Raw genomic sequence first — 55752 nt, 5'->3', positions numbered from 1 at the left:
GCGGGGTACGGCAATCGAACACGAACAGCGAGCGGCGGCGCGGCTCGACCGGGATATCCAGGCCGGCCATGCGCGCCACCTTGGTACCGCGGGTACCGGCACAGTTGACCAGCAGGCCGCAGCCGATGCGCTCTCCGCTGGCCAGTTGCACGCCGGTAATCCGGTCGCCTTCACGCTGGACACTCACCACTTCGTTCTCGATGTACTCGATGCCCATCGAGCGCGCCTTGCGGCGGAAGCCGTTGAGCATGCCCAGGCTGTCGAACCAGCCTTCGCCGCTACGCCCGTAGCTGGCACCGGCGAGGCTGTCGATGTTCACCCAGGGGAATTTGCGCTGCAGCTGCTCGGGGTCGAGCAAGTGCACGTCGGCGCCGTGGGACACCTGGGTATCGTGCAGGCGGCGCAGCACTTCGTAGCCTTTGTCATCACCCAGAAACAGGTAGCCGTTCTCGTGGAAGGCCAGGTCCGGGCGATCGCCATCCACCTCCATCACTTCGGGGAAGCTGCGCACGAACTCGGCACCGAATCTGGAAATTTCGATGTTGATCGGGTTGGAGAACTGCTGGCGGATCGAGCTGCTCGATAGCGCGGTGGCCGACTTGTTGTAGGTCCAGTCACGCTCGATGACCAGTACCGAACCGTTGAAGTCCGGGTTGTTGGCCAGGAAGTAGGCGGTGGCGCTGCCGTTGACCGCGCCACCGACGATCACCACATCGTAATTCTGTTGTTTAGCGGTGGAAGCCATGGAGTTAGCTCTCTCCTGATGTTGTGATATACAAGATTCACACTCGCCACGCGGGCTTCTTTTGCCCGCACCGGCCTCTTCGCGGGTAAACCCGCTCCCACAATGGGCCGCGCTGTCCCTGTGGCAGACGAGGCGATTATTTCGGGTCTTCGAAGTGCCCGGCGCCGGCGAAGTTGCCCCCGTGGTAGCGCGCGGCCGGTTCGTTCGGATCCAGTGGCGGGTGCTCGGCCAGCACCTTGTCACGGTAGTCGTCGGCGCTGTCCTTGGGCACGTAACCGATGGACGAAGCCAGGCGGTTGTCCCACAGGCTTTCGCGGTTGGCCGACATGCCGTAGATGATCATGTGCCCGACCCGCGGCGCCAGCAGCGAGCGCTCGGTGAGCTGGGCGAAGTCGTCGAACGACAGCCAGGTAGCGAGCATCCGCCGGTCCAGTGGCTCGGGGAACGACGAGCCGATGCGCAGGTTGACCGACTCGATGGCGAACTTGTCCCAGTAATAGCGGCCCAGGTCCTCGGCGAAGCACTTGCTGACGCCATACAGGCTGTCGGGGCGGTGCGCGGCGGTTGCGTCGATGGTTTCGGTGCGGTCGTAGAAACCGATGGCGTGGTTGGAGCTGGTGTACACCACACGCTTGACGCCATTGCGCCGTGCCGCTTCGTAGATGTTGTAGGTGCCAACGATATTGCCGTTGAGGATCTTGTCGAAGGTGTCCTCCACGGGTACGCCACCCGCATGCACGATGGCGTCGACACCTTCAGTCAGCGGCAGCACATCGTTGAAATTGGCCAGGTCGCAACGCACCAGCTGTTCATGGGGCGCAGCGTGGCCCATCTCGGCGATGTCGGTCAGGCGGAGCTCGTCGGCGAAGGCGGCCAGGTGCTTGCGCAGCACGCTGCCAAGGCGTCCGGCGGCGCCAGTGATCAGCAGTCGTTTGAAAGGCTTGCTCATGTCTTACCTCGAATGCTTGGTGGGGTCAGGACAGCGCCGCGAACGCATCGCGCAGCTGCCCCAGGGCTTGTTCCAGTTCCTGCCGCGAAGTGGCGAACGACAGACGAATGTAGGGCTCAAGGCCAAACGCCGAACCCGGCACGGTCGCGACCTTGCCAACCCGCAGCAGGTAGGCCGAAAGGTCGGCATCGTTACCAATGACCTGGCCATCGGGGGTGCGCTTGCCAATGAAGGCACTGACCTCAGGGAAGGCATAAAACGCGCCCTGTGGCATCTGCAATTGCAGGCCCGGGATCTGCGCCAACCCCTGTACCACCAGCGCGCCACGCGCCTGGTACTCGCGGTTGGCTTCGCGCACGAAGTCCTGCGGCCCATTCAGCGCCGCCACGGCCGCCAGCTGCGAAATGCTCGACGGGCAGGTGGTGGTCTGCGATTGGGTCTTGTTCATCGCCACCACCAGGTCTTTTGGACCGGCGGCGTAGCCAAGCCGGTAGCCGGTCATGGCATAGGCCTTGGACACACCGTTGATCAGCAAGGTGCGCTCACGCAACTGCGGGCAAGCCGTGACGAAGGACACGAACGGCTGATCGCCCAGCACGATGTGCTCGTAGATCTCGTCAGAGATGATCAGCACGTTCGGGTGCCGCTCCAGCACCGTCCCCAACGCAGCAAACTCTTCCCGGGTGAAAATCGCACCGCTCGGGTTGTTCGGCGAGTTGAGCATCACCCAACGGGTGCGTGGGGTGATGGCAGCTTCCAGCTGTTCGGGCTTGAGCTTGAAGCCCTGCTGCGCGCTGCACGGGATGACCTTTGGCACGCCACCATTGAGCAGGGCCATGTCGGTATAAGACACCCAGTACGGCGCCGGGGTGATTACCTCGTCACCCGGCTCGAGCGTAGCGAGGAAGGCATTGAACAACAGTTGCTTGGCACCATTGCCCACGCAGATTTCGTCCAGGCCATAGACCAGATCGTTTTCCCGGGCAAACTTGTCGACGATGGCCTGGCGCAACACTTCAAGGCCATTGGGCCCGGTGTAGTGGTTGTTGCCCGCGCGCATTGCCTGGTACGCGGCCTCGATCACGTGAGCCGGCACGTTGTAGTCTGGCTCGCCAAGGGCCAGGTTGATGACCGGTTCGCCCTGGGCCAGCATCTGCTTGGCCAGTACCGACACCGCCATGCTTGGCGAGCTTTTTACCGCACGCACGCGGCTGCTTTGCACGTCCATTTTCTAGCGCTCCTGGGCGGCGTCGAAGCCGTAGTCGTTGCGTGCCTGTTCGGCGCTGATGTAGCCCGCACGCACATCGCGTTCAACCTGTCTGGGGTCGCGCTGGCGCGGGTCACCGTAGCCACCCCCACCGGGCAGGCGCAGCACCAGGCGACGCTCGGCAGGCACGAACTGCTGGCCCTTGCCGCGCAGCAGGCTGCCATCGTCCAGGCCGACAAAACCTTCGGCGCCCGCTTTACCACCCTCCAGGCCGCGTGCCGGGTACTGGATACGGTCGAACATGGCACTGAAGCGGAAGCTGTAACCCTCGGCCGCCGACACTTCGATCTCCTGGCCCAGGCCGCCGCGCAACTGGCCGGCGCCACCAGAGCCTTCACGCAGCTCCTTGCGCCACACCACCACCGGGCCAGCATGCTCGGTGGCTTCCACCGGCATGGTGTGCACGCCGCTGGGGAACGCCGTGGCACTGAGGCCATCCATCGCCGAACGGGCACCCATGCCGCCACTGTTGAACATCAGCATCTCGGCATTCCGGCCAGTCGGGTTGCTTTCCAGCGGGCGCACGCTCAGGTGCAGGTTCCACAAGGCACTGGCGCCCTCGGCCGGCACTTTGCCGGGCAGGCACTTGTGCAGTGCGCCGAGCACCAGGTCGGGCACGAAATGGCCCAGCACATGCCGCACCGACACCGGCGCCGGGTGCTTGGCGTTGAGGATGCAGCCTTCCGGCGCAGTGACCTCGAACGGCGCCAACGATGCAGTGTTGTTCGGGATTTCCGGCGCGACGATGCATTTGAGGCCATAGCAGGCATAGGCCTTGGCGTAGCCCAGCGGCACGTTGATGCCGAACTGGCTCATGCCCGAAGTGCCGGTGAAATCGCTCTTGATGCCGTCGGAGCCAACAGTGAGGGTCACCACCAGGGTCACCGGCACGTCGTAGCCATCCAGGGTCATGCTGTTGGTGTAGGTACCGTGGGGCAACGACTTGAAGCATTCAAGGGTAGCGCGGCGGCTGTGCTCCAGGATGAAGCCACCGATGTGTTCCAGGTCATCCAGCTTGAACTCTTCGAGCATGTCCAGCAGGCGTTTGTGACCGGTCTCGTTGCACGCCGACAGCGCATAGAAGTCGCCGACTACGCGGTCGTTCTCGCGCACGTTGTTGCGCAGGATGTTGATCAGGTCGCGGTTGACCTTGCCGCGCTCGAACAGCTTCATGATCGGAATGAACAGCCCTTCCTCGTACACCTCGCGGGCATCGGGGCCAAAACCGCGGCCACCGATGTCCACCACGTGGGCGGTACTGGCGAAGTAGCCGATCAGCCTGCCTTTGTAGAACGACGGCGAAACGATGGTGATGTCGTGCAGGTGGCCGGTACCCTTCCACGGGTCGTTGGTCACGTACACATCGCCTTCGAAGATGTTATCTTCGCCGATGTCGTTGATGAAGTGCACCACCGCCTCGGCCATGGTATTGACGTGGCCCGGGGTACCGGTGACTGCCTGGGCCAGCATATTGCCGGCGCGGTCGAACACCCCCGCAGACAGGTCGCCGGCTTCACGTACGCTGGTGGAAAACGCGGTGCGGATCAGGGTCAGCGCCTGCTCTTCGACCACCGAGACCAGGCGGTTCCACATCACCTGCATTTGAATGTCGATCAAAGTATCGCTCATGGTTCTGGATTCCGAATCAGGCGTTAGCGGCGCACGACCAGCAGGCAGCCGTCTGGCTGGACCGTGGCGGTGAAGTTGGAGGTGACGAAGGTCGAAGTTTCGCGCTCGACGATGATCGCCGGGCCGTCCATACGGGCACCGACCTGCAGGTCTTCGCGTGGGTAGATGCTGGCTTCGACGAAACCGCCAGCGGCCACGTCGAACACCTGGCGCCGCGTGACTTCGTGGGCGCGGTAGGCAGCGCCCACTTCTTCGATGCGTGCCACCGGCGGCAGCGGCGAACTGGCCCGGACCGACCAGCTGACGATCTCGATGTCCGGCCCTTCGATGGGGCGGCCGAAGAAGCGGGTGTAGGCTTCTTCGAAGCGCGCCTTGAACTCCACCGTGTCGGCAGCGCTGAAGGCTTTGAAAGGCAGCGCAACGGGGATTTCCCAGCCCTGGCCGACATAGCGCATGAATGCGGTGCAATCCATTTCCGGCTCGCCTTCCGGCATGCCCTGGCGCAGGAAGCCCAGCGACTCGGCTTTCATCTCGTCGATCAGGCCGTTGACTTGCGCGGCCTCGAACTCGGACAGGCGCACGAAGGCGCTGCGTACGGCCTCATAGCCGAACGGCGCACGCAGGAAGCCAATGGCCGAGCCCACCCCGGCACCGGCCGGGACGATGAAACGCGCCACGCCCATTTTTTCGCACAGCCGCGCAGCGTGTAGCGGGCCTCCACCACCAAAGGTGATCATGGTGTAGTCGGCGATGTCTTTGCCGCTTTCCACCGCGTGCACACGGCCCGCGTTGGCCATATTCTCGTCGACCACTTCGCACACGCCGAACGCTGCTGTGTCGGCCTGCATGCCCAGCGGCTGGCCGATCACCCGGGCCATGGCGTTGGCGGCGTTGTCTCGGGACAGGCGTAGCGCGCCACCGGCGAAGTTGTCGGCATCCAGGCGACCAAGCAGCAGGTTGGCGTCGGTGATGGTCGGTTCCAGGCCGCCACGGTCATAGCAGGCCGGTCCAGGCTCGGAAGCCGCGCTGTGCGGGCCCACGCGAATCTGGCGCATGCTGTCGATGCTGGCGATGGAACCGCCACCCGCGCCGATTTCGACCATTTCCACCACCGGGATGGAAATCGGCATGCCGCTGCCCTTCTTGAAGCGGTAGGTACGTGCAACTTCGAAGGTTTTCGCGGTTTTCGGCTCCTGGTCTTCGATCAGGCAGATTTTTGCGGTGGTGCCGCCCATGTCGAACGACAGCACGTTCTCCAGCTGGTAACGGCGGGCGATGTCGGCAGCAAAGATAGCACCACCGGCCGGGCCGGACTCCACCAGGCGCACCGGGAACTCGGCTGCGCTCTGCACCGAGATGATGCCGCCGCCGGAGTGAATCATGAACACCGGGCAATCGGCGCCCTCTTGCTTGAGGGTAACCACCAGGCGGTCCAGGTAGGATTTGATCAGCGGCTTGACGTAGGCATTGGCGCACACGGTATTGAAGCGCTCGAACTCGCGCATCTGCGGCGAGACTTCACTGGAGATGGAAATCGACAGCTGCGGCAGGCGCGCCTGCAGGGCATCGCGCAGCTGGCGCTCGTGGGCGCCGTTGACGTAGCTGTGAATGAAGCCGATGGCGACGCTCTGGTAGTTGCCTTCGGCGATGCGCTCGACCAGGGCATCGATTTCGGCCTGCGCTGGGGCAATCAGCACTTGGCCTTTGACATTCAGGCGTTCACGCAGGGTGTAGCGGTGTTCGCGGTCGATCAGCGGCGGCGGCAGGACGATGTTGATGTCGTACTGCTCGAAGCGGTTCTCGGTGCGCATTTCCAAGGTGTCGCGCAAGCCTTCGGTGGTGATGAAGGCTGTGCGTGCGCCACGGCGCTCGATCAGGGCGTTGGTGGCCAGGGTGGTACCGTGGATCAACTGATCAATGTCCGACAGCGCCAGGCCTGCCTGCTCCACCACCTGGCGCACGCCGGTGAGGATGGCCCGCTCGGGCAGCTCATAGTCGGTCAGGATCTTGGTCGAATGCAGCACGCCGTTCACGTCCAGCGCGATATCTGTGAAGGTCCCGCCTATGTCCACGCCGACCCGGCATGATGTCGCAGTCATCGTCATATCCCCTGCAGTGCTTTGTAGTTTTCTCGACCGGCTGAAACGGTCTTCATGTAAGTTATATGTTGTCTTACAGGTGGTCAAGCATCTCTTTACTCGAATCTTGCCTTCCTATGCCGGCTTCTGCGGGAGCGGTTCATTGAGGGGTCGAACCGCCGCGAAGAGACCGGCACAGGCAACACAACTGCTAGATCAACCCGCAGTCTTGACCATCCGCCCGCCACCCACCGCCTGCGCCGTGGGGAACACTTCCAGCCGCGACACATCCACCTGCCGGGGCATCTTCAGCGCCGCCAGCAGCAGCTGTGCGATGTCTTCCGGCTGGATCGACTCGTAGCCGTCATACAGCTCGCTACCCGCTGCCTGCATGCCCATCGCTGCCTTGTACAGCTGGGTCTGCACCCTGCCCGGGGCAATTTCGGTCACCCGCACCCCGCTGCCCAGAAGGTCACAGCGCAAGGCATCGCAGAACAGGCTGACGCCGGCCTTGGACGCCCCGTACACCGCCGCACCAGGGTGCGGCGCACGGCCAGCACTGGAACCGATGAAAAACAGATGCCCCCTGCCCCGCCCGACCATGCCCGGCAACACCTGGCGCGCCAGGTGCAGCGGCGCCTTGAGGTTGATGTCGAGCATATTGTCGATTTCGGCTTCGTCGATGTCCTGGAACGCCGCACGGGTAGACAGAATGCCCGCATTGTTGACCAGCACATCCACCGCCTGCCCGTCCAGCGCGGCAGCCAGCGACCGGTAGTCGCGCACATCCGCCTGCAAGGTTGTCACACCTGGCTCGCCAGCAAGCTCCGCCAGCGCCTGCGGGCTGCGCCCCACGGCAATCACCTGCAGGCCGGCGTCACGCAGCGCCAGCACGATGGCCTTGCCGATACCGCTGGTAGCCCCGGTGACCAGCGCGCGCTGGTAGCCCTCGGGGAATGCGACTTCAGGCATAGATGTAACCCCCGCTGACAATCACGTTTTCACCCGTGGCATAGCTGTTGCGGCTACTGCCCATCATCACGATCCACTCGGCGATTTCTGCCGGCTCCGCCGCGCGGCCCAGCGGGTTGGCGGCGGCCAGTTCGCCAAGGAAGCCCAACTGCTTGGCGCGCTCGGTGGCAAAACCGGCCGGCGCCACCGAGTTGACCAGGATCTGGTCCTTGGCACAGGCCTGGGCGAACGATTTGGTCAGGCTTACCACCGCAGCCTTGGTCGCCGCATAGTGGGCGTTTTGCGGGTGGGCCTTGAAGGCATCAACCGAGGTGACGTTGACGATGCGCCCGGTCACCGCCGGGGCTGCCACGTACTGCTGCATGTGGCGCACCGCCGCGACCATCATGTGGTAGGTGCCCTTGATGTTGACGGCGTTTTCCAGGTCCCACTCTTCGTCGGTGATCTCGAAGATGTCCTGGCGCGGGTAGATGGCCGCGCTGTTGACCAGGCAATGCACCCGCCCCAGACCTTCGACGATCTGGACAAAGGCTGCGTGGGCGGTGTCCTTGCGGGCAATGTCACCGACTGCGATTGCCACCTCCACGCCCTGCCCGCGCAGCTCTTCTGCAGCTTGTACCAACAATTGCTCGTTGCGGTCGATCAGGCCGATTTTGCCAGCCCCACGCTTGACCATCAGTCGGGCTGTTTCCAGGCCCAGACCCGAGGCACCACCTACGATCACCACCGTTTGATTATCCACAAAACACCTCCGCGATTGAGTCTTTACGTAAGATGCCTGTTGTCTTACATTTGGTCAAACATCAATTCGCCGACAGGTGCTGCCATGCCCGCTTCCAGCCTTTCGCCCGTACCCACCCCACACGCCCGGGACCGCTTGCTGGACGCGGCTACCGCGCTGTTTGCCAGCCATGGCTACCAAGCCATCGGCCTGCGTGACCTGGCCAGCCACCTGGGCCTGCGCGCCGGCTCGCTGTATCACCATATCGAGAGCAAACAGGGCCTGCTGTTCGAGCTGATCGAGTCGAGCCTGACCGACCTCCTGTACGAAACCCGACAATGCCTCAAAGGCGCCGGAGCGACCAGTGAACGTTTGCCCTGTTTTGTGCAGGCCTTTGTGACTTACAGCCAGGCCAACCCGGACAAGCTGGTGTTGCTGATGCGGGAGGCCATGAACCTGAACGAGGACCAACTGTTGCAAGTTGAACAGTTGAAAGCTGAATACATCGGGCTACTCAGCGACATCGTCGCCGCCGAGTGCGGCCTGACGACACCGCGCGCGCGGTCGATTGCCCATGCAGTGATGGGCTTGCTGTGCGGGCAGGCGCAATGGGGGAAGGTAATGACGGCCAGGGAGCAACTGGTGACCTTCGTGCAGGGCATCGTCGGTACCGGCAAAACAGCAGTACCACAATAAAATGGAATAACAATATAAATTCTTATTCTTTTTTTACTAGAGAATAATCCTCTATAACTTTCCCCACTGCACAGCCGCCAACACTTGGCCAACTGTTGGCAGCGCAACAACCGATCAACACGAAACACCCGTCCGGCAACAGCAGCACGCTCTTTTAGGCTGTTAACTTCTTGATTTATATGTATTTTTCTAATTCGGCACGACGATTGCTCAAGCAAAGTCCCGCTCAACCAGAACCGGAGACCTGCCCATGAGCACCCCACTGAACGTCGTAGCCCTGTCCGGCGGTACTTCCCGCCCTTCGCGCACCTTGGCCCTGACCGAGGCGATCGTCGCCGAACTGGGCGAGCACCTGCACATCAAGCCGCACCTGATCGAACTGGGCGACATCGCCCGCCCGCTCGGCAGTGCCCTGTGGCGTAGCGAACTGCCCGAAACCGTCGAACAGCAGCTGCGCCTGGTGGAAAAGGCCGACCTGCTGGTGGTGACCACCCCCGTGTACCGCGGCAGCTTCACCGGCCACTTCAAGCACCTGTTCGACCTGATCGGCCAGGACGCCCTGGTCGACACCCCGGTACTGCTTGCCGCCACCGGTGGCAGTGAACGCCATGCACTGGTGCTCGACCACCAGCTGCGTCCGCTGTTCAGCTTCCTGCAGGCCCTGACCCTGCCCATCGGCGTGTTCGCCAGTCAGGCGGAACTGGCCGACTACCAGGTGTCCAGCGATGCCCTCGCCGCCCGTATCCGCCTGGCCGCCGAACGAGCCGTGCCGCTGTTCGGCGCCCACCACGCATTGCGTAAAAGCGCCTGAGGAGCGGCCATGAATGCACCGGTAAATGCCCCCCTGCGCCCGGCCCTGGCCATCGCCCGAGAACTGGCCGGGCAGTTTGCCCAGACCGCCGTCGAGCGCGACGAGCGCGGCGGCACGCCAAAAGCCGAGCGCGATGCCCTGCGTGGCAGCGGCCTGCTGTCGCTGGTAATCCCGCAGGCCTTCGGCGGCCAGGGCGCCAACTGGCACGACACCTTCGCGGTGGTGCGCGAGTTCGCCCGGGTCGACAGCTCCATCGCCCATGTATTCGGCTTTCACCACCTGATGCTGGCGACCGTGCGCCTGTTCTCACGCCCGGACCAGTGGCAGCCGTGGTTTGAACAGACCGCCCGCAAACAGTGGTTTTGGGGTAATGCCCTGAACCCGCTGGACACGCGGACGGTGGTCAAGCACTTCGACGGCTGGTGCGAGTTTTCTGGCAAGAAAAGCTTCTGCTCCGGCGCCAGCGACTCGGAAATGCTCATCGCCTCGGCGGTGGACGAACGTGCCGGCGGCAAACTGCTGATCGCCGCCATTCCCAGCGGCCGCACCGGCATCAGCCTGCACCGCGACTGGAACAACATCGGCCAGCGCCAGACCGACAGTGGCAGCGCCACGTTCGAGCGGGTGCGGGTCGAGCACAATGAACTGCTGCTCGACCCGGGCCCCCTGAGCACGCCGTTTGCTGCCCTGCGGCCGCTGATTGCCCAGCTGCACTTCGCCAACCTGTTCCTCGGCATTGCCGAGGGCGCCTTCGACGAAGCCCGCCAGTACACGCTGAAGGAAAGCCGGCCGTGGTTCCGCTCCAGCGCCGCCAGCAGTGCCGAAGACCCTTACGTGCTGCGCCATTACGGCGAGTTCTGGGTCGGCCTGGAAAGCGTGCGCCTGCTGATCGAAAGGGCCGCGCGCCAACTGGACGCCGCCTGGGCCAAGGAACACGCGCTCACCGCCGAGGAGCGCGGCGACCTGGCCCTGGCCATCGGCACCGCCAAGGTCGCCGCCAGCCGCCACGGCCTGGACATCTGCAACCGCCTGTTCGAAGTCACCGGTGCCCGTGCCACCCATGCCTCGCTGCGCTTCGACCGGCACTGGCGCAACCTGCGCACGCAAACCCTGCACGACCCGGTGGACTACCGCATTCACGAACTCGGCGAGTGGGCCCTCAACGACAAACGCCCTGCCCCATCCTTCTACTCCTGAGGACTGCCCATGCAACTGCTGACCCTCCCCCCGTCACCGACACTGGCTACCTCGATCAGGGCGACCGCACAGGTCTTCGAAGACCCCAGGTCGCAGGCGCTGCTCGCCCACTTGCAACAGGTCGCCCCCAGCGAGGCCAGCGTCCTGATCATCGGCGAAACCGGCACGGGCAAGGAGCTGGTCGCACGGCACATCCACAACCTCAGCGGCCGGCGCAACGGGCCGTTCGTTGCGGTCAACTGTGGCGCGTTCTCTGAATCGCTGGTGGAAGCCGAACTGTTCGGCCATGAAAAAGGTGCCTTCACCGGCGCCCTGTCGGCCAAGGCCGGCTGGTTCGAGGAGGCCAACGGCGGCACGCTGTTCCTCGACGAGATCGGCGACCTGCCGCTGCCGATCCAGGTCAAGCTGCTGCGCGTGCTGCAGGAGCGCGAGGTGGTGCGGCTCGGGTCGCGCAAGAGCATCCCGATCAACGTTCGGGTATTGGCCGCGACCAACGTGCAGCTGGAAAAGGCCATCAACGCCGGGCATTTCCGTGAGGACCTGTACTACCGGCTGAACGTGGTGACCTTGCAGTTGCACCCGTTGCGCGACCGCCCGGGTGACATCCTGCCGCTGGCCCGGCACTTCATCCGCAGTTACAGCGACCGGCTGGGCTACGGGCCGGTGGAACTGAGCCCCAAAGCCCAGGCCAAGCTGGTGGAATACAGTTGGCCGGGCAATATCCGCGAGCTGGAAAACGTGATCCACCACAGCTTGCTGACCTGTGGCGAAGGTACGATACAGACACAGGACCTGCGTTTGTCCAACCTGCGCATCGAGCGGCAAGAAGAGGAGCCGACATGCAATGGGGTGGAGGATTTGCTGCAGCGGGCGTTCAGCCGGTTGTACGAGGAGCAGTCGGGCGACCTGTACGAGAAAGTGGAAAACGCCCTGCTGCGCTCGGCCTATCGGTTCTGCCATTACAACCAGGTGCATACCGCGCAGTTGCTGGGGTTGTCACGCAACATCACGCGCACGCGGCTGATTGCGATTGGCGAGCTGGTGGTGAACAAACGGCGCGGGCAGCAGCAGGTGCTGGATAACCGGGTGGTGCGGTTGTCGATCTGAGGCTTGTAGTGCCGGAGCCGGCCCTTTCGCGGCTAAAGCCGCTCCCACAGGGACAGCGCAAGCTTGAAGCTATGCAGTACCTGTGGGAGGGGGCGTGCCCGCGAATGGGTCAGGATGCCGTGCGCGGCATCAGCTCATAAGGGTGCTTCCACCCTGGCAGCCCCTGGATCCGCGTCTTCCACGCCTCTACATGGGTGAAGTCTGCCAACGCAATGCCAGTGTCCTCCGGCATGAACACGTACCCTGCCAACGACAGGTCGGCGATGGTCAGCCGGCCGCCGACCATGAACGGCGTCTTCGCCAGGTGCGCGTCGACAATGCGGTAAGCCGCCGTGGCACGCTCGCGCAGGAACCGGGTCACGTCCGTTTCGCCGGTGTTCTTCAGGCAGAACAGGAAGCGCAACGCGGCGTAATAGCTGGTGAACTTGTGGTTGTCGAACAGCATCCAGCGCCAGATCTCGCGCTTTTCGTCATCGTCACGCGGGCCGAACTGGCCGGTCTGTTCGGCAAGGTATTCCAGGATCAACGCAGACTGGGTGAAGGTCTTGCCCGCGTGCTCCAGCACCGGCACCTCGCCCTGCTCGTTCACCTCGTCACGCCAGGTTTGTTCTCTGGTCTGGCCATGAAAGAAGTCGACGAACACCGGCTGCCAGTCCTGGCCCGTGAGTTCAAGCATCAGCGCAGCCTTGTAGGCGTTGCCGGATTCGGCGAAGCAATGCAGCTTGTAGTCGGGCATGGTGGGACCTTCAATTTCCTTTGAATGATCATGTATCCCGAGCAGATCACGCCCGGCCCGGAACGGTCAATGCCCTCAGCCAAAACATCCCATTCCCCGTCCCTCCCGTCATAGTCCCCGCCCAACCGCCAATGCCATAGTGGAGAAAACAACACGGATAAAAACCATGTACAGAAACACCTCTACCCCCGCGGACGACAACGGTTGCGGCTGGTTCCACCTCAGCCCGCCGCGCCAGCCACGCGCCGCGCACCAGGGGCGGAGCGAGGCGCGCTGGGTGGTGCTTGGCGCGGGCTTCACCGGCCTGGCCGCCGCGCGGCAACTGGCCTTGCATCACCCTGACGACGAAGTGATCCTGGTCGACGCCCAGGAAGTCGGCTTCGGCGCCTCGGGGCGCAACTCCGGGTTTGCCATCGACCTGCCCCACGACATTGGCGCCGCCGACTACATCGGCGACCTGCCCACGGCGCGAATGAACCTCAAGCTCAACCTGCGCGCGCAGGCGATCTTGCGCGAATTGATCAACCAGCACGGCATCGACTGCCAGATCCGCCCGGACGGCAAGTACCAGGCGGCCGTCGAAGACAAAGGCCTGGCGGTGCTCGAAGCCTACCGCAGCGGCCTGGAAAAACTCGGCCAGCCTTACCAGATGATCGATGCCCGCGACCTGCCCGAGCACTTCGGCACCACCTTCTACCGCAAGGCGCTGTACACCCCGGGCACCCAGTTGCTGCAACCCGCCGCCCTGGCCAAAGGCCTGGCCGACAGCCTGCCGGGCAACGTGACCCTGCATGAACGCACCACCATCACCCACATCGAGCAGGGCCGGCGCATCAACCTCAAGCACGCCAACGGTGAGATCGTCGCTGACCAGCTGTTGCTGACCAACAATGCCTTCGCCTCGTACTTCGGCTTCCTGCCTGGCCGCCTGCTGCCGATCTTCACTTACGCCAGCATGACCCGCCCGCTGACCGAGGACGAACAAGCCCGCCTGGGCGGCAAGAACACCTGGGGCATCATCCCGGCAGACCCGTTCGGTAGCACCCTGCGGCGCACCCCGGACCAGCGCCTGCTGGTGCGCAACAGCTTCAGCTTCAATGCCGACGGCCGCGCCAACCCACGCCACATCGCCCGTGCCGGGCGCCAGCACCGCGATTCGTTCGAGCGGCGCTTCCCGATGCTGTCGGGCATGGCGTTCGAATACACCTGGGGTGGCTCGATGTGCCTGTCGCGCAACCACCTGTCGCACTTCGGCACCCTCGCACCCAACGTGCACGCGGCGCTGTGCTGCAACGGCCTTGGCATCACCCGTGGCACCGCTACCGGCACCCTGCTGGCTGACTGGCTGAGCGGCGAACACGACGAGCTGATCGACTTCCTGCTGGGCTCCGCAGGCCCCAACCGCAACCCGCCGGAGCCGCTGCTGACCGCGGGCGTCAACCTCAACCTGCACTGGGGCCAGCGCCGTGCCGGCCTGGAAAGCTGACAAGGAGGCACCATGCATAGCCTTGGCATTCTCGGGGTGGGCGAACTCACCGAAAAAGTGGTCATCGGCCTGCGTCGCAGCGGTTTCGAGGGCCCCATCCTGCTGTCACCCCGCAATGCGCAACGGGCAGCCCTCCTGGCCCAGGAGCATGGCTGCCAGGTGTTGCCGAGCAACCAGGCAGTGGTCGACCAGGCAGATCTGGTGATCCTTGGCGTGCGCCCGCATTCGCTCGCCGAACTGGCAGATGAGCTACACCTGCGCCCCGGCCAGCGCCTGGTTTCGCTCGCCGCCGGGGTCAACCTTGCACAGCTGTCCACTGCGTTCCCTGGCGCCCTCTGTGTGCGTGCGATGCTGTCGTATGCGGCGCAGTACAACCAGTCCACGGTAGTGGTTTGCCCACCCGATGCGCTCACCACCCAGTACCTGGGGCCACTGGGCAAACTGGTGGTGCTGCACGGCGAGCCAGAATTCGAACTGGCCACCGTGGCGGCGTGCATGAATGGCTGGTTCTACTTCCTGCTGCACGACCTGCAGCAGTGGCTGATGGACAAAGGCCTGCCCGCAGCCGAAGCGCGTGCGCTGGTGCTGGGCAACCTGCAAGACTGCGTGGCCAGTGCCGGGCAGCAGCCGGCGTACACGCTGAAGGCCTTGGGCCAAGCCATTGCCACCCCGGGCACCTTTACAGCCGATGGCCTGGCGGTGCTGATGCATCAGCCGGTAAGCGCCACCTGGGGGGCGGCATGCGAGGTGGTGCTGGACGGGTTGTTGACGCGGTCAGGGCTGGCGGGGCACTGAGCGTCACAGGGCCGACGACAGCATCGCCGGCCCCGCCTGCCGCTACACCCGCGCCGCGTCCTTCTCAGCGCCTCAGCCGTATCTGCGCAGCAGCTCCACCGTCCGCACCACCCACAGTCATCCCATCCCATGACTCGTCCGAGCCGTTATAGGGCGCCCGCGCCAGCCGGTGCCATAGTGCCGCCACGTTAGTGCACCACATAACAACAAGAGGTAAGCCGTATGTCCGTTTCCAAACGCTCCGTAGAAGATGCGCCGCTCAACGGGTTCCACCGCAAACTGACGGTCTATTCCGCTGGCGGGCCTTTTCTCGATGGCTACGTACTGAGCATCATCGGCGTCGCCATGCTGCAAATTACCAATGCCTTGCAGCTGTCGGCCCTGTGGGAAGGGCTGATCGCCGCGTCAGCATTGATTGGTGTGTTCCTGGGTGGTTTTCTCGGTGGCTGGTTCACCGACAAGTACGGGCGCAAGGTCCTGTACCTGATCGACCTGGTCGCCATCGTCGGTTTTTCAGTGGCGCAGTTCTGGGTCGAGTCGGCCTGGGCCCTGTTCGCCTGGCGGTTGCTGATCGGTATCGCGGTCGGTGCCGACTACCCGATCGCCACGTCGTTGCTGGCCGAGTTCCTGCCACGCAAGCAACGTGGGCCGTTGCTGGCGGCCATGGTGCTGATGTGGTTTGCCGGTGCCGCCGTGGCCTACATGGTCGGCGAACTGCTGCTGCGTGTGGGCGGTGAAGACGGTTGGCGCTATGTATTGGCCAGCGCCCTGATACCGGGTGCGCTGTTCCTGATTGCCCGCAGTGGCACACCGGAATCGCCACGCTGGCTGCTAAGCAAAGGCCGAACCGCCGAAGCCGACGCCGTGATCAAGAAAGTCTATGGGCCAGACTACTCCATTGCCGACCTGCCGGAGCAGACCACCGATAAGCCGGTGTCGGTGTGGTCGCTGTTCCACTCCGGTTACGGCAAGCGCATGGCCTTTGTCACCCTGTTCTGGACCTGCGCGATCGTGCCACTGTTCGCCATCTACTCGTTCGCCCCCAAAGTGCTGCAGGCACTGCAACTGACAGGCGACTGGGCGGCCTTTGGCTCCATCGCCATCACCTTGCTGTTCACCCTGGGCTGCCTGCTGGCCACCAAGCTGATCAACCGCCTGGGACGGCGCAACATGCTGATCCACAGTTTCCTCTGGTCGGGCATGTCGCTGGTGCTGCTTGGGGTGTTCCCGGATGCCTCGCCAACGACCGTACTGGTGCTGTTCGGCGCCTATGCCGTACTGATCGGCGGCGCCCAGGTGCTTGAATATGTCTACCCCAACGAGTTGTTCCCGACCGAAATCCGTGCGTCGGCGGTGGGCCTGGCCACTTCGTTGTCACGCATCGGCGCGGCCGTGGGCACGTACCTGGTGCCGATATCCCTGGCCTCCTACGGCATTGCCAACACCATGTTCGCTGCCGCCCTGATCTCGCTGTTCGGCGCCCTGATTTCCTGGTGGCTCGCCCCCGAGACCAGCAAGCTCGACCTACAGCAAGCCGCGGCGCTTGGTAACCCCACCCGCACCTCTACCGCTACCAAACCCGCTGTTCGTAAAGCCTGAAGGAGCCTTTTCGTGAACCAAGTACTGACTGTCGTGCGCAATGCCCCCCTCGCGTCGCTGGGTGCCCCTGCCCCGGCCCGCCTGCCGATCGGTGAACCCGTCGCCCAGGCAGCCACCGCCCAGGACCAGACCGACGAAGCCGTCGGCGCCAGCATCGGCGTATGGGAAAGCAGCCCGGGCGTGTTCCGCCGGCACCTGAAAAACCGTGAGTTCAGCCACATTGTCAGCGGCTGGTGCACCTTCACCCCCGACGGTGGCGAGCCGGTAGAACTGCGCGCCGGCGACGCAGTGCTGTTCCCGGAGAACTGCGAGGGTGTCTGGGACATTCGCGAAACCCTGCGCAAGACTTACGTGCTGTTCTAAGGAACAAATAGATGATCGAACGTATCAGCCCCGGCAAACGGACCAGCCGGATGGGGATGCAGGTCATCGGCCAGCTGTGACACCCACGCGGTCCCTGTAGGAGCGGCCTTGTGTCGCGATGGGCCGCAAAGCGGCCGCGGCAATCTGTGCTGAATGTGCGATCCTGGGGCTGCTCTGCAGCCCTTTCGCGACGCAAGGCCGCTCCTACACCCGACCGCGATAGCTTGTTAGGGCTCCGGGTCCAACCCCGCCTTGTCGCCATGCCAGTCAAACCGCTCCACTTCATGCCTGCGCTTGCGGAAGCTGTACGGCGTCTCACCGTACTGCTTGCGAAACCACAAGATAAAGTGCGACGCATCGGAAAACCCGCACGCCAACGCAATGGTGGTGATGTTCTGGCTGGTGTTCACCAGCAACCGCCGGGCATGGTCCAGGCGCAACTTGCGCCAGTAGTTGGCCGGCGGCTCCTGGGTATTAGCCACAAATTCACGGTGCAACTGCCGGGGGTGGGTGCCCACCGCTTCAGCCACGGCCTTGAGCGTCATCGAGGCATCCAGGTTGGCGCGCATGAAGCTGATCGCCCGCTGCACGCGGTCGTTCTGGTACACGCATTCGCTGGCCGTCTTGTCCTGCTCTTCGGCGCGCTCATCCACCAGCAGGTATTCCAGCCCCTTCTGCGCCCGCACTGCGCCGCAATGCCGGCGGATCAGGTTGGCCGCCAGGTCAATGGCCGTGCCGCCCGGGCAAGTGATGATGCCGCGGTCGTCCACGTAGCTCTTGTCGATCACCGCCGTGGCCAGGGGAAAACGCTCCTTGAACTCGTCACGCAAGGTGAAATGCAGCGCACAGCGCCGACCATCGAGCAGCCCGGCTTTGCCAAGCACGAACGACCCCGAGCACAAGGCAATTATCGGGATATTCGCCGCATGCACCTCACGCAGCGCATCCAGCAGCCAGGCCGGCGGGTTGCGGGTTTCGTCCAGCAGGCCACCGGCCAGCACCACATAGTCGTACTGGGCAAACAGGTTAAGCGGCTTGGTCGGCGAAATGGGCATGCCGCAACTGGCGGTGATCGGCTGGTCGTCCAGCGTCATCCAGTCCCACTGGCAGAACACCTGCTGGCTGCGGAATGACTTGTCCGCAGCAAAGCGCAGCGAGTCCACCAAGCCCGCTACCGGCACCAGGGTGAAGTGGTTCATCAGCACGAAGCCTACCCGCAGTTCTGGCTTGACCTGCGCAGTGATGACGGGGGCTTTTACCGGTTCTTCTTGTTGTTCGGCAAACATGGACGCTGGCCTCGTGACATCCGTAATGGCGCCATTCTAAAGCGCGCCCTGCGTCCGTCATATCATATGCATCCCCACAAATAGGAAATGCGTGACAAAAGGCGGCGCCGTTCTATCAATTGTCATGGCTGTAATATCAGCGCACTCGCCCGGCTGAGCATCATGTAGGCACAAGACAAACATGCTCAGAGGCACCCCTCATGTACCGTGGATTCTGGTATGCCCAGGCGCTTGACCTGGACAACGACCTGGCCCCTGCCCTGCAGGACTCGATTCAAGCCGACGTGTGCATCGTCGGCGGTGGCTTCCTTGGCCTGTGGTCAGCTATCCGCCTGAAACAGGCGCACCCGGAAAAAACCATCGTCATCGTCGAGCGCGACCGCTGCGGCTCGGGTGCCAGCGGGCGCAACGGTGGCGTGGCCACCAACTGGTGGGGCAAGTACCTGTCGGTGCGCACCATCTGCGGTGATGTCGAAGCGCGGCGCATCTGCGAAGCCGCCGAGTCGGCCATCGACGAGATCGGCAGCGTCTGCCAAGAGCACGGCATCGACGCCCAGTACCGCAAGGACGGCTGGCTGTGGACGGCCACCAACCAGCGGCAGATGAACTCCTGGCGCGTGCTCACCGACGGCCTGCAGAAACTCGACGTAAACCCGTTCCAGGAACTGGACCGCCAGACCATTCGCGGGCGCGTCGGCTCGCCACTAGTGCTGGGTGGCATCTTCGACCCCAACGCGGCCACTGTGCAGCCCGCCATGCTGGCCCGCGGCCTGCGCCGCGTGGCACTGAAACTGGGCGTGCAGATTTTCGAGAAATCGCCGTTCACTCACCTGCAGCGCGGCAAGCACCCTGTGGTGCACACCGCCAAAGGCCATGTAAAAGCCAACCACGTGGTGCTGGCGCTCAACGCCTGGGGCGCGCAATTCCCCGAGCTGCGCCGGATGATCGCGATCATGTCCAGCGACATGGTCGCCACCGCGCCGGTCAAGGCCAAGCTCGACGCCATCGGTTTCAGCGGCGGCGAATGCATGACCGACTCGCGCACCGTGCTCAACTACTGGCGCAACACCCCTGACGGGCGCGTGGTGTTCGGCAAGCCGCTGGGCCAGTTCGCCTATGCCGGGCGCATTGGCGACCTGTATGAAAAACCCTCGCCGGCCGCCGACAAGGTCGCTGCCGAACTGCGCCGCCTGTACCCGCAGTTGCAGGATGTACCGGTGGTCAGCAGTTGGACCGGGCCGATTGACCGGGCCATGAAGGGCCTGCCCAACTTCGGCTACCTCGACCATCACCAGACCGTCAGCTACGGCATCGGTTTTTCCGGCAACGGCGTGGCCACCACCGTGTTTGCCAGCCGCATCATCAAGTCGTTGGCCACCCATGCCAACGACGAGTGGGCCAACTGTGGCCTGGTCAACCAGAAGATGAAGTTGCTGCCGCCAGAGCCGTTGCGCTTCATTGGTGCGCACCTGGTACGCGATGCGCTAGTGCGCAAGGAGTCGCTGGAAGACCACGACCAGGACGCCGGCTTCATCACCCGCCAGCTTGTGGGCATGGCGCCCGCCGGCTACGTCCCCGCGCAGAAGAAACAAGGACAATAACGTGAGCGAACACATCGTCCTCCTCGACGACGAAGGCCTGGCTCCCTCTACCCGCCTCAAGCGCCCTGACTGCGAGCACACCTGGCAGCAGTTTGCCTACACCCACCCCGACCAGATGCTTGAGCACCTGAAAGACGCGACGGTGGCGCTGACCTGCAGCGTACCCCTGCGAGAAGAGCACCTGCGCCAGCTGCCCAGGCTGAAGATGATCTCGCTGGCCCTGACCGGCCGCGACATCGTCGATGTCGACTACTGCGAAGCCCACGGCATCGAAGTGTCGAGCGTACCGGGCTATGCCGCCAACACCGTGGCCGAGCACAGCCTGGCGATGATCCTTGAGCTGTTCCGCCGCCCGGCCGCGTTCAGCCGCCTGATGCGCCAAGTGCATGCCGGCGACAAGCCGTACCAGAACATCTACTTCAACCACCGCATCCGCGATGTGCGCGACAAGCAGTTGGCAATCATCGGCAGCGGCCCGATTGCCCTGCGCCTGGCACACCTGGCGCGGGCATTCGGCATGCAGGTGCTGTTCGAAGACCGCGGCGGCAAGCGCCAGGGCGCCGATTGCCGGCCGCTGGCCGAGCTGCTGAAAAGCTGCGACGTGCTGTCGATCAATTGCCCGCTCACGCCAGAAACCCACAACCTCATTGATGCGGGGCAACTGGCATTGATGAAGCCCGATGCCATCGTGGTCAACACCGGCCGCGGCGGCGTGGTAAACGAAGCGGCGCTGATTCAGGCGCTGCAACAGGGGCGCCTGGGCGGTGTGGCGCTGGATGTAGTGGAAGTGGAGCCGCTGCACCCCAGCAACCCGTTGTTCGACCTGATCGACCGCGACGACTTCCTGCTCAACCCGCACATCGCCTGGAGCAGCGAAGACGCCATGCAGCAGCTGATGGACAGCGCCGTGGACAACATCAGCGACTTCGTCGCCCGCCAGGTTTCTGAAAAAAGGATTCGCACCGCATGACCCTTGCCACCAAAAGCAGCTACGTCGATGGCGCCTTCGTCCCGCTCGGCAGCAGCGCCGACGTCCTGGAAAACCACAACCCGTCCAACCCGGGTGAAGTGATAGAGCGCTTCGAACGCGCGGATCAGTTGCTGACCGAGCGGGCCATCACCGCTGCCCGCCGCGCGCAACCGGCGTGGGCGCGCAGCAACCCGCAGCAGCGTGCGGACGCGCTGGATTTCATCGGTACGGAAATCCTCGCCCGCCGCGAACAACTGGCAACCCTGCTTGCCCGCGAAGAAGGCAAGGTGCTGCGCGAAGCCCTGGGCGAAGTGGACCGTGCCGGGCGCTCGTTCAAGTTCTACGCCCAGGAAGCGCTGCGTGCCGAAGGCGAGAAGTACCAGTCAGTGCGCCAGGACGTGGGGATCGATGTGTTCACCCAACCACTGGGCGTGGTCGGCATCATCGCCCCGTGGAACTTCCCCATCGCCATCCCGGCGTGGAAGATCGCCCCGGCGCTGTGTTTTGGCAACTGTGTGGTGTTCAAACCGGCCGAACTGGTGCCATCCTCGGCCTGGGCGCTGGCCGACATCATCTCCCGCGCCGGTTTGCCGGCAGGTGTGTTCAACATGCTGATCGGCCCGGGCCGCAGCGTCGGCGATACCATCATCCGTTCGCCGTGGGTCGATGGCATCAGCTTTACCGGCTCTGAGCATACCGGCCGGCAAATTGCCCGGCTGGCCGCCGAAGGCATGAAGAAAGTGCAGCTGGAGATGGGCGGCAAGAACCCGCTGATCGTGCTGGACGATGCCGACCTGGAACAGGCAGTGGAGGTGGCGCTGAACGGCTCGTTCTACAGCACCGGCCAACGTTGCACCGCCAGCTCGCGGGTGATCGTGACCGAAGGCATTCATGATGCCTTCGTCGCACGCCTGGCCGAACGCACCCGCGCACTGGAGGTAGGCGATGCGCTACAGGCCAGCACCGACATCGGCCCGGTGGTCGACAGCCGGCAGCTGGAGCAGAACCTGGCGTACGTGGCCGCCGGCCTTGAACAGGGCGCGAAACTGGTGTGTGGCGGCGAGCGGATCGACAACCTGGCAGGGGCGTACTTTTTCACCCCGGCGCTGTTTACCGAAGTGACGCCGGACATGCGCATCTACCGCGAAGAAATTTTCGGGCCGGTGCTGAGCGTACTCAAGGTGCGTGACCATGACGAAGCGTTCGCTGCCGCCGAGGACACGGCGTTTGGCCTGTCGGCCGGTATCGTCACCACCTCGCTGCGTCATGCCGAGCATTTCAAGCGCAACAGCTCGGCGGGGATGGTGATGGTCAACTTGCCGACTGCCGGGGTGGATTATCACGTGCCGTTCGGGGGGAACGGGGCATCGAGCCTGGGTTCGCGTGAGCAGGGGACGCATGCACGGCAGTTCTTCACCCGGGTGAAGACCACCTACCAGTTGGCCTGAACGGGCCGGGGGGCTGCTGCGCAGCCCAATCGCGACACAAGGCCGCTCCCACACAAGGTCCTGCGTATGCCGATCCATGTGGGAGCGGCCTTGCGTCGCGATTGGGCCGCATGGCGGCCCCGACAATCTCCAGCCCGCAAAGGGAACTACCTGCACTGCTCGGCTCTCTTAAGCACTGAGTGGTTTATTTCCCTGTGCTTCACGCTACTGGAGAACACGTCATGCGCCACCTACTCCTCGCCCCTGCGCTGCTGCTCCTGCTGCCTGCCGGTGCTGCCCTGGCCCGCGTCGATGCGGGCGACGTCGCCACCTCGGCCGGTGTTTCCGCTTCGCTGTATTCGACCTTCAAGGACGACAAACGGATCATCCCGGCCCGTGACGAGCTTTCGGCTTTCGTCGCCAGCGGCGGTGCGATCCGTGGCGCCTATGTAGAGTCGGCGCTGGAACAGGCCCGCAAGGATCATCCGGGGCTGCAGGCCAATGATGAAGAGCTGGCCAGGGCTATTCTTTCCCAGGATGACCGTATAGCCGATCATTGAAGTCAGCCAGTACCGGCCTCTTCCCGGGTAAACCCGCTCCCACAGGGACTGCACAGCCTTCAGATCTAGTGCGTTTCCTGTGGGAGCGGGTTTACCCGCGAAGAGGCCGGCACAGGCGACTTCACCCCCAGCCATCCATGCGCATGGTCGCCCTGACCAAGCGCTGCTCTTCCTGTTCGATCTCCCGCAAACTGTCGCGTATCCCGTTGATATGCTCACGCGCCGCCCGCTGCGCCTGCTCCGGCAGTTGCTCCATCACCGCGTGATACAGCCGCGCATGCTGCCGATCAATCTGGCGTTTCTGCGCTGGGCGGCAATACAGGTTGTTGACCGACGCAAACACGGTGCTCAAGGTCAGGTCACTGAGCGATTGCAGGGTATGTACCAGCACCGGGTTGTGCGACGCCTCGCTGATAGCCCGGTGGAAGGCATGGTCACGGCGGGCGTGCTCACGGGCGTCCAGCGCCTCTGCCGCCTCGTGGGCCGCAAGCATTTCTTCATAACGCCGGCGAATCAGCAAGCGGTCGACCTCGGTGGCGCGTAACGCCGCCAGCCGCGCCGACTCGGCCTCCAGCAACGCCCGCACCTCCAGCAGGTCGAACAGCGTGCGTGGCTGCGAGCTGAACAGGTGCATCAACGGTGTGGTACCCGCCTGCCCCGTGAGGTCGGCGACGAACGAGCCTCGCCCCTGCTCGGTGTCGATGATGCCGCGCCCACGCAAAATGCGTAGCCCTTCACGCAGGGCCGAGCGTGAACAACCCAGCTTATCTACCAACCGCCGCTCCGAAGGCAGAGCCTGGCCCACCTTCAGCACGCCATCGACGATCAGCCGCTCCACCCGCTCGGCCACCTGGTCGGCGACCCTGGCCTTGCCATCAGTAACCACTGCGCACCCTCCTGCTGGTAGGACCAGTTAGACCACTTGCCCCAATCTAGCCGGGTAAACCCATCAATCACCAGTACCCGGAAGAAAAACTGGTAGGACCAGTGCCTGCCATGCTCGACCACTGCTGCTGGCACGCGCAGGCTGCAACGGTGACCGCTTTGCCAACAACAACAAAAACCGTTGCCGAGTGAGCCGATGAATATCCTGTACGACGAACGCGTCGATGGCGCGCTGCCCGCCGTGGACCAGGCAGAGCTGCTGCAGGCACTGCGAAGTGCCCTGCCAGACCTCGATATCCTGCACCGCGAAGAAGACCTCAAACCTTACGAATGCGATGGCCTGTCGGCCTATCGCACGGTACCGCTGCTGGTAGTACTGCCCGAGCGCCTGGAGCAGGTGCAGACGCTGCTCAAGCTGTGCCACCAGCGCGGTGTACCGGTGGTCGCACGTGGCGCCGGTACCGGCCTGTCGGGCGGTGCCCTGCCGCTGGCCAAGGGTATCCTGCTGGTGATGGCACGCTTCAACCGTATCCTGGAGGTCGACCCGCAGGGCCGCTACGCCCGTGTGCAGCCCGGCGTACGTAACCTGGCCATCTCCCAGGCCGCCGCACCCCATGGTATGTACTACGCACCAGACCCCTCCTCGCAAATTGCCTGCTCCATCGGTGGCAACGTCGCCGAGAACGCAGGTGGCGTGCACTGCCTGAAGTACGGCCTGACCGTGCACAACCTGCTCAAGGTGGACATTCTCACGGTCGAAGGGGAACACCTGACCTTGGGCAGCGATGCCCTGGACAGCCCCGGCTTCGACTTGCTGGCGCTGTTCACTGGTTCTGAAGGCATGCTCGGCATCGTCACCGAAGTCACCGTCAAACTGCTGCCCAAGCCTCAGGTGGCAAGGGTGCTGCTGGCCAGCTTCGACAGTGTCGAGGACGCTGGCCGGGCGGTGGCCGAAATCATCGCCGCCGGCATCATCCCAGGCGGCCTGGAAATGATGGACAACCTGGCCATCCGCGCTGCCGAAGACTTCATCCACGCCGGCTACCCAGTGGACGCGGCGGCCATCCTGTTGTGCGAACTGGATGGCGTGGAGGCCGATGTGCACGACGACTGCGAACGGGTGGCCGCCGTGCTGACCCAAGCCGGCGCCCGCGAGGTGCGGCTGGCCTGCGACGAGGCCGAGCGCGTGCGCTTCTGGGCCGGGCGCAAGAACGCCTTCCCGGCGGTGGGGCGCATTTCCCCGGACTACTACTGCATGGACGGCACCATCCCCCGCCGCGAACTGCCGCGGGTGCTCAAGGGCATCAGTGACCTGTCCAGCGAATACGGCCTGCGCGTGGCCAACGTGTTTCACGCCGGCGACGGCAACATGCACCCGCTGATCCTGTTCGATGCCAACCTGCCCGGCGAGCTGGAGCGGGCCGAAGCCATCGGCGGCAAGATCCTCGAACTGTGCGTGGCGGTGGGCGGCAGCATCACCGGCGAGCACGGCGTAGGCCGCGAAAAAATCAACCAGATGTGCGCGCAGTTCAACAGCGATGAAATCACCTTGTTCCACGCGGTCAAGGCCGCCTTCGACCCCCAGGGCCTGCTCAACCCCGGCAAGAACATTCCCACCTTGCACCGCTGCGCCGAGTTCGGCGCCATGCACGTGCACCACGGCCAACTGCCGTTCCCCGACCTGGAGCGCTTCTGATGAGCATGAACCGCGACATCAGCCAGGCCCTGCTGGAGCAGGTCAACCAGGCCTTGAACCTGGGCACGCCACTGCGTATCCAGGGCAGCAACAGTAAGGCCATGCTCGGCAACCCGGTGGCCGGCGAAGTACTCGACACCCGCAGCCACCGTGGCATCGTCAGCTACGACCCGACCGAACTGGTGCTCACCGCCCGGGCAGGCACACCGCTGCGCGACATAGAAGCAGCCCTGCACGAGGCTGGCCAGATGCTGCCCTGCGAACCCCCACATCTGGGCCCCGAGGCCACCTTGGGCGGCATGGTCGCGACGGGCCTGTCCGGCCCCAGGCGGCCGTGGGCCGGGTCGGTACGGGACTACGTGCTCGGCACGCGGGTGATCACCGGTCACGGCAAACTGCTGCGCTTTGGTGGCGAGGTGATGAAGAACGTGGCCGGTTACGATGTATCTCGGCTGATGGCGGGCAGCTTTGGGTGCTTGGGGTTGTTGACGGAGGTGTCCCTGAAAGTGCTGCCTCGGCCGCGCGAATGCCTGAGCCTGCGCCTGCCGATGGGCTGCCACCAGGCATTGGAGGCGCTGGCCGAGTGGGGGCAGCAGCCACTGCCGATCAGCGCCGCCTGCCATGACGGCGACGCGCTGTACCTGCGCCTGGAAGGCGGTGAAGGCTCGGTGCAGTCGGCACGCCAGCGCCTGGGCGGCGATACCCTCGACAGCGGTTTCTGGAGCGACCTGCGCGAACAGCGCCTGGCGTTCTTCAACGACCCTGCGCCGCTCTGGCGCTTGTCACTGCCCAACGCCACCGGCGAGCTGCACCTGCCCGGCCGGCAACTGATCGACTGGGGGGGCGCCCAGCGCTGGCTGAAATCCAGCGCACCGGCGCGGGCAATTCGCGACCACATCGCCAAGGTGGGTGGCCACGCCACCTGCTACGCCCCCGGTGCAGCCAGCAGCGCGCCCCTGCCCGCCGCATTGATGCGTTACCACCGCGCCCTCAAGCAGCAGCTCGACCCCCAGGCGGTATTCAACCCTGGCCGCCTGTACCCGGACCTGTGAGGCCAGACCATGCAAACCAACCTGAGCGAAACATCCCGCCAGCTGGCCCGCGCCGACGAAGCCGAAAGCATCCTGCGGTCCTGCGTGCACTGTGGTTTCTGCACCGCCACGTGCCCCACCTACCAGCTGCTGGGCGATGAACTGGACGGCCCGCGCGGGCGTATCTACCTGATCAAGCAAATGCTCGAAGGCGAGCCGGTAACCGCCAGCACCCAACTGCACCTGGACCGCTGCCTGACCTGCCGCAACTGCGAAACCACCTGCCCATCCGGGGTCAAGTACCACGACCTGCTGGACATCGGCCGCGCCGTGGTCGAACAGCAGGTACCGCGCCCGTTTGGCCAGCGCCTGCTGCGCCAGGGCCTGCGCGCGGTGGTGCCGCGCCCGGCACTGTTCAAGGCCCTGACCCGCGGCGGCCAAGCCCTGCGCCCGCTGTTGCCGGCCACGCTCAAGCGCAAGCTGCCGGCGCGGATGACCCCACCCGGCCAGCGCCCGACACCGCGCCATGTACGCCGGGTGCTGATGCTGGAAGGCTGCGTGCAGCCGGCACTGTCACCCAATACCAATGCCGCCGCCGCACGCCTGCTGGACCGCTTGGGCATCAGCATCGAACCCATCCACCAAGCCGGCTGCTGTGGCGCGGTGGACTACCACCTCAATGCCCAGGAGCAAGGCCTGCAACGTGCACGGCGCAATATCGACGCCTGGTGGCCTGCCATCGAAGCAGGCGCCGAGGCCATCGTGCAAACCGCCAGCGGCTGCGGCGCGTTCGTGCGCGACTATGGCCACCTGCTGGAACACGACCCGCGCTACGCAGCCAAAGCAGCAAGGGTCAGCGCCCTGTCCCGCGATCTGGTAGAAGTATTGCGCGATGAGCCGGTCGAGCAACTGGGCCTGTGCGCCGAACAACGCCTGGCTTTCCATTGCCCCTGTACGCTGCAACACGCCCTGAAGCTGGGGGGCGCGGTAGAGGCGCTGCTGACGCGCCTGGGCTTTACCCTGACCCCGGTGCCGGACGGCCACCTGTGCTGCGGCTCGGCTGGCACCTATTCGCTGACCCAGCCGGCGCTGTCGCTGCAACTGCGTGACAACCGCCTCAACGCACTGGAAAGCGGCAAACCGCAAGTCATCGCCACCGCCAATATCGGCTGCCAGGCCCACCTCGATGGGGCCGGGCGCACGCCAGTACGGCACTGGATCGAAATCGTCGAAGCAGCCTTGAACCCGGAGACCCCTCATGCATAGCAAGTTCGTTATCGGCCAGGCCGAAGTCGCCCGTGTGCTGATCGCCGCCCGCCAGGAAGCCCTGGCCCAACACTGGAACGTGACCATCGCCGTGGTCGACGACGGTGGCCACCCCCTGGCCCTGGAGCGCATGGATGGTTGTGCGCCGGCCAGTGCCTACATTGCCGTGGAAAAGGCCCGGACTTCCGCCCTGGGGCGCAAGGAAACACGTGATTACGAGGAAATGGTCAACGGTGGCCGTACCGCATTCGTCACCGCACCGCTGCTGACCAGCCTGGAAGGTGGCGTGCCATTGCGGGTGGATGGCCAGGTGGTGGGTGCCATTGGCGTGTCCGGGGTCAAGTCCGAACAGGACGCCCAAGTGGCCAAGGCTGGGGCTGCTGCCCTGTAAATTCTGTACCGGCCTCTTCGCGGGCTTGCCCGCTCCCACCGGCATCGCACAGGTCTGAATTCCTGCCCAGTACCTGTGGGAGCGGGCAAGCCCGCGAAGAGGCCCGCACAGGCGACTGAATTTCCGAAGACCGAACATCGAGCGAACACACAATGCCAAACGAACTCCAGATCGCCCCCACCCTCCAGCGTTTCATCGAAGACGAAGTCCTCCCCGGCACCGGCATCGAAGCCAACGCCTTCTGGCAAGGTTTCAGCACCCTGGTCCACGACCTCGCCCCGCAAAACCGCGCCCTGCTCGCCGAACGCCAGCGCCTGCAAACCGAGCTGGACAACTGGCACCGCCAGCACCCCGGCCCGATCCACGACATGGCCGCCTACCAGCACTTCCTGCAAGGCATCGGCTACCTGGTCGACGCCCCCGAACACGTGCAGATCAACACCGCCAAGGTCGACCGCGAAATCGCCGTGCAAGCCGGCCCGCAGCTGGTCGTGCCGCTGAGCAATGCCCGCTACGCCCTCAACGCCGCCAACGCCCGCTGGGGTTCCCTCTACGATGCGCTGTACGGCACCGATGCCATTGCCGAAACCGCTGGCGCCGAACGCGGCCAGGGCTACAACCCGGTACGCGGCGCCAAGGTGATTGCCTATGGCCGGCAGTTCCTCGACGCTAGCGCCCCACTCGACGGTGCGTCACACAGCGACGCCAAGGCCTATGCGATCAACCAGGGTACGCTGCACGTGACGTTGGCCGACGGCCGCCAGGTCGGGTTGCAGAATCCAGAACAACTTCATGGCCACCAGGGTGAGCCGAGCACACCCACGGCGATCCTGTTGCAGCATCACCGGCTGCATTTCGAAATCCGAATCGACCCGACCAGTGCAATCGGCCAACAGGACCTGGCCGGGGTCAAGGACATCGCCCTGGAAGCCGCGCTGACCACCATCATCGACTGCGAAGACTCGGTAGCTGCCGTGGATGCCGACGACAAGGTCAACGTCTACCGCAACTGGCTGGGCCTGATGAAGGGCGACCTCAGCGAGCAGGTCAGCAAAGGCGGCAAGACCTTCAGCCGCACCTTGGCCGCCGACCGCCAGTACCAGGGTGCAAACGGCCACCCCCTGACGCTGCCGGGCCGCTCGCTGCTGTTCATCCGCAACGTCGGCCACCTGATGACCAACCCGGCCATCCATGACCGCGATGGCCGGGAAATCCCCGAAGGCATCCTCGATGCCGTGGTCACCAGCCTGATCGGCCTGCACGATCTCAAGCGCCGCGGCAACTCCCGCGAAGGCAGCCTGTACATCGTCAAGCCGAAGATGCACGGGCCGGCCGAAGTGGCCTTCGCCGACCAGCTGTTCGGCCGTGTCGAGGCCCTGCTGGGCTTGCCTGCGCATACCCTGAAGATGGGCATCATGGACGAGGAGCGGCGCACCAGCGTCAACCTCATGGCCTGCATCGCCAGTGCCGCATCACGGGTGGTGTTCATCAACACCGGCTTCCTGGACCGCACCGGGGACGAGATGCACAGCGCCATGGAAGCCGGCGCCATGCTGCGCAAGGGCGACATGAAAGGCAGCGCCTGGATCCAGGCCTACGAACGCAGCAACGTGCTGGTCGGCCTGGCCTGTGGCCTGCGCGGCAAGGCGCAGATCGGCAAGGGCATGTGGGCCATGCCTGACCTTATGGCGGCCATGCTCGAACAAAAGGTTGCCCAGCCAAAGGCCGGTGCCAACACCGCATGGGTACCGTCGCCCACTGCCGCCACGCTGCATGCACTGCACTACCACCAGGTAGACGTCGCCGCCGTGCAACAGGCGTTTGAACAGGTTGACCTGGGCGCCCAGCGCCAGGCGTTGCTGCATGACCTGCTGAGCATTCCGGTCAGCCCCGAACGGGCGTGGAGTGCCGCAGATATCCAGGCCGAGCTGGACAACAACTGCCAAGGCATCCTCGGTTACGTGGTGCGCTGGGTCGAGCAAGGGGTCGGCTGCTCCAAGGTGCCTGACATTCATGATGTGGGCCTGATGGAGGACCGCGCCACCCTGCGCATTTCGGCGCAGCACATTGCCAACTGGCTGCACCATGGGGTGGTGGATGACGAACAGGTGGAAGCGAGCCTGCAGCGCATGGCCAGGGTGGTCGACCAGCAGAATGCAGGGGACCCGGCGTATCGGCCGATGGCGGCCGGTTTCGAGGCATCGCATGCCTTCCGCGCTGCGCGGGAGCTGGTGTTCAAGGGGCGTGAGCAGCCGAGTGGCTATACCGAACCGTTGTTGCATGGCTGGCGGTTACGCTTCAAGCAGGAGGTTCAACGCTAGATGAGGCTACGCGTCCCCAACACGGGATCGGTGCAGGCCGGCGAAGTTTGCCGCCGGCCTCTACCACCTGCCAGTCAAGGGCGGTAGCTCGGCGCATTCAGAAATTTCCCACAGCCCTCTCGGAAGCGTCCTACTTGCTGCCTCTGCACGCAGAAAACAAGATCGGTGCTGGACAACGCAAGGTCGCGATCCAGAGGAGGTTCCGTATGCACCTGTACGCCCGCTCCATTGCCGAACTGCGCAGCAGCCTGCGCGAAATGCTGACCCATGACATCAGCAACCCCGACGAAGACCCCCACCTGTCGGGGGTGATGTTCTTCTGCGCCACCGACGAGCACTCTCGGCAACTGATCGAACGTATCGAGTTGCTGGCCAGCGAGGTGTTCTTCGACCCGAACGGGCGGGCCATTACCGAACACCTGAAAGCTGCCGCAGTGGATGGCGTGCGTATCAAGCGCAACCGCCAGGCGCCAGCGGACGAGACAGTGATCCGCATCGCGGTGGCGGACAAGGGCTATATCACCGTGAGCACCGCCCGGTTCTGAGCATTATGGGGCTGCTTTGCAGCCCCATGCCCTTCCCTGTCCAATCCGCTATCCTGAGCACTCCCCCGCTCCGGACCACCCCATGGAACTGCACATTCGCCTGGAAGGCCGCAAAGGCCTGGCCGATCAGCTTTACCAGCAACTGCGCGCCGGTATCGACAGCGGCCACCTGGCCGCTGGCACCCAACTGCCGCCCACCCGACTGCTGGCAGAACAACTGGGCGTATCGCGCAAGACCGTGGCCGAGGCCTACTCACGGCTGACCTACGACAACCTGCTCAGCGGCGTGGTCGGCCGTGGCACGTTCATCACCCCGCGCCAACCACTGCGCAACCATGAGTCCGCCAGCATTCCCCTGGCCGGTGCCGCATCCCTCGAACGCTGGCAGCAGCGCGCCACCGTGCTCGCCCAACGCCAGCTGCAAACGCCCTCGCGCTATGACTTTGTCGGCGGGGCATCGAGCAAGTCGCAGTTCCCGTTCGACCAATGGCGCAGCTGCCTGAATTACGCCCTGCGCCGCAGCCAGCGTCACCCCGAACGGCAGTTCCAGGCGCAGGGCCTGCCGGAGCTGCGCGAAGCTATTGCCCACCACATCGCCTACGCCCGCGGCGTGCACTGCAGCGCGGCCGACCTGCTGGTGTGCAACGGCGCCCAGCAAGCGCTGGACCTCATCGCCCGGGTACTGGTCGAGCCAGGCTGCCAGGTGGCTATGGAAGACCCCGGCTACCCGCCGGCACGGCAACTGTTCCTGGTCCTCGGGGCACGCCTGCAATCGGTGCCGGTGGATGATGAAGGCCTGTGCGTGGAGCAGATCGCCGACGGCACCCGGCTGATCTACGTAACACCCTCGCACCAGTTCCCGCTGGGCATGCCCATGAGCGAGCCGCGCCGGCATGCCCTGCTGGCGCGAGCTGCCGAGTTGGGCGCACTGATCATCGAAGATGACTACGACTGCGAGTTCCGCTACCACGGGCCAGCCTCGGATGCCCTGCAGCGCCTCGACCGGCATGGCCTGGTGGCCTACGTGGGGACCTTTTCCAAAACCCTGCTACCCGAGTTGCGGCTGGGTTATGCCGTGCTGCCACCAGCCGTGCTGCAGGCCGCCTGCGTGGCCAAGCACCTCAGTGACTGGCACAGCCCGACTTTGCTGCAGTGGGCGTTGGCGCGCTTTTTGGGCGAAGGCCACCTGAACAAGCACATCCGCCGCTGCCACGAGGTCTACAGCGCTCGCCGCGAGCGCATCCTGGCGCGCCTGGGTGGCGACCTGGCACCATGGTTCAGCCCAATCCCCGCCAGCGCCGGGTTTCACCTCAGCGCCTTGGCTGCGCCCGGGGTGGATGTGGAACTGCTGGCCAACCTCGCACGCAAGGTAGAGGTCGGCCTGTATTCACTGGCGCCATTCTTCAGCGAAGCGCCGGCGCGCCCGGGGCTGTTGCTGGGCTTCGGCGCCATCGAACTGCTGGACATCGACCCGGCACTGGACCGGGTGCGCGATACCCTGCAACGCCTCAGTTGACTGGCACGGGCTTGCCTGTTGGGGCTGGGCGCGCGATGGCTGCGGCATAGCCACGCGGGTTGAAGCAGGTGGTCACCAGCAGCATGGCCAGCACCGTCACGGTGAGCAGCGTCCACGACGCCTGGAAGTCGCCACTCATGTCACGCAGCCAGCCGGTGATATACGGCACGATACCGGTGATGATGAAGCCGATGCCCTGCACGAACGCCGCCAGGCTGCCGGCCTCGGCGGGCGTCTTCAGGTGCTCCAGGGTCAGCGTCAGGCTTTGGCTGAAGCAGGCGCCCAGGCCAAAACCGATCATCGCAACCCACAGCCCCGAAGCCTGCGTAGGTGCCAGCAGCAGGCCGAGGAAGCCGGACAGCTGGATTGCCAGCGCCAACCACAGGCCTGGGCGGCGGTCAGACCAGCGCCGCAGCAACAGCGGCAAGCCCAGTGCACCGGCTACCTGGAAGACCGTCATCAGGCCAACCAGGTCTGCGCCGCCCTGAGCGCTGCCGCCGTGCTCGATGTGGTACGCCGGCAGCCAGGCCACCATGCTGGTGTAGCCGCCATTGATCAGGCCAAAGTACAAAGCCAGCAACCAGGCCCGGCGCGTGCCGAACCAGTGCCCGCCAGCGGCCCCGGCCAGCTTTGGCGGCCCCTGCCGAGGCCGCAGCACGGCCCAGGCCAGCAGCGCCAGCAGTGCCGGGATCGCCCACAGGCCAAGGCCGACCTGCCAGTGGCCGAAGTGGCCGCTGATATGCGGGCCAAGAACGGCGGCCATGCCGCCGCCACTCATCAATGCCGCCGAGTACAAACCCATAGCCCCCGCAAGGCGGCTGGGGAACCAGCGGTTGACCAGCCCCGGCATCATGCCCTGCACCACCGCCACCCCCAGGCCGGCGACCACAGCACTGGCAATCAGCGCCCAGGCGCTGTCTAGTTGCAGGCGCCACAGGCAGGCCAGCGCAATGGCCGCCAGGCCTCCGAGCATGCCGCCGTGCTCGCTGATCCAGCGTCGCAGCCACGGCTGCAGCAACGGCACCAGGCCCATGCACAGCACCGGCAACGCCGTCAGCAGGGCGGCCTGCTGGTAGCCCAGGCCGGTGCTGGCGCGCATGGGTTCGAGTAACGGGCCGATACTGGTCAGGATCGGCCGCAGGTTCAGCGCCAGCAGAATCACCAGCAACAGGTTCAAAGCAGCTCTCATTGTGCATCGGTTCTCTGGTAGCAGGACCGGGCCATTATCCCGGCTTGCCAGCCCTGGCAGAAATGAAGAGATTGGATGCTTGTCAGTGGCCACCTGAATGGACCATTGGCCTCCGGCTTATGTGTGCAATTGGCTATCGGGGAGGCCAAAAGGCAGCGCTACAGTAGAGCCATTCCCACCCCACACCTTTTGGAGACAGCCATGCACAACCGTATCGAATGGGCCAAGCACGCCCCGGAAGCCTACAAAGCCATGGTCGGCCTGGAACAGGCGCTGGCCAAGAGCGGCCTGGAAAGCTCCCTGCTGGAGCTGGTGCGCCTGCGGGCCTCGCAGATCAACGGCTGCGCCTACTGCGTCAACCTGCACGCCAACGATGCGCGCAAGGCCGGTGAGACCGAAGCACGCTTGCAGACCTTGAGCGTGTGGCGCGAAACCGCCTACTTCACCCCGCGTGAACGTGTGGCGCTGGCCTGGGTCGAGAGCCTGACCCGCCTGCCGGAGCGTGGGGCACCGCAGGGGGAATATGAAGCCTTGCAGGAGCACTTCGAACCGACCGAAGTGGCCAACCTGACCCTGGCGATTGCCACCATCAATGCCTGGAACCGCTTCGGGGTCGGGTTTGCCATGGTGCCGGCCTGATCATTCATTGATCGCCGTACCGGCCCTATCGCCGGCAAGCCAGCTCCCACAGATACTCCACAAACCTCGAATATCGTGGGGGACATGTGGGAGCTGGCTTGCCGGCGATAGGGGCCGTACAGGGAACAACTAACGCCCGGCCAACCGCGCCCTATAGCTGCCGGGGCTCTGCCCGGTCCACTTCTTGAACGCCCGGTGAAACGCACTCGGCTCCTGAAACCCGGCCTGCTCGGCTATCTCGGCAATGCTCAACACCCCCTCGCGCAACCGCTCGAAGGCCATCGCCCGGCGCACCTCATCCTTGATCTGCTGGTACGACCGCCCTTCCCGCTCCAGCTGCCGGCGGAACGTACTGGCACTGATCCCCTGCAGCTGCGCCAGCGCCGCCAAGGTCGGCCACTGCCCATAGTGCCGGGTGCGCAAATGCCGGTACACCTGCGCCACCAGTCCGTTCTGGTTGCGAAAACGGATCACCAACCCCTGCGGCGCACTGCGCAGAAAGGTTTTCAGGGTCGCCAGGTCCTGCACCACTGGCAAACGCAGGTAGGCGCTGTCGAACTCCACTTCGGTACGCCCGCTGCCCAGGCGCAGGTCCGGGCCCCACAACAGCAGGTCGTCGTCCTGGGCCGGGCGCGACACGGCCAGCTCGGTGCGGTCGATGGCGATGCGCCGCCCGGCCAGCCAGCACAACATGCCGATCATCAGCACCAGGTAGGTTTCCTCGGCATACACCCGGGTCAGTGGGTCGGCGATGTTCGACTGCACGCTGATCAGCGCGCGCCCAGCGCGCACCGTCAGGCTGCCGCGCAGGTCGCGCAGGAACAGGCCGAAGCCACCCAGGCACTGGCGCAAGGCCTTTTCCAGGTTTGGTTCAAGGATCAGCCCCCGGCAGATCAGGGCGAAACTGCCCAGCGGCATGCCATGGCTGTCGAGGCGGAAGAACTCGTCGTCCAGGCGCTGAATCTGTGCCAACCACAGCTCGGAGAACGCCTTGGCCGGTACGCGTGCCTGGGGCTGTTCGAGCAGTTGCGGGTCGATACCCACGGCACGCAGCTGCGCATCACGCTCGGCTGGGCAGTCGCGCAGGGCGTGGAGCATGGCATTGAGAAAGTACACGGCGACCGAATCGCTATCGCGCATGGTGGTTTTCGCTGTCTATGCTGAGTGGCAAAAAGTGCCAGGTTGTTTGAACAGATCCGGCATAGGCTGCAACAGAGCCTTTGCCTAGACTCGATCCCACTCCGGGACCGCCGGCCATTCTCGCAGAGCCTGGCCCGGTCCCGCCATGCCTAAGCTTACGGAGCCTCTATGAGCAGCCCAGAAATCTACGTCGTCAGTGCCGTGCGTTCCGCCATCGGTGGTTTTGGAGGCTCGCTCAAGGACCTGCCCCTGGCCGACCTGGCCACTGCCATCACCCGCGCCGCCATCGAGCGCTCGGGCGTGGCCGCCGAGCAGATCGGCCATATGGTCATGGGCACGGTGATCCCGACCGAACCGCGCGATGCCTACCTGTCGCGGGTTGCCGCGATGAACGCCGGCATCCCCAAGGAAACACCTGCCTTCAACGTCAACCGCCTGTGCGGCTCGGGCCTGCAGGCCATCGTCTCTGCCACCCAGTGCCTGCTGCTCGGTGATGCCGATGTGGCCGTTGCCGCCGGTGCCGAGTCCATGAGCCGTGGCCCTTACCTGCTGCCGCAGGCACGCTGGGGTGCGCGCATGGGCGACCTGCAAGGCATCGACTATACCGTCGGCGTGCTGCAGGACCCGTTCGAACACTTCCACATGGGCATCACCGCAGAAAACGTCGCCGCCAAACATGGCATTACCCGCGAAATGCAGGATGAACTGGCCCTGACCAGCCAGCGCCGCGCCGCCCGCGCCATTGCCGAAGGCCGTTTCGACAGCCAGATCGTCCCGCTGGAGCTGAAAAGCCGCAAAGGCACCGTACAGTTCGCCGTGGACGAGCACGTGCGTGGCGACGTCACCGCCGAGCAACTGGCCGGCATGAAGACCGTGTTCAAGAAGGACGGCACCGTGACTGCAGGCAACGCCAGCGGCATCAACGATGGCGCGGCCGGCCTGGTGCTGGCCAGCGGTGACGCGGTGCGTCGCCTGGGCCTGAAGCCGCTGGCGCGCCTGGTGGGCTATGCCCACGCCGGTGTCGAGCCCGAACTGATGGGCCTGGGCCCGATCCCGGCCACCCGCAAGGTGCTGGAAAAGACCGGCCTGAAACTGCAGGACCTGGACGTGATCGAGTCCAACGAAGCCTTCGCCGCCCAGGCCTGCGCCGTGGCCCGCGAGCTGGGCTTCGACCCGGAGAAGGTCAACCCCAACGGGTCGGGCATTTCCCTGGGCCACCCGGTGGGCGCCACTGGCGCGATCATCGCGACCAAGGCCATCCATGAACTGCAGCGCATCCAGGGCCGCTACGCCCTGGCCACCATGTGCATCGGTGGCGGCCAAGGCATTGCCGTGGTCTTCGAGCGCGTCTGAGGGAGCCTGACACATGAGTATTGAACAGATCGCCGTGATCGGCGCCGGCACCATGGGCAATGGTATTGCCCAGGTGTGTGCAGTAGCTGGCTACCAGGTGCTGCTGGTGGATGTTTCCGACGCGGCGCTGGAGCGCGGCGTGGCCACCTTGAGCAAGAACCTCGAGCGCCAGGTCAGCAAAGGCACCCTGGGTGCGGACAAGGCGGCGGCGGCAAAAACGCGCATCCGCACCAGCACCGACTACGCCCAGCTCAGCAGCGCGCAGCTGGTGATCGAGGCCGCCACCGAAAGCCTGCAGCTCAAGCAGCGCATCCTGCAGCAAGTGGCCGCCAACGTCGCCAACGACTGCCTGATCGCTACCAATACCTCGTCGCTGTCGGTCACCCAGCTGGCCGCCAGCATCGAGCACCCCGAGCGTTTCATTGGCGTGCACTTCTTCAACCCGGTGCCGATGATGGCGCTGGTCGAGATCATCCGCGGCCTGCAGACCAGCGACAGCACCTACGCCCAAGCACTGGTGGTAACCGAAAAGGTCGGCAAGACGCCGATCACCGCCGGCAACCGCCCAGGCTTCGTGGTCAATCGCATCCTGGTGCCGATGATCAACGAAGCGATCTTCGTGCGCCAGGAAGGCCTGGCCAGCGCCGAGGACATCGACACCGGCATGCGCCTGGGCTGCAACCAGCCCATCGGCCCGCTGGCCCTGGCCGACCTGATCGGCCTGGACACCCTGCTGGCGATCATGGAGGCCTTCCATGAAGGCTTCAGCGACAGCAAGTACCGCCCTGCCCCGCTGCTCAAGGAAATGGTCGCGGCCGGTTGGCTGGGGCGCAAGACCGGCCGCGGTTTCTTCACCTACTGAGGACAAGCCGCCATGCCCCCGGTCAATGCCGCAATGCGCTGTGCCAGCTTTGAGGAGCGACGTGACCGGGCCATGGCGCTGTTTGCCGAAAAGGGCTTTGGCCAGGTCAGCATGCGCGAGCTGGCGGCCCATGTGGGGCTGACGGCAGGCTCGCTGTACCACCACTTTCCTAGCAAGCAGGACCTGTTGTACGACTTGATCGAGGAGTTGTACGAAGAACTGCAGGCCACTTTGGACCAAGGCCGCCGGGCCATGGCACGCGGGGCCTCGGCACTGGGCTGCCTGATTGCAGCACACTGGCAATTGCATGCCGAGCGGCCGATGCAGTTTCGGCTGGCGGAGCGCGACTTGTGCTGCCTGAGCGATGACCAGCAGGCGCGCCTGGCCTTGTTGCGCAAACGTTATGAGGCGGGGTTGCTGAGGCTGATCGCGCCGCAGGCGAAGTTGCAGGGGCAGGCGCTGGTGGCCACGGCGCATGTGGTGGCGACGCTGCTGAACCAGTTGCCGGGGATGTTGAAGGCATTGCCCGAGGAACAGGGGCTGGGGCTGATGGAGAGCATGTTGGCAGGTGGTATAGAGCGGACCCTGCGATAGCCTGTACTGGCCCTATCGCCGGCAAGCCAGCTCCCACAGTTACGCTGCAGATCTCAAGGCCTGTGCAGTACTTGTGGGAGCTGGCTTGCCGGCGATGGGGCCACCCGCTTTAACGCAAAAGTCTCTGGATCTGCTCGTGCAAGGTGTCCAGGTCAAACGGTTTGGCCAGGATCGGTGCCTTGCGGGTGATCGGGCTGCCTGACTCGAGAATCTCTGCCGGGTAGCCACTGATGAAGATTACCTTCAGGTCCGGGCGCAGCTTCACCGCGGGCTCGGCAATCTCCACCCCGGAGATGCCACCCGGCAAGCGGAAGTCCGTCACCATCAGGTCCAGGTGCGGTTTGCTGGCCAGGATGGCAAACGCCTGCTCGCCATCTTCGGCCACCAGCACGTGGTACCCCTCACCTGCCAGGTAATCACGCAAAATCATGCGAATCGCCGGTTCATCCTCGACGACCAACACCACATCTTGTGCATCTTCACTCATGTTAACGCCTTGAAATTCTTACAGTTGGCCATCAGACCCCAGGCTTACGCAGAGGTTGCCCGAGCCTGGTCGTTTTGTTCTTTGAATGTTGCCAGCGGCAATTGCAGGGTGAATGTGGCGCCCTTGCCTTCCTCGCTTTCAACCCGTATCCGGCCACCGTGCGCCTGCACGATCTGCTCGGAGATGTACAACCCCAAGCCCAAGCCCCCGCTGGCTTGCTGGGCAGCGACCCGCTCGAATTGCTGGAAGATCCGCTGCTGGTTGGCGGCGCTGATACCGATGCCGTGATCCTGCACCTGCACCCAGGCCATGCCCTCCTGCTCGAACACCCGCACCTGCACCGGTTTGCGCTCGCCGTAACGCATGGCATTGGACAGCAGGTTGGCCACTACTTGTTCAATCCGGAATTCGTCCCACTCCCCCTTCAATGCTTCACAGCGCTGCAGTTCGATGTGTGTGTCCAGGGCCATGGCCTGGGCGGTGAAGTTTTCCACCAACCCGCGCACCAGCTGGCCGAGGTCGAACAGCCTGGGACGCAGCGACAATTTACCGGTACGGATGCGCGAAACATCCAGCATGTCTTCGACCAACCGGATCAGGCTGTTGATCTGCCGCTCGTCGCGCTCGACCATGGCCTGCAGCTTGTCGGCGCTGAAGGCGTCCAGGTTGCCCCGTGCCAGGTGCATCTTGCGCAACTGGGTTTCCAGGATCAGGCCATTGAGCGGCGTACGCACCTCGTGGGAGACGATCGACATGAAGTCGTCACGCATGCGCACTGCATGCTCCAGCTCACATCGCGCCACCTGCAGCTGGCTGAGCAACAGCTCTTGCTCCTGGCGGCTATGCTCCAGGGCCTCCAGCTGCCGGCCCAGCACCTTGCGCTGGCGGAACAGGTCGACGAACACCGAGACCTTGCTTTTTACCGCCAGGGTATCGAGCGGCTTGTGCAGAAAGTCCACGGCGCCGCTCTCGTAGCCCTTGAAGGCATAGTTCATCTCGCGGCCTGCGGCGCTGACGAAAACGATCGGGATGTTCTTGGTCTTGTCGGTGCCGCGCATCAGCTCGGCAAGTTCGAAACCGTTCATGCCCGGCATCTGCACATCGAGGATGGCCAGCGCGAACTCGTGCTCGAGCAGCAACGACAACGCCGCTTCGGCAGACTGGGCCTGGTGCACCTCGCGGTCGTCGCCCTGGATCAGGGCATCGAGCGCCAGCAGGTTTTCCGGCAGGTCGTCGACAATCAGCAGTTTGGCGGTGGTGTGGCTTAGCATGCGCTGTATTCCAGGGTCGCGAGCAGCTGCCCGATACCACTCAGAGTAAGGATATGGTCGGGCTGGTGCAGGGCCAGGGCGGCCTCCGGCATCAGGGCGACCTGTGCGTCGCGAGGGTCTTGGACTATCGTGCGGCCCCCATTGTTCTTGATATAGGCAAGGCCCCTGGCGCCGTCTTCGTTGGCACCGGTGAGCAGCACACCTAGCAGGCCATCGCCATAGGCATCGGCCGCCGAGATGAACAGAAAATCGATTGCTGGACGCGAGAAATGAACGGGTTCTTCCTGGCTCAGCGACAGCGTCAGGTCGTGTTCCACCGACAGGTGGTAACTCGGACCCGCCACATAGATCTGCCCGCTGCTGATGCGTTCCTTGTCACGTGCCTCGTGCACCGGCCGATGCAGCCGACGCTGCAGCACTTCGGCCAGTTGGCTATGGCGGTCGTCCGGCAGGTGCAGCACGCAGAGCACAGGTAAGGCGAACGCCGGTGGCAGCGCGCCGAGCACTTCAAACAATGCCGCCACGCCGCCAGCCGAGGCGCCGATCACCACTGCGCGTACGCCGTTCATGACTTACGGAAGATCCGTTCGGGCTTGACCAGCGGCTCGAACCGGTCGCTGTAGGCCGAAAAGTCCACCGACTCCTTGCTGCCCAGCACCAGGAAACCCCGGTGGCAGAGCGACTCATGGAATAGCCCGAGGGCGCGGTCCTGCAGCTCCTTGTTGAAGTAGATCAGCACATTGCGGCACGACACCAGCTGGGTCTCGGAGAACACGCTGTCGGTGGCCAGGCTGTGGTCGGCGAAGGTCACGTTGTCGCGCAGGCTGCTGTCCATGATGGCGTTGCCATAGGCCGCTGTGTAGTACTCGGTAAAGTCACGACGGCCACCGGCCAGACGGTAGTTTTCCTCGTACTCGCGCATGCTCTGCATCGAGTAGATACCCTGCTTGGCCCGGTCCAGCGAATGCGGGTTGATGTCGGTGGCGTAGATGATGGTGCGCTCGAGCAGGCCCTCCTCACGCAACAGGATGGCCATCGAATACACCTCCTCGCCTGTGCTGCAGCCCGCGATCCATACCTTGATCGAGGGCCAGGTACGCAGCAGCGGCACCACTTCGTTGCGCACGGCAAGGAAGTGGTCAGGGTCGCGGAACATCTCGCTGACCGGGATCGTCAGGTACTGCAGCAACTGCATGAACATGCCGGGGTCATGCAGCACGCGCTCCTGCAGCGCCGATACCGTCAGGCAGTCGAACTGGCGCAGCGCATGCAGGATCCGGCGCTTGATCGAGGCGCCGGAATAATTGCGAAAATCGTAGCTGTACTTGAGGTAGATGGCCTCGATCAGCAAGCGGATTTCAATGTCGGTGTTACGTTCGCTAGTCAAATTCGCTCCAGTTGCGGCAGCCATACACGAATCAACGAGAACAAACGATCCAGGTCGATCGGTTTGGCCAGGTAATCATTGGCTCCGGCCTGCAGGCAACGCTGCTGGTCATCCTTCATGGCCTTGGCGGTCACGGCGATGATCGGCAGTTTGCGCCAGCGCGGTTGCTGGCGAATCAGCCGGGTGGCCTCGAAGCCGTCCATTTCCGGCATCATCACGTCCATCAGCACCAGGTCGATGTCGTCATGCTGCTCCAGGCGCTCGATGGCCTCGCGGCCGTTACGGCCAATCTCGACGATGGCACCCTTGTGTTCCAGGGCACTGGTCAGGGCGAAGATATTACGCACGTCGTCGTCCACCAGCAGCACCTTGCGCCCCTCGAACACCTTGTCGCGGCTACGCGCAGTCTTGAGCATGCGCTGGCGTTCGTTGGACAGCTGCGATTCTACCTTGTGCAGGAACAGCGTCACTTCGTCGAGCAGGCGCTCCGGCGAACGCGCGCCTTTGATGATGATCGACCGCGAGTACTTGAGCAGGTCGGCTTCTTCTTCGCGGGTCAGGTTGCGCCCGGTGTACACGATTACTGGCGGGAAGGAGCGGATATCCTCGGCGGTCATGCGCTTGAGCAGCTCGTTACCGAGCATGTCGGGCAGCTTGAGGTCGATGATCATGCAGTCGTAGATGTTCTCGCGCAACAGCGCCAAGGCATCCTGGGCCATGGCCACGGCAGTGATCTCGATATCGTCGTCGCCAATCAGCCGGGCGATGCTCTCGCGCTGCAGGTCGTCGTCTTCCACCAGGAGGATATGCTTGAGCTTTTGCGTAAGCTTGGCTTCCAGGCGAGCGAAGACTTCTTTGAGTTCTTCGCGACTGGTCGGTTTCACCGCATACCCTACCGCGCCCATGTGCATGGCCGCCTCGACGCGGTCTTCCACCGAAATGATGTGCACCGGGATATGGCGGGTGCCGGCCTGCTCCTTGAGGCGCTGCAGCACGGTCAGGCCCGAGTGGTCGGGCAGGCGCATGTCCAGCAGGATGGCGTCCGGTATGTACTGGGCCGCCAGCTCGAAGCCTTCGTCGGCACCATGGGCCACCAGGCAGCTGTAGCCCAGTTCGTGCGCAAGGTCGAAGAGGATGCGGGCAAAGTTGGGCTCGTCTTCGATCACCAGAATGCACCGGGTATCGAAAGGTGCCCGCTCGCGATCGTCGGCGAAAGTCGGCGCCGGGCGCAGGGTGGTAGCGGCCACAGGCACTTGCGGCGCAGGTGGCAACGCGTCGACGGCAGGGCGCAGGCTTTGCGGCTCTATGTCCTCCGCCTCGGCGGCATAGCGTTCCGGCAGAATCAGGCTGAACACACTGCCCTGGCCCGGGGTGCTCTCGACATTGATCTGGCCACCGAGCAAATGCGCCAGGTCACGGGAAATCGACAGCCCCAGGCCGGTGCCACCGTAGCGGCGGTTGCTGGTGCCATCGACCTGATGGAAGGCGCCAAAGATCGCCTGCTGCTGATCGGCAGCAATGCCGATGCCGCTGTCACGCACCGCGAATACGATACCATTGCCAGCCTGGAAGCTGACGTTCATGCTGACCTGGCCACGCTCGGTGAACTTGATGGCATTGGACAACAGGTTCTTGAGGATCTGCTCAAGGCGCTGACGGTCCGTGAACAGGGTGGTCGGCACCTGCGGCTCGACCTTGACCTCGAAGGCCAGGCCCTTGTGGCCGGCAAGCGGCTGGAACATGCCGCGCAAGCCTTCTGCCAAGCGCTCGACCTGGGTGGTCTCGGGGCGTACTTCGAGTTTACCGGCCTCGACCTTGGCAATGTCGAGAATGTCGTTGATCAAGTTGAGCAGGTCGTTGCCGGCCGAGTAGATGGATTCGGCGAACTTGACCTGCTCCTCGCTGAGGTTGCCTTCGCCGTTTTCTGCCAACAGCTTGGCCAGGATCAACGAGCTGTTCAGCGGCGTGCGTAGCTCGTGGGACATGTTGGCGAGGAATTCGGACTTGTACTTGCTCGAGCGCTGCAAGTCGTCGGCGCGGGCCTGCAACTCCACCTGCGCCCGGCCCAGCTCATCGTTCTTGCGGTCGAGCGCATCGGTGCGTTCCGACAACTGCTCGTTGGTCTGCTCCAGCTCGGCTTGTTGGGTCTCCAGGTGGGCCTGGGACTCCTTGAGCACTCGTGACTGCTCTTCAAGCTCTTCGTTGGCAGTCTTGAGTTCTTCCTGCTGCACCTGCAGCTCTTCATTCAGTTGCTGGGTTTCGGCCAGCACTTCCTGCAGGCGCTGACGATAACGGGCGCTTTCGATGGACATGCCGAGGTTGCCGCCGACGCGCTCCAGCAGCTCTTCATCGCGTTCTTGCAGAGGGCGCAGGAAACCCAGCTCGATCACCCCGTTGATCTGACCGTCTTCGGTGGCCGGCATCAGCAGCGCACTGCGCGGCAAGCCGCTGCCCAGGCCGGAACTGAGGCGATAGAAGTCTTCTGGCAGGTCGTCCAGGCGCAAAAGGCGGCCTTCGCGCACCGCCTGGGCCAACAGGCCGTCGTGGTCCAGCCTGATCTGCTCGCGGGCCTGCTCTTCGGCGCCCAGGCCATAACAGGCCACCCGCACCAGGCGGCCATGCTCGTCGCGCACATACACGGCGCCCACCACGCTGCCCAGATAAGAAGCGAAGAAGCGCAGGATGTTGTCGCCGAGCATGGGCAAGGACAGTTGACCGAGCACCTGTTGAGCCAGCTGGGTCTGGCCGTTGCGCAACCAGGCCTGGTGCTCCAGACGCTGCGCCGAGCGCTGCTGGGCCTGAAGGTTTTCATCGTAGCTGGTCGACAGGGCCAGCAGGTCTCGACGGCCGAGGTACGCCAGCAAACCACTGAGGCTGACGATGAACAGCACGAAGGCCGAAATCGCCGTCACAGTAACCGAGCTGACCGTTTCGTTCCGGGCCATGCGCAGCTGTTGTTCGGTGCTGATCAGGCCATCGAATTCCTTGCGGATTTCATCGGTGATGCGCTTGCCCCGGCCATTGCCGATTGAGGCCTGGTAATCGCCCTGGGTGCGGCGCAGGGTGATCATCTCGTTGCCGAAGTCGTTCCAGGCGTGCTGCAAGGCAATCAGCCGGTCGATGCGATCAACCTGCTGCGGGTTGTCCTCGACCATCGCGCGCAGGCTTTGCAGGCTGCCGAGAATACGTGGCTTGGCCACCTCGTAGGGGTCAAGGAAACGCTCGTCACCCGTGATCAGGAAGCCGCGCATACCGGTTTCCATGTCGATCGACAGTTTGACCGTCTCGTTGGCATTGCCGATCACCCGGTCGGTGTGCTCGACCCACTGCATGGCCGAAAGCAGGTAATTGATCACCGCGACGAAGGCCACCGCGCCCAGCAGGCCAACCCCCAAGGGTAGGCCGATGTTACGGCTCAACAGTTTGCGGAAGCTTCGCTGGTCCATCGAGGCTGCTTGAATCATGTGAAAACGCCCGAGCAAGAAAAGTCCATTGGAAAAGAGTGGCGGATTGTTGTTATCTGCCACTGCGCCGTCCTGATAAGCGAGTCTAACCAGCTTTACCGGGTCTGGCAGGGCATTTAGCCAGTATTTGAAGGCGCAGTGCGCCAATCGTTCCATCTGATTGCAGGGATCGGTATCCTCGGGAACTTCTGCTGCCAACCGGAGCACAGATTAAAGACATTCATTGCACAGGACCCAAACCATGCACCTTCTGGTAGTCGAAGATGACGACATCGTCCGTATGTTGATGGTCGAAGTGCTCGACGAGTTGGGCTACTCGGTCATCGAAGCCGAAGACGCCGCAGCCGCGCTGCGGGTGCTCGAAGACCCGAACCAGACACTGGCACTGATGATGACCGATGTGGGTTTGCCGGACATGCGCGGTGAGGTACTGGCGGGCAAAGCACGCGAGTTGCGCCCGTTGCTGCCCGTGCTGTTCGCCAGTGGCTATGCCGACAGTATCAATGTGCCCGAGGGCATGCACCTGATCGGCAAGCCGTTCAGCATCGACCAGTTGCGCGACAAGGTGGTGGCCATGCTCGGTCCGGTTTGAGATTGGGACTGCCTGTACCGGCCCCTTCGCGGGTAAACCCGCTCCCACAGGGACCGCACCGTTTCGAACGCTGTGGAGTCCCTGTGGGGGCGGGTTTACCCGCGAAGAGGCCAGTACAGGCAACACAGCTCAGAGCTCCCTGCGCAACAGATAGGTATCCATGATCCACCCCTTGCGCCGCCTCTCCTGCTCCCGCACTTCCAGTATGCGTGCCTTCACCGCCTGCAAGGGCCCGGCAATCAGCACTTCATCCTCGGTCCCCAGGTACGCGCCCCAGTAGATCACCAGCTCCGGGTCATCAAGCTGGGCAAACGCGCACTGCCCGTCGAGCATCACCACCACATTGTCGATAGGCCCCTGCCCGGCCAGGCGCCGCCCTGGCAGCACGGTCAGAGGCTCGCCGATGCGGTTGAGCGGCACCTGGTGCCGCGCCGCCAGCGCCTGCACACTGCTGATGCCAGGGATTATCCGCAGGCGCAGCGCCAGGCCACGTTCGCGGACCAGGTCGAGAATACGCAGGGTGCTGTCGTAAAGGGTTGGCTCGCCCCACAGCAGAAAGGCGCCGGTTTCCCCATCGCCAATCTCCTGCTCGATCAGTTGGGCATACAGCGCAGCTCGCTGTCGATGCCAGTCCTGCACCGCGCCCAGGTAGTCATCCGCCTGGCCATCGCGCAAGGGGTCGGCCACCTGCACCAGGCGATAGCCACCCTCGGGACGGTAGCGTTGCAGAATGGCCTTGCGCAGGCGGACCAGCGCATCCTTTTCGCCGCCCTTGTCGAGCACGAAGAACACGCAGGCGCTACGCAGCGCATCCACTGCTTCGTAAGTGATCTGGCGCGGGTCACCCGCACCGATGCCAATCAACAAGAGGTCTTTCATTGCCCTGCCCTTTGCGGGAACCAGCAGCCATTGTCAGGCGGCCGCCGGTATTTGGCAAAAAGCTCGCCTAGAAGATCGAGAAGTTGTAGCTGACAATGACACGTGTCTCATCCATGTCACGCGCCCACTTCTCATAGTTGCTGCGATAGGTGGAATTACGCAGGCGCACGCTGACATCCTTGAAAGTGCCACTTTGCACCTGGTACTTGAACTCGGTGTCGCGCTCCCATTCCTTGCCTTCGGCGCTGCTGCCCGGCACCTTGATATTGTCGCCGTTGATGTACCGGGTGAAGAAGGTCAGGCCGGGCACGCCCAGCGCCTTGAAGTCATAGTCGTAACGCACCTGCCAGGAACGCTCCTGAGCGGCGGCGAAGTCGTTGACCTGGGCATAGTTGACCAGGTACGGGTTGCTGCCATCCAGGTAGGGCATGGCGCTGTCGCCATACATCCGCTGCCAGCCGGCACTGATCTTGTGGCCGCCCAGGCTATAGCCGAGCATGCCGCTGAAGGCGCGATGGTCGATTGCACCCGCGCGGGCATTGCCAATGTCATCACTCTTGATCAGGCGCAGGTCAGCCGACAGGCTGCCCACCGCCAACGGCTGGCTGGCGACCAGGCCGAGGAAGTGCTGGCGGTAGATGTTTTCCAGCTTGGCCACCTGGTACTGGGCACTGATTCGCTCGTTGAAGCGGTAATCGACACCAGCCAGGTCGAAGTGGTCGGCTTCGATATCGCAGGCATAGCGCTTGTTCTTGCAGTGCACGCGAATGTCCTGGCGGTCGGTCGAATCCCGTGCGGTGTATTTGTCCAGGCGGGCCAGGGTGAACTTCAAGTCGCGCACTTCCTCAGACGTGAGCATGGCGCCATGGAACATGGTAGGCAGCAGGCGGCCATCGTTGTATTTGAGCAAGGGCACATCGGGCATCATCGAGCCGTACTTGAACACGGTATTGGACACCTTGACCTTGGCCGCCAGCCCCATCTTCGCGTACTGGTCAGCCGAGTGCCGAGGATCATGCCCGGAAGAAGGCAGCAAGCCGCTGTTACTGTCGGCCGGGCTGGAGTCGAGTTTGAAACCGAACATGCCCAGCGCATCCACGCCAAAACCTACCGGGCCCTGGGTATAACCCGACTGCACATTAAGGATGAAACCTTGAGCCCATTCTTCCCGCTTGGACGCACCTTGGCTGGAACTGCTATGGCCGTCACGAAAATCCCGGTTGAAATAGACATTGCGTGCTTCAATCTTGGCGCTGCTGTCTTCAAGAAAACCGGCGGCCTGGGCGTTGACGCCGGCACACAACAGGAACAGGCCGGCAACACGGCGCCCAGGGGCGAGGGGGAAAGGGGAAAACATGCGAGGGAACATCCAGAATCAAAGGCGAGTTTACACACTGTGGCACGAACTGGCCACGGCACTGCGACAAGGCCGAACAATCGCCGGCCATCATCTGAAATGATCGCGCAAAGGCTCTGGCACAGGCCATTGGACCATGGTCTAAACGTGCCGAAGGGCAGGCGCAAAAAACCCGGAAAATACCGCACGCAAAACTAGGAAAGTTCCCGCCTTACTTACAAAAGTTAGCAGTTTACCAAGTACCCATGAATGACTACACTCGATATCAGCGAACAGCGGAACCCACCCGCGTGGCTGGCGTTTTTATGCGTATTCAATGTTCGTCACGCCCTGCCACGACCGACGTACAGGAGTGATTACAGTGTCCAGACTTGCAGAGTTTCGTGCTGCCGAAAAAGCGCTCCAGGAGCAGATCGCGCAACTGGAAGCCTTGAAAAAGGATGCCGGCCTCAAACGCGAAATCGAATTCGAGCAGAAACTAGTCGGCCTGATGAAAAGCTATGACAAGAGCCTGCGCGATATCATCGCCATCCTCGACCCCAAAGCGGTAAGCAGGGGTACCAGCACAGCGCCCAAACAACAGCGCCGTCCGCGCGTGGTAAAGGTTTATCAGAACCCGCACACCGGCGAGCGGATCGAGACCAAAGGTGGCAACCACCGGGGCCTCAAGGCCTGGAAAGAACAGTACGGGGGCGCCACGGTAGAAAGCTGGGTACGCCGATGAAACGTCCACACTTGCTTCACACTTTTTTCACAAGGGCTGGCTCAGTATCGAGACAGCTAAAGGACTAGCGACCCCACGCGCCCGCACATGCGGGCCTCTAATTCTAGCGCCCTGCCTTGTGCAGGGCGCTTTCATTTGCGCAATCAGCGCACTGCCGTATCATGGCCAGCCTGTCTGTTTTGCCGGTGCCCTGCGCCCGGCCCCGTCTCAGGAGTTCCCATGAGCCTGCACGATCTGCAAACCCTGCCTGGCGTCACCGCCCAACCGGATGCCGCTACCGCCCAATTCGTCTTCAACCACACCATGCTGCGGGTCAAGGACATCGAGAAGTCGCTGGACTTCTACACCCGCGTGCTGGGCTTCCGCCTGGTGGACAAGCGCGATTTCCCGGAAGCCGCCTTCAGCCTGTACTTCCTGGCCCTGGTCGACCCGGCGCAGATTCCCGCCGATGACGCCGCACGCCACCAGTGGATGAAGTCGATCCCTGGCGTACTGGAGCTGACCCACAACCACGGCACCGAAAACGATGCCGAGTTTGCTTACCACAACGGCAACACCGACCCGCGCGGGTTTGGCCACATCTGCATCTCCGTGCCGGATGTGCGCGCAGCTTGTGCGCGCTTCGAAGCACTGGAAGTACCCTTCCAGAAACGCCTGCAGGACGGGCGCATGAACCACCTGGCCTTCGTCAAGGACCCGGACGGTTACTGGGTCGAAGTGATCCAGCCGACCGAGCTCAAGGGCTAAGCGTTGGTCGTTGTTCGCTCGTCGGGCCGGGAACTCCCGGCCCCTTGCTGTGGTATATGAAGGTAACTGCTTCACATGCCACAGCGAGGTAAGGACGATGCAATCTCTTCACTGTGAATACCGCGAGCACACCATCACCGCCAGCGTGATGCCCCACCCCGACTCCCCCCTGCCCTACGCCGCCGGCTGCATGATCACCGCGCCCGACGGGCATACCAGCAAGCGCCTGTCGATGCCAATGAAGTTTTTTTCCAGCCTTGAGAATGCGCAGCATGTGTCGCTGGCCCATGGCCGGGCCCTGGTCGACCAGCAGCTGGATGACGGGCACAAGGTGTTCTGACCCTTTTATGGTCTGTACTGGCCCTTTCGCGGCTAAAGCCGCTCCCACAGGTGCCCCACAGATTTCGGATGCTCTGCTGTACCTGTGGGAGCGGCTTTAGCCGCGAAGGGGCCAGCACAGGAGTAACTAGCCCTCCCGGGCGTAAGCTACTGCGGCCTCAACCTGCGCCCGCGTCGGCCGGATACCCGTGTACAGCACAAACTGCTCCAGCGCCTGCAGCGCAATCACCTCCAACCCCGTAATCACCGGCTTGCCCAACGCCTGGGCCCGGCGGATCAACGGCGTCTGTGCCGGCATCGCCACCACATCAAACACCCGCTCCGCCGCCGCTATGGCCTGCTCGGAAAACGCCAGCGCCTCTGCCTCCGGCCCGCCTGCCATACCGATCGGCGTCACGTTCACCAGCATCGGCGGGCAGATGTCGCCCAGCTCCGCCACCCATCGATAGCCGCACACATCCGCCAGTTGCCGACCGGCCTGCTCGTTGCGCGCAACGATGATGCCTTCTGCAAAGCCGGCATCACGCAGGGCACTGGCCACGGCCTTGGCCATCCCACCACTGCCACGCAAGGCAAAGGCGGTGCCCGGATCGACCTGATGCTGCGCCAGCAACTGGCGCACGGCCAGGTAATCGGTGTTGTAGGCTTTCAGGTGGCCATCGGTATTGACCAAGGTATTGACCGACTCGATGGCCGCTGCCGACGGGTCGATTTCGTCGACCAGTGCCATGCAGGCCTCCTTGTACGGCATCGACACGCCGCAACCGCGGATACCCAGCGCGCGGATCCCCGCCACCGCCGCAGGCAGGTCATCGGTGCGCATGGCCTTGTAGTAGAAGTCCAGGCCCAACTGCTGGTACAGGTGGTTGTGAAAACGAACGCCGAAGGTGCCGGGGCGGCCGGCCAGGGAGATGCACAGCACGGTATCCCTGCTGGGAGTTGTCGACATAACCTGCTCCTTTGTCATAACTGAAACGTTTGTTCAGCGTAACAGAGCCAACCACTGGTCGTCCCTTACACAACCTTTACCGTTCCCCTGTGCTCAGCTGACAGAGACTGGAGTCATATTAGTAAGGCCCCGAACGTGGGGTTTCTCTGCGAGGTTGCTCTATGAACCGTCACATTCCCGGAATCGCCCTGCTGGTCGGCGCCTTGGCCATCAGCGGGCCCGCTGCTGCCCACGGCGGCCATGGCGGCGGTGGCTGGTATGGGCCGGGCCCGCTCCTGGGTGCGGCGGTGGTCGGCGCTGTGGTCGGCGCGACGGTTTATGGCGGGCGTGACCGTACGGTGTACGTCGAACGCCAGCCGGTCTATTACGGGCCGCCGCCGGTCTACGTGCAACCACCGCCGCAGCCGGTGTATTACCAGCCGTACTACGCGCCGGCACCACCGCCCCCGGGGTATCGCACCTACTACGGCCCGCCCCCGGTGTATTACGGCCCACCGCGCTGGTAAGGGTTGATAGAACTAATGACCACTATCGAGGAAGTTGATTTCAAACCGCCCAGGCTGCTGCGTATGGTAGAGCCATGTTTCACAGGAGGTCCTCATGGCCACTATCCAGATCATGTCCGTTGTCGGCAGCGCCGTCCCCACTTCACTGCGTGAGCAGGGCCTGCTGGCATGCTGGTACCTGGTGCGCAACGGCGAAGCCGTGAGCGGGCCAATGCCATCCCTTGCCTCGGCCCAAGCCCTGGCTGAACAGCTGCAACCAGGCACCTTGGTCGCCTGACCGAATTTGTTGTGCGTTGCTCCCTACGCCCTTATGGCCCGCCAATTTGGCGGGCTTTTTTTTGGTTTTTTGCCGGCCCTGTCACCATAATGTTGGCTCAGCGTTGTGAGCTACGCCGCAGCTGGCTCGTCAGCGCCAGCACTTTGCCTTGCAGCCGCCCTACGGTCAGCACCAGATCGTTGCGCTCCCTGGCGAGCTGATCAGCTTTGGCTTCTGCCTCTCGCCGGGCGTCCCGCTCAATGTCCAGCAACTCGGTCAGGCGGCGGATAACTGCAATATCTGCGTTGTCCATCGCACGCTCGGCTGCATCCCGGGACAGCCACTTGCGCAGCCATAGAAATGCACCTAGCAGCACAGTGCCCGTGCCGCTCAGCCAAGTGACTGTGCCCGGGCCGAGGTCGGTCGGATCCATGTAAACCTCTTTACCGATGATGATGCGACGAGCCCTGGACAAAAATGCCTCAGTGGCTTTTCTTGTTGATGGATTTAATTTAGCCTACAGCTAACATTGCAACAAGAGCTAATTTAGCCATGCGCACATTTAGCAGCAAGCTAAACACTGGCATGCTTCGTCCTATGGACATCTACGACATTCGCAAGCACAACCTGGTCAAGCTTATCGGCAGCCAGAAGAAGGGATCCTGCGCAGAACGCTGGGGGATGGCGCCTGCACACCTGAGCCAGATTCTTTCCGACAAGACCGCGAAAAACCTGGGCGATGATGTGGCCCGCAGAATCGAGGGCATCGAAGGCCTGCCCCGGGGTTGGTTCGACGCACTGTCGGCAGGCGACCCCGTGCAGCCGTCGGTCGAAGCGGGCGAAGGCAAGCTTTCGGCGGCCGACCTGGTCATGCAGATGCTTGCCCGAAGCGGCAAGGGAATCCCTGAAGAAACCCGGCAAAGGCTGCTGGCCGCTGCAGAAGAACCGCAGGATGCCACGCTGATAAAGGCTGACTTTGTTCGCCCGGGCCTGGTCGGTGACGAAGTGTGGATTGCCCACTACGATGTGCGGGCCGCCATGGGCGGTGGCCAGATCCCCCACGACTACCCCGAGATGTTCAAGGACGTTCGCGTCAGCCCCAGCCATCTTCGCGAGCTGGGTGTGGCGTTCACTGAACACCACCACCTCAAGATGATCACCGGCTGGGGCCAGTCGATGGAGCCGACCATCAAGCACCGCGACCCGCTGATCGTCGATGTCAGCATCCGCGAGTTTGTCGGCGATGGCATCTACTTCTTCTCCTGGGGTGATCACATCTATATCAAGCGGTTGCAGATCGCTGACGATGACCACTTCGAGATGATTTCCGACAACTCGCGGCACAAGGACCGCATGATTCGCCGGGAAGAAACCTACATTCAGGCCAGGGTGCTCTTGGTGTGGAATGCGCACCTGGTATGAAGCCGAAGCCCGCCACCCTGGCGGGCTTTGCATAACGCTCAGAAAGGCGCTGCCGCTTCAACCTCCTCCTTGCTGAACTGCTCGACGATAAAGTCGTCACGCTCCTCCACACTGCTACGCTCCCAGCGCACGGTGACGCTTTCGTCGTCGTTGAACGTCAGGTCCAACTCAGGCGTGTCGGACAGCAGGCCCATCACTTCCTCCCACTCCGCATCACCGTCGGTATCCAGGCGATGCACAACGACCCAGCGCTGCGTCTGTGCGAGCGGGTGGTTGATCATCGACGACACCCGCAGGCCAAGCCGCTCTACTCCGGTCATTTCCTGATGCTGCTGGGGTGCTGCATTCATGTGCTTAGACATATTCTCATCCTGATAGCTGTATATTCGTACAGTGCTCGGCGAAAGCTTATCTCACCCCCAAATCCAGGGTAAAGCCCTGTCACAGAAAAATTTCGCCAGCAGGTAATTTGTCTCAGAGCGAATTTATTTAGCTTCCAGCTATTGACCACATTTTAGCTTAAGGCTAATGTTCGATTCGACAGCCAGATGCAAGGCTGCTCGATCGGTTCATCCTTCAAGCCACTTTTTCGTCAGGAGCTCCCATGACCGTAGACATCAGCAACCTCACCATCGCCACCCCGGTGGCCGTCTCCTCAACCAATCCTGTAGCACTCGAACTCAACGGTGCCGAAGCGATCGCGCGGTTGCCGAGTGTGGTAACGGTACTCAGCGATGGCTCGATCCAGCTTTCAGCCCCTACCAAAGGTGCTTCGAGCAAAAGCACCCACAGGACCCGCTGCGAGTGGACAGAAACCGAAGACTGGACATTGTCCAGCGCCCAGGATCACTGGAATCGCCAAACCATGACCCTGACCAAGGTCAACTCGGCGCTGAAGGTGGTGATCGCCCAGATGCACGTGCGTGGGGATGACAGCCCGCCGGTGAAGGTGTTCTGGAACAAAGGCAACATTACCCTGGGGTTTCGGCGGACCTACAACCAGACCGACCCGGTAAACTCGACCGTGCTCAAAGGGGTGCCTCTGGGGGCGCAGTTCAACGTGAGCATCCACACCACGTCTGCAGGCGTGGTGAATGTAACGGCCAAATGCAACGGGGTGTCCGGCGCCTCTGGTGATTTACAGCTCGACAGCACTTGGGCGTCGCGCCTGTTCGAATTCCACGGCGGCATCTACAACCAGGTTGACTACACCGATGCAACGCCGGCCACTGACGGCTCGGTCTGCATCATCAGCGAGCTCTCGCTGATCCATCGCTGAGCGTCGAAAGCCGGCAACGCATCCCGATGCCCCGCCCGTCACAAATGGCATCGGGACGCCGGCTGACCAAAAGCGCGTGGTTGACACGCGTGACACGCCACGCCATTGATTAGTCTCGATGAGTCATATTGTTGCCTCCCCGCTCTCAGACTAATAATTAGCTATCTGCCTGGGGAGGTGCGAAACATGCAACCAAGATTCGTTATCGTTCCTGCTGTGCCAGTGGAAGGCGAGTCCTTCTGCATTGGCAACCGGTTCTATGCCGCTACAACTTCGGGCGGCTTCGATATCTACGACAACCAGGAGAAACAGCGGCTCAAGCGCGGCTTTATCAACAAGTCCGAGGCCGCGACTGCGTGCGCATTGATGAACGCCGAATCACGCAATCCAGCGGCGCAGTTCCCGATCTTGCGCACAGATTGATGTGCGGTATCACGCTGCCTTAACGCTAGCGGCTGCAGCGGATCAGTCCGCCCGGTGAAGCGGCAGGAAACAGGCGCTCGAAAGGGCTTGCAGTGTCATGTCGCCGTGCCGTAGATTTGCCCGATCCTGTCATTCCTGCTGGTGTTGAGGAGTGACGCTGAAGCCCAACACTCAGTTGGGCTTTTTCGTTTTTGCGACAGGGCCATTTTTCAGGGTGTGCCGATTGTTGCGATTCATTAAAAGAAAGTTCTCCAGAATGCTGCGAAAGTGGTTTGTATACCTTGCGGTTGCAGGGCTGGCGGGTAACTACAGCCGCTTGTTCGATCATCTTTCAATCTGGAAACCTTGGCGCTTGGCCAAGGGCATAGCGGCCCACCTCATCGCATCCTGACGCGCTGCCCGCCAGCGCCTTCCTCTACTCAACCAGCCCCCCCCCCCGCCCGGCGAGTTCGAGTCGTCCAAGGGTCAAATTTTTACCCAGCTCATAATCTGGTTTCCATGTAGCCACATTGTGACCTTGGCGCGGTCTTGTCCGGCGACAATCACCGCGCAAGTCGAGTGCAGGCAGTAGCCGTTGAGCGTCGGCGATATTCCGGATCGCACTTCCCCTTGTTTTTGACAGTCCGCTCTGCTGCAGCATGTTTCTCTGGTGATAGGGGCCAATTAATGTAGAGCACATTTGTACTCCAGTCAGCTTTAACCCCTCTCCCTCTATTTCGAGACGGCGAGAAGATCGGCGGCAGGATCGCCCTCGGCAGCGATCCGACGAGCTTGCGCCACTCCCCTGGCAAGGATCCTCGTCATCGACTCGCCTGGCTGAGAGGTGAATGCCTCTTCGTATAAAGCCATCCCTGACCGCGCATAAATCCCCAAGAACATCTGCGTCCCGCCAGGTCGGCAAGGCCTCACCCGAACATCAATACGAGTGCCGTCACTCAGTGTTTCTTCATGACTTTGGTGGTGCAGTGTAGGGTCAGCCCAAGCCCAATACACGTGGCCCCTCATTCGCATAAAGCTCTCCTTCATTGCCGGCTGGTGGTTGGTGGAACCAGGACTGGCAGACCCCTTCATTTGGAATTAGGCCTATCCAACTAGCTTGACCACTGGCCACGAACGAAAGCTCCATTTTTTTACGCCACTGGCCTCTATTCACTGCCGCGATATTGGCGACCAAGGAATACCCGGATCGTGTCCCAGGAAGTGGTGTAACTCATCATGGCTCTGGCCACTGAGTTTGCCGTTTAGTT

Annotated in this window: 55 protein-coding genes (1 of these 55 only partly in view); 32 read left to right on the top strand and 23 right to left on the bottom strand. The window is 63.3% G+C overall.

The features are described from left to right. The 7 genes from WF331_RS22835 to WF331_RS22805 form a co-directional block, all read right to left on the bottom strand. Positions 1-745: the 5' portion of an NAD(P)/FAD-dependent oxidoreductase gene (locus WF331_RS22835; RefSeq protein WP_197864354.1), read on the bottom strand. 452 nt of this gene lie to the left of the window's left edge; only the first 745 of its 1197 coding nucleotides appear in the window; it begins with the start codon at positions 743-745; the stop codon falls past the left edge of the window. Between the two features lie 136 nt (positions 746-881). Continuing rightward, positions 882-1694, bottom strand: a complete 813-nt coding sequence (locus tag WF331_RS22830) for an NAD-dependent epimerase/dehydratase family protein (protein WP_016499155.1) — start codon at positions 1692-1694, stop codon at positions 882-884. A 25-nt stretch (positions 1695-1719) separates the two neighbouring features. Then, the gene (locus WF331_RS22825; RefSeq protein ID WP_284398862.1) at positions 1720-2922 is read right to left on the bottom strand and encodes a pyridoxal phosphate-dependent aminotransferase; all 1203 of its coding nucleotides are present in this window, start codon (positions 2920-2922) and stop codon (positions 1720-1722) included. 3 nt (positions 2923-2925) lie between these two features. Then, positions 2926-4590, bottom strand: coding sequence for a hydantoinase B/oxoprolinase family protein (locus WF331_RS22820; RefSeq protein ID WP_016499153.1), 1665 nt, complete (start codon positions 4588-4590; stop codon positions 2926-2928). A gap of 23 nt (positions 4591-4613) precedes the next feature. Beyond that, the gene (locus WF331_RS22815; protein ID WP_284362886.1) at positions 4614-6689 is read right to left on the bottom strand and encodes a hydantoinase/oxoprolinase family protein; all 2076 of its coding nucleotides are present in this window, start codon (positions 6687-6689) and stop codon (positions 4614-4616) included. A 195-nt stretch (positions 6690-6884) separates the two neighbouring features. Then, on the bottom strand, positions 6885-7640 hold the full coding sequence (locus WF331_RS22810; RefSeq protein WP_016499151.1) for an SDR family oxidoreductase: 756 nt from the start codon (positions 7638-7640) through the stop codon (positions 6885-6887). Beyond that, positions 7633-8382, bottom strand: a complete 750-nt coding sequence (locus WF331_RS22805; protein ID WP_174369850.1) for an SDR family NAD(P)-dependent oxidoreductase — start codon at positions 8380-8382, stop codon at positions 7633-7635. The genes WF331_RS22810 and WF331_RS22805 overlap by 8 nt, the downstream gene beginning before the upstream one ends. Before the next feature lie 84 nt (positions 8383-8466). Between WF331_RS22805 and WF331_RS22800 the strand changes: the two genes are divergently transcribed. The 4 genes from WF331_RS22800 (at position 8467) to sfnR (ending at position 12172) form a co-directional block, all read left to right on the top strand. Then, the gene (locus WF331_RS22800; protein ID WP_016499149.1) at positions 8467-9057 is read left to right on the top strand and encodes a TetR/AcrR family transcriptional regulator; all 591 of its coding nucleotides are present in this window, start codon (positions 8467-8469) and stop codon (positions 9055-9057) included. A gap of 250 nt (positions 9058-9307) precedes the next feature. Then, positions 9308-9868 (top strand): FMN reductase, encoded by a 561-nt coding sequence (gene msuE, locus WF331_RS22795; RefSeq protein ID WP_284362879.1) that lies wholly within the window; start codon positions 9308-9310, stop codon positions 9866-9868. A 9-nt stretch (positions 9869-9877) separates the two neighbouring features. Then, the gene (locus WF331_RS22790) at positions 9878-11065 is read left to right on the top strand and encodes an acyl-CoA dehydrogenase family protein (RefSeq protein WP_284362877.1); all 1188 of its coding nucleotides are present in this window, start codon (positions 9878-9880) and stop codon (positions 11063-11065) included. A gap of 9 nt (positions 11066-11074) precedes the next feature. Then, entirely contained in the window at positions 11075-12172 is a 1098-nt protein-coding gene (sfnR, locus tag WF331_RS22785) for a sigma54-dependent transcriptional activator SfnR (RefSeq protein ID WP_241800454.1), read from the top strand. Between the two features lie 109 nt (positions 12173-12281). Here the strand turns inward: sfnR and WF331_RS22780 are convergent, their stop codons facing one another. Beyond that, complete coding sequence (locus WF331_RS22780; RefSeq protein WP_284362875.1) at positions 12282-12908, bottom strand: glutathione S-transferase family protein; 627 nt, start codon at positions 12906-12908, stop codon at positions 12282-12284. A gap of 166 nt (positions 12909-13074) precedes the next feature. On the opposite strand from WF331_RS22780, the gene WF331_RS22775 reads away from it, so the two are divergent. From WF331_RS22775 to WF331_RS22760, 4 genes are all read left to right on the top strand, one after another. Further along, positions 13075-14394 (top strand): NAD(P)/FAD-dependent oxidoreductase, encoded by a 1320-nt coding sequence (locus WF331_RS22775; RefSeq protein WP_284362873.1) that lies wholly within the window; start codon positions 13075-13077, stop codon positions 14392-14394. Positions 14395-14406: 12 nt separating this feature from the next. After that, positions 14407-15189, top strand: a complete 783-nt coding sequence (locus WF331_RS22770) for an NAD(P)-binding domain-containing protein (protein ID WP_016499143.1) — start codon at positions 14407-14409, stop codon at positions 15187-15189. A gap of 222 nt (positions 15190-15411) precedes the next feature. Then, positions 15412-16788, top strand: a complete 1377-nt coding sequence (locus tag WF331_RS22765) for an MFS transporter (RefSeq protein WP_284362871.1) — start codon at positions 15412-15414, stop codon at positions 16786-16788. Between the two features lie 12 nt (positions 16789-16800). After that, entirely contained in the window at positions 16801-17151 is a 351-nt protein-coding gene (locus WF331_RS22760) for a cupin domain-containing protein (protein ID WP_016499141.1), read from the top strand. Between the two features lie 227 nt (positions 17152-17378). On the opposite strand, the gene WF331_RS22755 is transcribed toward WF331_RS22760, so the two are convergent. Next, positions 17379-18437, bottom strand: coding sequence for a GlxA family transcriptional regulator (locus WF331_RS22755; RefSeq protein WP_340623310.1), 1059 nt, complete (start codon positions 18435-18437; stop codon positions 17379-17381). 200 nt (positions 18438-18637) lie between these two features. Here WF331_RS22755 and WF331_RS22750 point away from each other — a divergent pair, with 200 nt between their 5' ends. From WF331_RS22750 to WF331_RS22735, 4 genes are all read left to right on the top strand, one after another. Then, positions 18638-20038 carry an NAD(P)/FAD-dependent oxidoreductase gene (locus WF331_RS22750; protein WP_340623309.1) on the top strand — a complete coding sequence of 467 codons (1401 nt, stop codon included), beginning with the start codon at positions 18638-18640 and terminating at the stop codon, positions 20036-20038. Between the two features lies 1 nt (position 20039). Beyond that, a complete protein-coding gene (locus WF331_RS22745; RefSeq protein ID WP_340623308.1) occupies positions 20040-21008 on the top strand; it encodes an NAD(P)-dependent oxidoreductase in 969 nt (322 codons plus the stop codon). Continuing rightward, positions 21005-22456, top strand: a complete 1452-nt coding sequence (locus tag WF331_RS22740) for an aldehyde dehydrogenase family protein (RefSeq protein ID WP_340623307.1) — start codon at positions 21005-21007, stop codon at positions 22454-22456. Before WF331_RS22745 ends, WF331_RS22740 begins: the two co-directional genes overlap by 4 nt. A 221-nt stretch (positions 22457-22677) precedes the next feature. Then, positions 22678-22995, top strand: a complete 318-nt coding sequence (locus WF331_RS22735) for a DUF2388 domain-containing protein (protein ID WP_016487609.1) — start codon at positions 22678-22680, stop codon at positions 22993-22995. Positions 22996-23116: 121 nt separating this feature from the next. On the opposite strand, the gene glcC is transcribed toward WF331_RS22735, so the two are convergent. After that, positions 23117-23881 carry a transcriptional regulator GlcC gene (glcC, locus tag WF331_RS22730; RefSeq protein WP_340623306.1) on the bottom strand — a complete coding sequence of 255 codons (765 nt, stop codon included), beginning with the start codon at positions 23879-23881 and terminating at the stop codon, positions 23117-23119. Positions 23882-24076: 195 nt separating this feature from the next. Here glcC and glcD point away from each other — a divergent pair, with 195 nt between their 5' ends. The 7 genes from glcD to pdxR all read left to right on the top strand — a co-directional run bounded on the left by glcD (position 24077) and on the right by pdxR (position 32646). Further along, complete coding sequence (gene glcD, locus WF331_RS22725) at positions 24077-25576, top strand: glycolate oxidase subunit GlcD (RefSeq protein ID WP_340623305.1); 1500 nt, start codon at positions 24077-24079, stop codon at positions 25574-25576. Next, the gene (gene glcE, locus WF331_RS22720; RefSeq protein WP_284362857.1) at positions 25576-26628 is read left to right on the top strand and encodes a glycolate oxidase subunit GlcE; all 1053 of its coding nucleotides are present in this window, start codon (positions 25576-25578) and stop codon (positions 26626-26628) included. The genes glcD and glcE overlap by 1 nt, the downstream gene beginning before the upstream one ends. Before the next feature lie 9 nt (positions 26629-26637). Then, entirely contained in the window at positions 26638-27873 is a 1236-nt protein-coding gene (glcF, locus tag WF331_RS22715) for a glycolate oxidase subunit GlcF (protein WP_340623304.1), read from the top strand. Further along, complete coding sequence (locus WF331_RS22710) at positions 27866-28264, top strand: heme-binding protein (protein WP_174371447.1); 399 nt, start codon at positions 27866-27868, stop codon at positions 28262-28264. The genes glcF and WF331_RS22710 overlap by 8 nt, the downstream gene beginning before the upstream one ends. A gap of 152 nt (positions 28265-28416) precedes the next feature. After that, positions 28417-30585, top strand: a complete 2169-nt coding sequence (locus WF331_RS22705; RefSeq protein ID WP_340623303.1) for a malate synthase G — start codon at positions 28417-28419, stop codon at positions 30583-30585. Positions 30586-30791: 206 nt separating this feature from the next. Then, positions 30792-31130 (top strand): hypothetical protein, encoded by a 339-nt coding sequence (locus WF331_RS22700; protein ID WP_016499130.1) that lies wholly within the window; start codon positions 30792-30794, stop codon positions 31128-31130. An 82-nt stretch (positions 31131-31212) separates the two neighbouring features. Further along, positions 31213-32646 carry a MocR-like pyridoxine biosynthesis transcription factor PdxR gene (pdxR, locus tag WF331_RS22695; protein WP_284362851.1) on the top strand — a complete coding sequence of 478 codons (1434 nt, stop codon included), beginning with the start codon at positions 31213-31215 and terminating at the stop codon, positions 32644-32646. Here the strand turns inward: pdxR and WF331_RS22690 are convergent. Further along, positions 32639-33835 (bottom strand): cyanate transporter, encoded by a 1197-nt coding sequence (locus WF331_RS22690; RefSeq protein ID WP_229608727.1) that lies wholly within the window; start codon positions 33833-33835, stop codon positions 32639-32641. The genes pdxR and WF331_RS22690 overlap by 8 nt on opposite strands. Positions 33836-34036: 201 nt before the next feature. Between WF331_RS22690 and WF331_RS22685 the strand changes: the two genes are divergently transcribed. Then, a complete protein-coding gene (locus tag WF331_RS22685; protein ID WP_016499127.1) occupies positions 34037-34474 on the top strand; it encodes a carboxymuconolactone decarboxylase family protein in 438 nt (145 codons plus the stop codon). Between the two features lie 129 nt (positions 34475-34603). Here the strand turns inward: WF331_RS22685 and WF331_RS22680 are convergent, their stop codons facing one another. Then, positions 34604-35614, bottom strand: coding sequence for an AraC family transcriptional regulator (locus tag WF331_RS22680; RefSeq protein ID WP_284362846.1), 1011 nt, complete (start codon positions 35612-35614; stop codon positions 34604-34606). A gap of 168 nt (positions 35615-35782) precedes the next feature. Between WF331_RS22680 and WF331_RS22675 the strand changes: the two genes are divergently transcribed. Genes WF331_RS22675 through WF331_RS22665 form a run of 3 tightly spaced genes read left to right on the top strand, consistent with a single transcriptional unit; the run spans position 35783 to position 38423 of the window. Continuing rightward, the gene (locus WF331_RS22675; protein WP_284362843.1) at positions 35783-36967 is read left to right on the top strand and encodes an acetyl-CoA C-acyltransferase family protein; all 1185 of its coding nucleotides are present in this window, start codon (positions 35783-35785) and stop codon (positions 36965-36967) included. Between the two features lie 13 nt (positions 36968-36980). Further along, positions 36981-37829, top strand: coding sequence for a 3-hydroxybutyryl-CoA dehydrogenase (locus WF331_RS22670; protein WP_284362840.1), 849 nt, complete (start codon positions 36981-36983; stop codon positions 37827-37829). A 12-nt stretch (positions 37830-37841) separates the two neighbouring features. Beyond that, positions 37842-38423 (top strand): TetR/AcrR family transcriptional regulator, encoded by a 582-nt coding sequence (locus WF331_RS22665; protein WP_016499123.1) that lies wholly within the window; start codon positions 37842-37844, stop codon positions 38421-38423. 109 nt (positions 38424-38532) lie between these two features. On the opposite strand, the gene WF331_RS22660 is transcribed toward WF331_RS22665, so the two are convergent. The 5 genes from WF331_RS22660 to WF331_RS22640 are packed head-to-tail and all read right to left on the bottom strand — an operon-like array spanning position 38533 to position 45032. Further along, positions 38533-38910 carry a response regulator gene (locus tag WF331_RS22660; protein ID WP_016487624.1) on the bottom strand — a complete coding sequence of 126 codons (378 nt, stop codon included), beginning with the start codon at positions 38908-38910 and terminating at the stop codon, positions 38533-38535. Between the two features lie 44 nt (positions 38911-38954). Continuing rightward, positions 38955-40181 (bottom strand): hybrid sensor histidine kinase/response regulator, encoded by a 1227-nt coding sequence (locus WF331_RS22655; protein WP_063426672.1) that lies wholly within the window; start codon positions 40179-40181, stop codon positions 38955-38957. Further along, positions 40175-40750 carry a chemotaxis protein CheB gene (locus WF331_RS22650; protein ID WP_019472989.1) on the bottom strand — a complete coding sequence of 192 codons (576 nt, stop codon included), beginning with the start codon at positions 40748-40750 and terminating at the stop codon, positions 40175-40177. Before WF331_RS22650 ends, WF331_RS22655 begins: the two co-directional genes overlap by 7 nt. Further along, the gene (locus WF331_RS22645; protein WP_016499120.1) at positions 40747-41568 is read right to left on the bottom strand and encodes a CheR family methyltransferase; all 822 of its coding nucleotides are present in this window, start codon (positions 41566-41568) and stop codon (positions 40747-40749) included. The genes WF331_RS22650 and WF331_RS22645 overlap by 4 nt, the downstream gene beginning before the upstream one ends. Next, positions 41565-45032: a response regulator gene (locus WF331_RS22640; RefSeq protein ID WP_284362831.1), complete on the bottom strand. Its 3468-nt coding sequence runs from the start codon at positions 45030-45032 to the stop codon at positions 41565-41567. Before WF331_RS22640 ends, WF331_RS22645 begins: the two co-directional genes overlap by 4 nt. 241 nt (positions 45033-45273) lie before the next feature. Here WF331_RS22640 and WF331_RS22635 point away from each other — a divergent pair, with 241 nt between their 5' ends. Beyond that, a complete protein-coding gene (locus tag WF331_RS22635; protein ID WP_063426678.1) occupies positions 45274-45624 on the top strand; it encodes a response regulator in 351 nt (116 codons plus the stop codon). A gap of 129 nt (positions 45625-45753) precedes the next feature. Here WF331_RS22635 and cobF read toward each other — a convergent pair whose 3' ends face one another. After that, the gene (gene cobF, locus WF331_RS22630) at positions 45754-46503 is read right to left on the bottom strand and encodes a precorrin-6A synthase (deacetylating) (protein WP_340623302.1); all 750 of its coding nucleotides are present in this window, start codon (positions 46501-46503) and stop codon (positions 45754-45756) included. 67 nt (positions 46504-46570) lie between these two features. Further along, positions 46571-47860 (bottom strand): OprD family porin, encoded by a 1290-nt coding sequence (locus WF331_RS22625; RefSeq protein WP_284398914.1) that lies wholly within the window; start codon positions 47858-47860, stop codon positions 46571-46573. Between the two features lie 361 nt (positions 47861-48221). On the opposite strand from WF331_RS22625, the gene WF331_RS22620 reads away from it, so the two are divergent. The 3 genes from WF331_RS22620 (at position 48222) to WF331_RS22610 (ending at position 49671) form a co-directional block, all read left to right on the top strand. Beyond that, complete coding sequence (locus WF331_RS22620; RefSeq protein WP_284399017.1) at positions 48222-48584, top strand: histone-like nucleoid-structuring protein, MvaT/MvaU family; 363 nt, start codon at positions 48222-48224, stop codon at positions 48582-48584. A gap of 219 nt (positions 48585-48803) precedes the next feature. Continuing rightward, the gene (gene gloA / locus WF331_RS22615; protein ID WP_043196134.1) at positions 48804-49331 is read left to right on the top strand and encodes a lactoylglutathione lyase; all 528 of its coding nucleotides are present in this window, start codon (positions 48804-48806) and stop codon (positions 49329-49331) included. Between the two features lie 97 nt (positions 49332-49428). Further along, the gene (locus WF331_RS22610; RefSeq protein ID WP_016499113.1) at positions 49429-49671 is read left to right on the top strand and encodes a hypothetical protein; all 243 of its coding nucleotides are present in this window, start codon (positions 49429-49431) and stop codon (positions 49669-49671) included. 126 nt (positions 49672-49797) lie between these two features. On the opposite strand, the gene WF331_RS22605 is transcribed toward WF331_RS22610, so the two are convergent. After that, on the bottom strand, positions 49798-50619 hold the full coding sequence (locus WF331_RS22605; protein ID WP_049275455.1) for a shikimate 5-dehydrogenase: 822 nt from the start codon (positions 50617-50619) through the stop codon (positions 49798-49800). A gap of 161 nt (positions 50620-50780) precedes the next feature. Here WF331_RS22605 and WF331_RS22600 point away from each other — a divergent pair, with 161 nt between their 5' ends. Both WF331_RS22600 and WF331_RS22595 read left to right on the top strand, forming a co-directional pair. Next, positions 50781-51125, top strand: coding sequence for a hypothetical protein (locus WF331_RS22600; RefSeq protein ID WP_016499111.1), 345 nt, complete (start codon positions 50781-50783; stop codon positions 51123-51125). A gap of 94 nt (positions 51126-51219) precedes the next feature. Further along, positions 51220-51402 (top strand): hypothetical protein, encoded by a 183-nt coding sequence (locus WF331_RS22595; protein WP_016499110.1) that lies wholly within the window; start codon positions 51220-51222, stop codon positions 51400-51402. Between the two features lie 97 nt (positions 51403-51499). Here WF331_RS22595 and WF331_RS22590 read toward each other — a convergent pair whose 3' ends face one another. Continuing rightward, the gene (locus WF331_RS22590; RefSeq protein WP_016499109.1) at positions 51500-51814 is read right to left on the bottom strand and encodes a hypothetical protein; all 315 of its coding nucleotides are present in this window, start codon (positions 51812-51814) and stop codon (positions 51500-51502) included. A gap of 164 nt (positions 51815-51978) precedes the next feature. Between WF331_RS22590 and WF331_RS22585 the strand changes: the two genes are divergently transcribed. Next, positions 51979-52803, top strand: coding sequence for a S24 family peptidase (locus tag WF331_RS22585; RefSeq protein WP_016499108.1), 825 nt, complete (start codon positions 51979-51981; stop codon positions 52801-52803). 38 nt (positions 52804-52841) lie between these two features. Here the strand turns inward: WF331_RS22585 and WF331_RS22580 are convergent, their stop codons facing one another. Continuing rightward, positions 52842-53165, bottom strand: a complete 324-nt coding sequence (locus WF331_RS22580; protein WP_241800687.1) for a DUF1654 domain-containing protein — start codon at positions 53163-53165, stop codon at positions 52842-52844. Positions 53166-53407: 242 nt separating this feature from the next. Between WF331_RS22580 and WF331_RS22575 the strand changes: the two genes are divergently transcribed. Then, entirely contained in the window at positions 53408-54082 is a 675-nt protein-coding gene (locus WF331_RS22575) for a polysaccharide lyase family 7 protein (protein WP_016499106.1), read from the top strand. A 186-nt stretch (positions 54083-54268) separates the two neighbouring features. Next, positions 54269-54505, top strand: coding sequence for an Arm DNA-binding domain-containing protein (locus WF331_RS22570; RefSeq protein WP_016499105.1), 237 nt, complete (start codon positions 54269-54271; stop codon positions 54503-54505). Between the two features lie 711 nt (positions 54506-55216). On the opposite strand, the gene WF331_RS22565 is transcribed toward WF331_RS22570, so the two are convergent. Then, positions 55217-55516 (bottom strand): hypothetical protein, encoded by a 300-nt coding sequence (locus tag WF331_RS22565; protein WP_340623321.1) that lies wholly within the window; start codon positions 55514-55516, stop codon positions 55217-55219. Positions 55517-55752: the final 236 nt, after the last annotated feature.

The sequence above is a fragment of the Pseudomonas sp. YNh genome (assembly GCF_037993085.1).
In the GTDB taxonomy this organism is placed as follows: domain Bacteria; phylum Pseudomonadota; class Gammaproteobacteria; order Pseudomonadales; family Pseudomonadaceae; genus Aquipseudomonas; species Aquipseudomonas putida.
The sequence above is the reverse complement of the archived record's forward strand: the minus strand, read 5'-3'. Positions and strand labels throughout refer to the sequence as shown.

Bases quoted from the DNA above. Each gene is read 5' to 3' on its own strand.
- WF331_RS22830 (WP_016499155.1), bottom strand. From the start codon at position 1,694: ATGAGCAAGCCTTTCAAACGACTGCTGATCACTGGCGCCGCCGGACGC.
- WF331_RS22825 (WP_284398862.1), bottom strand. From the start codon at position 2,922: ATGGACGTGCAAAGCAGCCGCGTGCGTGCGGTAAAAAGCTCGCCAAGC.
- WF331_RS22820 (WP_016499153.1), bottom strand. From the start codon at position 4,590: ATGAGCGATACTTTGATCGACATTCAAATGCAGGTGATGTGGAACCGC.
- WF331_RS22815 (WP_284362886.1), bottom strand. From the start codon at position 6,689: ATGACTGCGACATCATGCCGGGTCGGCGTGGACATAGGCGGGACCTTC.
- WF331_RS22810 (WP_016499151.1), bottom strand. From the start codon at position 7,640: ATGCCTGAAGTCGCATTCCCCGAGGGCTACCAGCGCGCGCTGGTCACC.
- WF331_RS22800 (WP_016499149.1), top strand. From the start codon at position 8,467: ATGCCCGCTTCCAGCCTTTCGCCCGTACCCACCCCACACGCCCGGGAC.
- msuE (WP_284362879.1), top strand. From the start codon at position 9,308: ATGAGCACCCCACTGAACGTCGTAGCCCTGTCCGGCGGTACTTCCCGC.
- WF331_RS22790 (WP_284362877.1), top strand. From the start codon at position 9,878: ATGAATGCACCGGTAAATGCCCCCCTGCGCCCGGCCCTGGCCATCGCC.
- sfnR (WP_241800454.1), top strand. From the start codon at position 11,075: ATGCAACTGCTGACCCTCCCCCCGTCACCGACACTGGCTACCTCGATC.
- WF331_RS22780 (WP_284362875.1), bottom strand. From the start codon at position 12,908: ATGCCCGACTACAAGCTGCATTGCTTCGCCGAATCCGGCAACGCCTAC.
- WF331_RS22775 (WP_284362873.1), top strand. From the start codon at position 13,075: ATGTACAGAAACACCTCTACCCCCGCGGACGACAACGGTTGCGGCTGG.
- WF331_RS22770 (WP_016499143.1), top strand. From the start codon at position 14,407: ATGCATAGCCTTGGCATTCTCGGGGTGGGCGAACTCACCGAAAAAGTG.
- WF331_RS22765 (WP_284362871.1), top strand. From the start codon at position 15,412: ATGTCCGTTTCCAAACGCTCCGTAGAAGATGCGCCGCTCAACGGGTTC.
- WF331_RS22755 (WP_340623310.1), bottom strand. From the start codon at position 18,437: ATGTTTGCCGAACAACAAGAAGAACCGGTAAAAGCCCCCGTCATCACT.
- WF331_RS22750 (WP_340623309.1), top strand. From the start codon at position 18,638: ATGTACCGTGGATTCTGGTATGCCCAGGCGCTTGACCTGGACAACGAC.
- WF331_RS22740 (WP_340623307.1), top strand. From the start codon at position 21,005: ATGACCCTTGCCACCAAAAGCAGCTACGTCGATGGCGCCTTCGTCCCG.
- WF331_RS22735 (WP_016487609.1), top strand. From the start codon at position 22,678: ATGCGCCACCTACTCCTCGCCCCTGCGCTGCTGCTCCTGCTGCCTGCC.
- glcD (WP_340623305.1), top strand. From the start codon at position 24,077: ATGAATATCCTGTACGACGAACGCGTCGATGGCGCGCTGCCCGCCGTG.
- glcE (WP_284362857.1), top strand. From the start codon at position 25,576: ATGAGCATGAACCGCGACATCAGCCAGGCCCTGCTGGAGCAGGTCAAC.
- glcF (WP_340623304.1), top strand. From the start codon at position 26,638: ATGCAAACCAACCTGAGCGAAACATCCCGCCAGCTGGCCCGCGCCGAC.
- WF331_RS22710 (WP_174371447.1), top strand. From the start codon at position 27,866: ATGCATAGCAAGTTCGTTATCGGCCAGGCCGAAGTCGCCCGTGTGCTG.
- WF331_RS22705 (WP_340623303.1), top strand. From the start codon at position 28,417: ATGCCAAACGAACTCCAGATCGCCCCCACCCTCCAGCGTTTCATCGAA.
- WF331_RS22700 (WP_016499130.1), top strand. From the start codon at position 30,792: ATGCACCTGTACGCCCGCTCCATTGCCGAACTGCGCAGCAGCCTGCGC.
- pdxR (WP_284362851.1), top strand. From the start codon at position 31,213: ATGGAACTGCACATTCGCCTGGAAGGCCGCAAAGGCCTGGCCGATCAG.
- WF331_RS22690 (WP_229608727.1), bottom strand. From the start codon at position 33,835: ATGAGAGCTGCTTTGAACCTGTTGCTGGTGATTCTGCTGGCGCTGAAC.
- WF331_RS22685 (WP_016499127.1), top strand. From the start codon at position 34,037: ATGCACAACCGTATCGAATGGGCCAAGCACGCCCCGGAAGCCTACAAA.
- WF331_RS22680 (WP_284362846.1), bottom strand. From the start codon at position 35,614: ATGCGCGATAGCGATTCGGTCGCCGTGTACTTTCTCAATGCCATGCTC.
- WF331_RS22675 (WP_284362843.1), top strand. From the start codon at position 35,783: ATGAGCAGCCCAGAAATCTACGTCGTCAGTGCCGTGCGTTCCGCCATC.
- WF331_RS22670 (WP_284362840.1), top strand. From the start codon at position 36,981: ATGAGTATTGAACAGATCGCCGTGATCGGCGCCGGCACCATGGGCAAT.
- WF331_RS22665 (WP_016499123.1), top strand. From the start codon at position 37,842: ATGCCCCCGGTCAATGCCGCAATGCGCTGTGCCAGCTTTGAGGAGCGA.
- WF331_RS22660 (WP_016487624.1), bottom strand. From the start codon at position 38,910: ATGAGTGAAGATGCACAAGATGTGGTGTTGGTCGTCGAGGATGAACCG.
- WF331_RS22655 (WP_063426672.1), bottom strand. From the start codon at position 40,181: ATGCTAAGCCACACCACCGCCAAACTGCTGATTGTCGACGACCTGCCG.
- WF331_RS22650 (WP_019472989.1), bottom strand. From the start codon at position 40,750: ATGAACGGCGTACGCGCAGTGGTGATCGGCGCCTCGGCTGGCGGCGTG.
- WF331_RS22640 (WP_284362831.1), bottom strand. From the start codon at position 45,032: ATGATTCAAGCAGCCTCGATGGACCAGCGAAGCTTCCGCAAACTGTTG.
- WF331_RS22635 (WP_063426678.1), top strand. From the start codon at position 45,274: ATGCACCTTCTGGTAGTCGAAGATGACGACATCGTCCGTATGTTGATG.
- cobF (WP_340623302.1), bottom strand. From the start codon at position 46,503: ATGAAAGACCTCTTGTTGATTGGCATCGGTGCGGGTGACCCGCGCCAG.
- WF331_RS22625 (WP_284398914.1), bottom strand. From the start codon at position 47,860: ATGTTTTCCCCTTTCCCCCTCGCCCCTGGGCGCCGTGTTGCCGGCCTG.
- gloA (WP_043196134.1), top strand. From the start codon at position 48,804: ATGAGCCTGCACGATCTGCAAACCCTGCCTGGCGTCACCGCCCAACCG.
- WF331_RS22610 (WP_016499113.1), top strand. From the start codon at position 49,429: ATGCAATCTCTTCACTGTGAATACCGCGAGCACACCATCACCGCCAGC.
- WF331_RS22605 (WP_049275455.1), bottom strand. From the start codon at position 50,619: ATGTCGACAACTCCCAGCAGGGATACCGTGCTGTGCATCTCCCTGGCC.
- WF331_RS22600 (WP_016499111.1), top strand. From the start codon at position 50,781: ATGAACCGTCACATTCCCGGAATCGCCCTGCTGGTCGGCGCCTTGGCC.
- WF331_RS22595 (WP_016499110.1), top strand. From the start codon at position 51,220: ATGGCCACTATCCAGATCATGTCCGTTGTCGGCAGCGCCGTCCCCACT.
- WF331_RS22590 (WP_016499109.1), bottom strand. From the start codon at position 51,814: ATGGATCCGACCGACCTCGGCCCGGGCACAGTCACTTGGCTGAGCGGC.
- WF331_RS22585 (WP_016499108.1), top strand. From the start codon at position 51,979: ATGGACATCTACGACATTCGCAAGCACAACCTGGTCAAGCTTATCGGC.
- WF331_RS22580 (WP_241800687.1), bottom strand. From the start codon at position 53,165: ATGTCTAAGCACATGAATGCAGCACCCCAGCAGCATCAGGAAATGACC.
- WF331_RS22575 (WP_016499106.1), top strand. From the start codon at position 53,408: ATGACCGTAGACATCAGCAACCTCACCATCGCCACCCCGGTGGCCGTC.
- WF331_RS22570 (WP_016499105.1), top strand. From the start codon at position 54,269: ATGCAACCAAGATTCGTTATCGTTCCTGCTGTGCCAGTGGAAGGCGAG.
- WF331_RS22565 (WP_340623321.1), bottom strand. From the start codon at position 55,516: ATGCGAATGAGGGGCCACGTGTATTGGGCTTGGGCTGACCCTACACTG.